This is a genomic window from Streptomyces sp. NPDC041784, assembly GCF_055591025.1.
This window is the reverse complement of the sequence record NZ_JBVJAB010000008.1, coordinates 250293-305339: the sequence shown is the minus strand read 5'-3', so window position 1 is coordinate 305339 and position 55047 is coordinate 250293. Positions and strand designations below refer to the sequence as shown.

Annotated in this window: 54 protein-coding genes and 1 pseudogene (1 of these 55 cut by a window edge); 31 read left to right on the top strand and 24 right to left on the bottom strand. The window is 72.2% G+C overall.

Annotated elements, in window-relative coordinates; translation table 11 throughout:
* Window positions 1–184: the 3' end of a LysR family transcriptional regulator gene (locus tag ACZ6D7_RS20040; RefSeq protein ID WP_469492066.1), read on the top strand. 740 nt of this gene lie to the left of the window's left edge; only the last 184 of its 924 coding nucleotides appear in the window; its start codon lies beyond the left edge, outside the window; it ends in the stop codon at window positions 182–184.
* Here the strand turns inward: ACZ6D7_RS20040 and ACZ6D7_RS20035 are convergent.
* Window positions 181–915 carry a gamma-glutamyl-gamma-aminobutyrate hydrolase family protein gene (locus ACZ6D7_RS20035; protein WP_469492064.1) on the bottom strand — a complete coding sequence of 245 codons (735 nt, stop codon included), beginning with the start codon at window positions 913–915 and terminating at the stop codon, window positions 181–183. The genes ACZ6D7_RS20040 and ACZ6D7_RS20035 overlap by 4 nt on opposite strands.
* Window positions 916–973: 58 nt before the next feature.
* Entirely contained in the window at window positions 974–1708 is a 735-nt protein-coding gene (locus ACZ6D7_RS20030; RefSeq protein WP_469492062.1) for a FadR/GntR family transcriptional regulator, read from the bottom strand.
* A gap of 107 nt (window positions 1709–1815) precedes the next feature.
* Here ACZ6D7_RS20030 and ACZ6D7_RS20025 point away from each other — a divergent pair, with 107 nt between their 5' ends.
* From ACZ6D7_RS20025 to ACZ6D7_RS20015, 3 genes are read left to right on the top strand one after another with little or no spacing between them, the layout of a single operon-like run.
* Window positions 1816–3177, top strand: a complete 1362-nt coding sequence (locus ACZ6D7_RS20025; protein ID WP_469492059.1) for a glutamine synthetase family protein — start codon at window positions 1816–1818, stop codon at window positions 3175–3177.
* Window positions 3178–3195: 18 nt separating this feature from the next.
* A complete protein-coding gene (locus ACZ6D7_RS20020) occupies window positions 3196–4575 on the top strand; it encodes an aldehyde dehydrogenase family protein (protein WP_469492057.1) in 1380 nt (459 codons plus the stop codon).
* Window positions 4572–5363: a 3-oxoacyl-ACP reductase gene (locus ACZ6D7_RS20015; RefSeq protein ID WP_469492055.1), complete on the top strand. Its 792-nt coding sequence runs from the start codon at window positions 4572–4574 to the stop codon at window positions 5361–5363. The genes ACZ6D7_RS20020 and ACZ6D7_RS20015 overlap by 4 nt, the downstream gene beginning before the upstream one ends.
* Window positions 5364–5435: 72 nt before the next feature.
* Here the strand turns inward: ACZ6D7_RS20015 and ACZ6D7_RS20010 are convergent, their stop codons facing one another.
* Window positions 5436–6638, bottom strand: coding sequence for an amino acid deaminase/aldolase (locus tag ACZ6D7_RS20010; RefSeq protein WP_469492052.1), 1203 nt, complete (start codon window positions 6636–6638; stop codon window positions 5436–5438).
* 1853 nt (window positions 6639–8491) lie between these two features.
* Here ACZ6D7_RS20010 and ACZ6D7_RS20005 point away from each other — a divergent pair.
* Window positions 8492–9334, top strand: coding sequence for a hypothetical protein (locus ACZ6D7_RS20005; protein ID WP_469492051.1), 843 nt, complete (start codon window positions 8492–8494; stop codon window positions 9332–9334).
* Window positions 9331–10512, top strand: a complete 1182-nt coding sequence (gene mycP, locus ACZ6D7_RS20000; protein ID WP_469492049.1) for a type VII secretion-associated serine protease mycosin — start codon at window positions 9331–9333, stop codon at window positions 10510–10512. Before ACZ6D7_RS20005 ends, mycP begins: the two co-directional genes overlap by 4 nt.
* A 37-nt stretch (window positions 10513–10549) precedes the next feature.
* Here the strand turns inward: mycP and ACZ6D7_RS19995 are convergent, their stop codons facing one another.
* Window positions 10550–11551 (bottom strand): serine hydrolase, encoded by a 1002-nt coding sequence (locus ACZ6D7_RS19995; RefSeq protein ID WP_469492047.1) that lies wholly within the window; start codon window positions 11549–11551, stop codon window positions 10550–10552.
* A gap of 150 nt (window positions 11552–11701) precedes the next feature.
* Between ACZ6D7_RS19995 and ACZ6D7_RS19990 the strand changes: the two genes are divergently transcribed.
* Complete coding sequence (locus ACZ6D7_RS19990; RefSeq protein ID WP_469492045.1) at window positions 11702–12433, top strand: SseB family protein; 732 nt, start codon at window positions 11702–11704, stop codon at window positions 12431–12433.
* Between the two features lie 37 nt (window positions 12434–12470).
* Here the strand turns inward: ACZ6D7_RS19990 and ACZ6D7_RS19985 are convergent, their stop codons facing one another.
* A complete protein-coding gene (locus tag ACZ6D7_RS19985; protein ID WP_469492043.1) occupies window positions 12471–12848 on the bottom strand; it encodes a DUF1844 domain-containing protein in 378 nt (125 codons plus the stop codon).
* A gap of 395 nt (window positions 12849–13243) precedes the next feature.
* Here ACZ6D7_RS19985 and infC point away from each other — a divergent pair, with 395 nt between their 5' ends.
* The 10 genes from infC (at window position 13244) to ACZ6D7_RS19935 (ending at window position 24061) form a co-directional block, all read left to right on the top strand.
* The gene (gene infC / locus ACZ6D7_RS19980) at window positions 13244–13912 is read left to right on the top strand and encodes a translation initiation factor IF-3 (RefSeq protein ID WP_469492222.1); all 669 of its coding nucleotides are present in this window, start codon (window positions 13244–13246) and stop codon (window positions 13910–13912) included.
* Between the two features lie 112 nt (window positions 13913–14024).
* Complete coding sequence (gene rpmI / locus ACZ6D7_RS19975; RefSeq protein ID WP_003977225.1) at window positions 14025–14219, top strand: 50S ribosomal protein L35; 195 nt, start codon at window positions 14025–14027, stop codon at window positions 14217–14219.
* A 101-nt stretch (window positions 14220–14320) separates the two neighbouring features.
* Window positions 14321–14704: a 50S ribosomal protein L20 gene (gene rplT / locus ACZ6D7_RS19970; RefSeq protein ID WP_162469411.1), complete on the top strand. Its 384-nt coding sequence runs from the start codon at window positions 14321–14323 to the stop codon at window positions 14702–14704.
* Between the two features lie 179 nt (window positions 14705–14883).
* Complete coding sequence (locus ACZ6D7_RS19965; RefSeq protein WP_469492041.1) at window positions 14884–15735, top strand: TrmH family RNA methyltransferase; 852 nt, start codon at window positions 14884–14886, stop codon at window positions 15733–15735.
* A 54-nt stretch (window positions 15736–15789) separates the two neighbouring features.
* Complete coding sequence (locus tag ACZ6D7_RS19960; protein WP_469492039.1) at window positions 15790–16905, top strand: sensor histidine kinase; 1116 nt, start codon at window positions 15790–15792, stop codon at window positions 16903–16905.
* 151 nt (window positions 16906–17056) lie between these two features.
* Window positions 17057–18178, top strand: coding sequence for a phenylalanine--tRNA ligase subunit alpha (pheS, locus tag ACZ6D7_RS19955; RefSeq protein ID WP_469492037.1), 1122 nt, complete (start codon window positions 17057–17059; stop codon window positions 18176–18178).
* On the top strand, window positions 18178–20691 hold the full coding sequence (gene pheT, locus ACZ6D7_RS19950) for a phenylalanine--tRNA ligase subunit beta (RefSeq protein WP_469492035.1): 2514 nt from the start codon (window positions 18178–18180) through the stop codon (window positions 20689–20691). Before pheS ends, pheT begins: the two co-directional genes overlap by 1 nt.
* A 156-nt stretch (window positions 20692–20847) precedes the next feature.
* Entirely contained in the window at window positions 20848–21903 is a 1056-nt protein-coding gene (locus tag ACZ6D7_RS19945; protein WP_469492220.1) for a PP2C family protein-serine/threonine phosphatase, read from the top strand.
* Window positions 21904–22103: 200 nt separating this feature from the next.
* Window positions 22104–23444, top strand: a complete 1341-nt coding sequence (locus tag ACZ6D7_RS19940) for a transcriptional regulator (protein ID WP_469492033.1) — start codon at window positions 22104–22106, stop codon at window positions 23442–23444.
* 86 nt (window positions 23445–23530) lie between these two features.
* The gene (locus ACZ6D7_RS19935) at window positions 23531–24061 is read left to right on the top strand and encodes an NUDIX hydrolase (RefSeq protein WP_469492031.1); all 531 of its coding nucleotides are present in this window, start codon (window positions 23531–23533) and stop codon (window positions 24059–24061) included.
* A gap of 13 nt (window positions 24062–24074) precedes the next feature.
* Here the strand turns inward: ACZ6D7_RS19935 and ACZ6D7_RS19930 are convergent, their stop codons facing one another.
* Window positions 24075–24332, bottom strand: coding sequence for a hypothetical protein (locus ACZ6D7_RS19930; RefSeq protein ID WP_469492029.1), 258 nt, complete (start codon window positions 24330–24332; stop codon window positions 24075–24077).
* Window positions 24333–24514: 182 nt separating this feature from the next.
* On the bottom strand, window positions 24515–25387 hold the full coding sequence (locus ACZ6D7_RS19925; RefSeq protein ID WP_469492027.1) for a 3-hydroxybutyryl-CoA dehydrogenase: 873 nt from the start codon (window positions 25385–25387) through the stop codon (window positions 24515–24517).
* A 180-nt stretch (window positions 25388–25567) separates the two neighbouring features.
* Between ACZ6D7_RS19925 and ACZ6D7_RS19920 the strand changes: the two genes are divergently transcribed.
* Window positions 25568–26791, top strand: a complete 1224-nt coding sequence (locus tag ACZ6D7_RS19920; protein ID WP_469492025.1) for a glycoside hydrolase family 10-like protein — start codon at window positions 25568–25570, stop codon at window positions 26789–26791.
* Window positions 26792–26815: 24 nt separating this feature from the next.
* Here the strand turns inward: ACZ6D7_RS19920 and ACZ6D7_RS19915 are convergent, their stop codons facing one another.
* Window positions 26816–27019 carry a DUF1918 domain-containing protein gene (locus ACZ6D7_RS19915; RefSeq protein WP_469492023.1) on the bottom strand — a complete coding sequence of 68 codons (204 nt, stop codon included), beginning with the start codon at window positions 27017–27019 and terminating at the stop codon, window positions 26816–26818.
* Between the two features lie 232 nt (window positions 27020–27251).
* Window positions 27252–28166: a DMT family transporter gene (locus ACZ6D7_RS19910; RefSeq protein ID WP_469492021.1), complete on the bottom strand. Its 915-nt coding sequence runs from the start codon at window positions 28164–28166 to the stop codon at window positions 27252–27254.
* On the opposite strand from ACZ6D7_RS19910, the gene ACZ6D7_RS19905 reads away from it, so the two are divergent.
* From ACZ6D7_RS19905 to ACZ6D7_RS19895, 3 genes are all read left to right on the top strand, one after another.
* Window positions 28165–29619 carry an aminotransferase-like domain-containing protein gene (locus ACZ6D7_RS19905; protein ID WP_469492019.1) on the top strand — a complete coding sequence of 485 codons (1455 nt, stop codon included), beginning with the start codon at window positions 28165–28167 and terminating at the stop codon, window positions 29617–29619. The genes ACZ6D7_RS19910 and ACZ6D7_RS19905 overlap by 2 nt on opposite strands.
* A gap of 33 nt (window positions 29620–29652) precedes the next feature.
* The gene (locus ACZ6D7_RS19900) at window positions 29653–30165 is read left to right on the top strand and encodes a GNAT family N-acetyltransferase (RefSeq protein ID WP_469492218.1); all 513 of its coding nucleotides are present in this window, start codon (window positions 29653–29655) and stop codon (window positions 30163–30165) included.
* A 113-nt stretch (window positions 30166–30278) separates the two neighbouring features.
* Window positions 30279–30869, top strand: a complete 591-nt coding sequence (locus tag ACZ6D7_RS19895) for a histidine phosphatase family protein (RefSeq protein WP_469492017.1) — start codon at window positions 30279–30281, stop codon at window positions 30867–30869.
* On the opposite strand, the gene ACZ6D7_RS19890 is transcribed toward ACZ6D7_RS19895, so the two are convergent.
* Together ACZ6D7_RS19890 and ACZ6D7_RS19885 are read right to left on the bottom strand one after the other, a co-directional pair.
* Window positions 30851–31300: a DUF6314 family protein gene (locus ACZ6D7_RS19890; protein ID WP_469492015.1), complete on the bottom strand. Its 450-nt coding sequence runs from the start codon at window positions 31298–31300 to the stop codon at window positions 30851–30853. The genes ACZ6D7_RS19895 and ACZ6D7_RS19890 overlap by 19 nt on opposite strands.
* A complete protein-coding gene (locus tag ACZ6D7_RS19885) occupies window positions 31297–31539 on the bottom strand; it encodes a hypothetical protein (RefSeq protein ID WP_469492013.1) in 243 nt (80 codons plus the stop codon). The genes ACZ6D7_RS19890 and ACZ6D7_RS19885 overlap by 4 nt, the downstream gene beginning before the upstream one ends.
* A gap of 117 nt (window positions 31540–31656) precedes the next feature.
* On the opposite strand from ACZ6D7_RS19885, the gene ACZ6D7_RS19880 reads away from it, so the two are divergent.
* From ACZ6D7_RS19880 to ACZ6D7_RS19865, 4 genes and pseudogenes are all read left to right on the top strand, one after another.
* Window positions 31657–34143, top strand: coding sequence for an alpha-L-arabinofuranosidase C-terminal domain-containing protein (locus ACZ6D7_RS19880; protein WP_469492011.1), 2487 nt, complete (start codon window positions 31657–31659; stop codon window positions 34141–34143).
* 200 nt (window positions 34144–34343) lie between these two features.
* On the top strand, window positions 34344–36995 hold the full coding sequence (locus ACZ6D7_RS19875; RefSeq protein WP_469492216.1) for a YfhO family protein: 2652 nt from the start codon (window positions 34344–34346) through the stop codon (window positions 36993–36995).
* A 113-nt stretch (window positions 36996–37108) separates the two neighbouring features.
* Window positions 37109–37336: pseudogene (locus ACZ6D7_RS19870) on the top strand (BlaI/MecI/CopY family transcriptional regulator); the annotation flags it as partial.
* 34 nt (window positions 37337–37370) lie between these two features.
* Window positions 37371–37625 (top strand): hypothetical protein, encoded by a 255-nt coding sequence (locus tag ACZ6D7_RS19865; protein ID WP_469492009.1) that lies wholly within the window; start codon window positions 37371–37373, stop codon window positions 37623–37625.
* Between the two features lie 190 nt (window positions 37626–37815).
* Here the strand turns inward: ACZ6D7_RS19865 and ACZ6D7_RS19860 are convergent, their stop codons facing one another.
* From ACZ6D7_RS19860 to ACZ6D7_RS19845, 4 genes are all read right to left on the bottom strand, one after another.
* On the bottom strand, window positions 37816–39432 hold the full coding sequence (locus ACZ6D7_RS19860; protein ID WP_469492007.1) for a multicopper oxidase family protein: 1617 nt from the start codon (window positions 39430–39432) through the stop codon (window positions 37816–37818).
* Window positions 39433–39524: 92 nt separating this feature from the next.
* Complete coding sequence (locus tag ACZ6D7_RS19855; protein ID WP_469492005.1) at window positions 39525–39935, bottom strand: hypothetical protein; 411 nt, start codon at window positions 39933–39935, stop codon at window positions 39525–39527.
* A 211-nt stretch (window positions 39936–40146) separates the two neighbouring features.
* Window positions 40147–40695, bottom strand: a complete 549-nt coding sequence (locus tag ACZ6D7_RS19850) for a hypothetical protein (protein ID WP_469492003.1) — start codon at window positions 40693–40695, stop codon at window positions 40147–40149.
* Entirely contained in the window at window positions 40692–40946 is a 255-nt protein-coding gene (locus ACZ6D7_RS19845; RefSeq protein ID WP_469492001.1) for a hypothetical protein, read from the bottom strand. Before ACZ6D7_RS19845 ends, ACZ6D7_RS19850 begins: the two co-directional genes overlap by 4 nt.
* A gap of 125 nt (window positions 40947–41071) precedes the next feature.
* Between ACZ6D7_RS19845 and ACZ6D7_RS19840 the strand changes: the two genes are divergently transcribed.
* Together ACZ6D7_RS19840 and ACZ6D7_RS19835 are read left to right on the top strand one after the other, a co-directional pair.
* The gene (locus ACZ6D7_RS19840; protein WP_469491999.1) at window positions 41072–41659 is read left to right on the top strand and encodes a TetR/AcrR family transcriptional regulator; all 588 of its coding nucleotides are present in this window, start codon (window positions 41072–41074) and stop codon (window positions 41657–41659) included.
* Between the two features lie 150 nt (window positions 41660–41809).
* A complete protein-coding gene (locus tag ACZ6D7_RS19835) occupies window positions 41810–42721 on the top strand; it encodes a DUF5134 domain-containing protein (RefSeq protein WP_469491997.1) in 912 nt (303 codons plus the stop codon).
* 14 nt (window positions 42722–42735) lie between these two features.
* Here ACZ6D7_RS19835 and ACZ6D7_RS19830 read toward each other — a convergent pair whose 3' ends face one another.
* From ACZ6D7_RS19830 to ACZ6D7_RS19815, 4 genes are all read right to left on the bottom strand, one after another.
* Window positions 42736–43602 carry a F510_1955 family glycosylhydrolase gene (locus tag ACZ6D7_RS19830; RefSeq protein ID WP_469491995.1) on the bottom strand — a complete coding sequence of 289 codons (867 nt, stop codon included), beginning with the start codon at window positions 43600–43602 and terminating at the stop codon, window positions 42736–42738.
* Between the two features lie 130 nt (window positions 43603–43732).
* Window positions 43733–44413: a DUF305 domain-containing protein gene (locus ACZ6D7_RS19825; protein WP_469491993.1), complete on the bottom strand. Its 681-nt coding sequence runs from the start codon at window positions 44411–44413 to the stop codon at window positions 43733–43735.
* Window positions 44414–44502: 89 nt separating this feature from the next.
* Window positions 44503–44964 carry a DUF6153 family protein gene (locus ACZ6D7_RS19820; RefSeq protein WP_469491992.1) on the bottom strand — a complete coding sequence of 154 codons (462 nt, stop codon included), beginning with the start codon at window positions 44962–44964 and terminating at the stop codon, window positions 44503–44505.
* A gap of 302 nt (window positions 44965–45266) precedes the next feature.
* Window positions 45267–45431, bottom strand: a complete 165-nt coding sequence (locus ACZ6D7_RS19815) for a hypothetical protein (protein WP_469491990.1) — start codon at window positions 45429–45431, stop codon at window positions 45267–45269.
* A 32-nt stretch (window positions 45432–45463) separates the two neighbouring features.
* Between ACZ6D7_RS19815 and ACZ6D7_RS19810 the strand changes: the two genes are divergently transcribed.
* Complete coding sequence (locus ACZ6D7_RS19810; protein WP_469491988.1) at window positions 45464–45727, top strand: hypothetical protein; 264 nt, start codon at window positions 45464–45466, stop codon at window positions 45725–45727.
* A gap of 288 nt (window positions 45728–46015) precedes the next feature.
* On the opposite strand, the gene ACZ6D7_RS19805 is transcribed toward ACZ6D7_RS19810, so the two are convergent.
* Complete coding sequence (locus ACZ6D7_RS19805; protein ID WP_469491986.1) at window positions 46016–46780, bottom strand: CbtA family protein; 765 nt, start codon at window positions 46778–46780, stop codon at window positions 46016–46018.
* A 16-nt stretch (window positions 46781–46796) separates the two neighbouring features.
* Window positions 46797–47018 (bottom strand): CbtB domain-containing protein, encoded by a 222-nt coding sequence (locus ACZ6D7_RS19800; protein WP_469491984.1) that lies wholly within the window; start codon window positions 47016–47018, stop codon window positions 46797–46799.
* A 265-nt stretch (window positions 47019–47283) separates the two neighbouring features.
* Here ACZ6D7_RS19800 and ACZ6D7_RS19795 point away from each other — a divergent pair, with 265 nt between their 5' ends.
* Window positions 47284–47877, top strand: coding sequence for a histidine phosphatase family protein (locus tag ACZ6D7_RS19795; RefSeq protein ID WP_469491983.1), 594 nt, complete (start codon window positions 47284–47286; stop codon window positions 47875–47877).
* 1216 nt (window positions 47878–49093) lie between these two features.
* Window positions 49094–49747 (top strand): hypothetical protein, encoded by a 654-nt coding sequence (locus ACZ6D7_RS19790; protein ID WP_469491981.1) that lies wholly within the window; start codon window positions 49094–49096, stop codon window positions 49745–49747.
* 90 nt (window positions 49748–49837) lie between these two features.
* Here the strand turns inward: ACZ6D7_RS19790 and ACZ6D7_RS19785 are convergent, their stop codons facing one another.
* Both ACZ6D7_RS19785 and ACZ6D7_RS19780 read right to left on the bottom strand, forming a co-directional pair.
* Window positions 49838–51274 (bottom strand): MFS transporter, encoded by a 1437-nt coding sequence (locus tag ACZ6D7_RS19785; protein WP_469491979.1) that lies wholly within the window; start codon window positions 51272–51274, stop codon window positions 49838–49840.
* Window positions 51274–52824 (bottom strand): DHA2 family efflux MFS transporter permease subunit, encoded by a 1551-nt coding sequence (locus ACZ6D7_RS19780; protein ID WP_469491977.1) that lies wholly within the window; start codon window positions 52822–52824, stop codon window positions 51274–51276. The genes ACZ6D7_RS19785 and ACZ6D7_RS19780 overlap by 1 nt, the downstream gene beginning before the upstream one ends.
* A 130-nt stretch (window positions 52825–52954) precedes the next feature.
* On the opposite strand from ACZ6D7_RS19780, the gene ACZ6D7_RS19775 reads away from it, so the two are divergent.
* Window positions 52955–53602: a TetR/AcrR family transcriptional regulator gene (locus tag ACZ6D7_RS19775; RefSeq protein ID WP_469491975.1), complete on the top strand. Its 648-nt coding sequence runs from the start codon at window positions 52955–52957 to the stop codon at window positions 53600–53602.
* A 33-nt stretch (window positions 53603–53635) separates the two neighbouring features.
* Here ACZ6D7_RS19775 and ACZ6D7_RS19770 read toward each other — a convergent pair whose 3' ends face one another.
* Window positions 53636–54856, bottom strand: coding sequence for a DUF1015 family protein (locus ACZ6D7_RS19770; protein ID WP_469491973.1), 1221 nt, complete (start codon window positions 54854–54856; stop codon window positions 53636–53638).
* Between the last annotated feature and the right edge of the window lie 191 nt (window positions 54857–55047).

Here is a 55047-nt window from a genome sequence, read left to right as displayed (position 1 = left end):
GGTGAGCGGAGCCGGCCCGGCCGTCCTGAGCGAACTCGCGGTGGGGGAGGAACTGGCGCTGCGCCGCCTGGTCGCCATACCGGTGCAGGGCGTGGCCCTGGCCCGCGACCTGCGCGCGGTCTGGCCGACGGGACACCGGCCGACGGGGCCGGCGCGGGAACTGCTGTCGCTGACCCGGGGCTAGCCCAGGCCCAGGCCCAGGCCCTGGCCCCCGCCTCTGCCCACGGGTGTGGCCGCGCGCACCAGTGCCTCCATCACCCGCACGTCGTCCCCCATCTCCGGATGCCACTGCACACCCAGTACCCACGCAGCGGTCGGCAGTTCGATCGCCTCGACGGTGCCGTCCGCCGCGTGGGCCGACACGAGAAGGCCCGAGCCGAGGCGGTCCACCGCCTGGTGGTGATAGGTCGGTACGGCGCTCTCCTCCGGGACGACACCGGCGTACAGCGTGCCGGGGACCGGCTTGACCGGGTGGTGGCCGAAGACGCCGACGACCTCCGCGTGCCCGTCCATGTGCTGGGTCAGCGTGCCGCCGAGCGCGACGTTCAGCAGCTGCATCCCCCGGCAGATGCCGAGCAGCGGGACGTCCGCCGCCAGCGCCGCGTCGATCAGCGCCAGTTCCCACGCGTCCCGCTCCCGGGCCGGCGGGCCGGTGCGCGGGTCGCGCTCCGCGCCGTAGTGCACCGGCTCCACGTCGGGTCCGCCCGCGACGACCAGGCCGTCCAGCCGGGCGACCGTGGCCGCGGCGTGGTCCGGCGCGTCCGGCGGGAGCATCGCCGCCAGGCCGCCCGCCCGCTGCACCAGCCGGGGATAGCCGGCCGGCAGCAGCGCGGCGTCCAGCTCCCACACGCCCCAGCGCGCCCCGGCCTCCAGATACGTGCTGACGCCGATCAGCGGCCGTCCGCCGTTCGTCATCCGCCCTCCCGCCCGCTCCGCCGACGTCGTCCGTTCAATGGACTGTATCCATACCTTTTCATGTCAGGAAGCCCCTGAGCAGGGCCGCCGTCCCCGCGCAGTGCTCCCGCATCATCTCCCGCGCCCCGTCCGCGTCCCCGTCCAGCACCGCCTCCACCAGCGCGGTGTGCTGGCGCTGCGAGTGCTCCAGGTTGCGCACGAGCAGCGGGATGCAGTCGAGCAGGTCGTTCACCGTCGCCCGGACCGCCGCGTACTGCGCCGTCAGCGACGGCGAGCCGCACAGCTCCGCCAGGGTGAGGTGGAGCAGGGTGTCCCGGCGGCGGTAGTCGGCCAGCGGCGCGTCCTCGGTCCGGGCGAGCGCCTCGCGCAGCCGGTCCGCCCGCTCGCCGGTCAGCCCGTGCGCCGCGCACAGCCCCGCCGCACCGACCTCCAGCACCTCCCGGAACCGCAGCACGTCCTCGATGTCGACCTCGGCGATCCGGCGCCGCAGCTCGTCCTCGCCGCCCGCGTCCGTGCGCGGCAGCACGAACGTTCCGCCGTACCGGCCCCGCCGGGACTCCACCAGCCCCTGGTCCTGGAGCACCTTCAGCACCTCGCGCAGGGTCACCCGGCTGATCCCGAGCCGCTCCGCCAGATCCCGCTCGGCCGGCAGCCGCTCGCCCCCCGGCACCAGACCCAGCCGTACCACCTGGAGGATCTGCTCCAGCGCCTCCTCGAAGCCGTTCCCGGCCCGCACCGGCCGCAGCACCGGCGTCAACCGGTCGTCCGGTGCGTCGCCCGCGTCCACCGACATCTGGCCGTGCCCCCTTCCCAAGCAATGGTTCTCCGCAATACCTTATGGCTCCGGCCGCCCGAGCCAAAGAGGCGACAGAAGCCGAGGAAGCCTGAGGAGGCCCTCCCGTGGCAGACCGCACAGCCCCGCTCAGTGTCGAGGAACTGCACGCCCTCGTCGCGAGCGGTGAGATCGACACTGTCGTCCTGGCCTTCCCCGACATGCAAGGGCGACTGCAGGGAAAGCGGTTCGCCGCCCGCTTCTTCCTCGACGAGGTCCTCCACCACGGCACCGAGGGCTGCAACTACCTCCTCGCCGTCGACACCGAGATGAACACCGTCGACGGCTACGCCATGTCGTCCTGGGAGCGGGGCTACGGCGACTTCGCCATGCACCCCGACCTGACCACCCTGCGCCGCGTCCCCTGGAACGCCGGCACCGCCCTGCTGATCGCCGACCTCGGCTGGAACGACGGCTCGCCCGTGGTCGCCGCCCCCCGCCAGATCCTCCGCCGCCAGCTGGAGCGCCTCGCCGAGCACGGCCTGACCGCCCAGGTCGGCACCGAGCTGGAGTTCATCGTCTTCAAGGACACCTACGAGGCCGCCTGGGACGCGCACTACCGGGGGCTCACCCCCGTCAACCAGTACAACGTCGACTACTCGATCCTCGGCACCGGACGGGTCGAGCCGCTGCTGCGCCGGATCCGCAACGAGATGGCCGCCGCCGGCCTCACCGTCGAGTCCGCCAAGGGCGAGTGCAACCCCGGCCAGCACGAGATCGCCTTCCGCTACGACGAGGCCCTCGTCACCTGCGACCAGCACGCGATCTACAAGACCGGCGCGAAGGAGATCGCCGCCCAGGAGGGCGTCTCGCTCACCTTCATGGCGAAGTACAACGAGCGCGAGGGCAACTCCTGCCACATCCACCTGTCGCTGGCGGACGCGGACGGCCGTAACGCCATGGCCGCCGAGGACGGCGGAATGTCCGACCTCATGCGGCACTTTCTCGCCGGACAGCTCGCCGCCCTGCGCGACTTCTCCCTCCTCTACGCCCCCAACATCAACTCCTACAAGCGGTTCCAGCCCGGCTCCTTCGCCCCCACCGCCGTCGCCTGGGGCCACGACAACCGCACCTGCGCCCTGCGGGTCGTGGGCCATGGCCGCTCCCTGCGCTTCGAGAACCGGCTCCCCGGCGGCGACGTCAACCCGCACCTCGCGGTGGCCGGTCTGATCGCCGCGGGCCTGTACGGCATCGAGCGGAAGCTGGAGCTGCCCGAGGCCTGCCCCGGCAACGCCTACGCCGCCGACTACGCGCACGTCCCCACCACCCTGCGCGAGGCCGCCGAGCTCTGGTCGGCCAGCCCGGTGGCCCTCGCCGCCTTCGGCGAGGAGGTCGTCGCGCACTACCGCAACATGGCACGCGTCGAGCTGGAGGCCTTCGACGCCGCGGTCACCGACTGGGAGCTGCGCCGCTCCTTCGAACGTCTCTGAAAGGTCAAAGGTCCTGCCGTGTCCGACCAGCACCCGCACGAGCTGATCGTTCTCAACCCCGCCACCGAGGAGGTCGTCGCCACCGTCCCGGCCGCCGACGCGGCCGACGTGGACCGCGCGGTCGCCCGCGCGAGCGCCGCCCAGACGGCTTGGGCGGCCACCGCCCCCGCCGACCGGGCCCGGCTGCTGCGCCGCTTCGCCGACACCGTCGACACCCATGTCGAGGAACTGGCGCGGCTCGAGGTCCGCGAGGCCGGCCACCTCCTCGGCAACGCCCGCTGGGAAGCCGGCAACGCCCGTGACCTGCTGCTCTACGCGGCCGGTGGCGTCGAACGGCTGCTGGGCCGGCAGATCCCCGTCCCCGGCGGCTGGGACGTCACCTTCCACGAGCCGCTCGGCGTCGTCGGTGTGATCGCCCCCTGGAACTTCCCGCTGCCCATCGCCGCCTGGGGCTCCTTCCCGGCGCTCGCCGCCGGCAACGCCGTCGTCCTCAAGCCCGCCGAGACCACCCCGCTGACGGCCTTGCGGCTCGCCGAACTCGGCCTGGAGGCCGGGCTGCCCGAGGGTCTCTTCCAGGTCCTGCCCGGCTACGGCGCGGTCGCCGGCCGCGCGCTCGTCGACCACCCCGCCGTGGCGAAGATCGTGTTCACCGGCTCCACCCGCACCGGCCGCGAGGTCATGGAGCGCTGCGCCCGCCAGGTCAAGCCCGTCACCCTCGAACTCGGCGGCAAGAGCCCGAACATCGTCTTCGCCGACGCCGACCTGAAGGCCGCCGTCGACCCGTTCTCGTTCCTCGACAACTCCGGCCAGGACTGCTGCGCCCGCACCCGCATCCTCGTCCAGGAGTCCGTGTACGACGAGGTGGCCGACCACCTCGCCCGGGAGCTGTCCGCCGTCGTGGTCGGCGACCCGGCCGACGAGGCCACGCAGATGGGTCCGCTGATCTCCCGTCAGCAGGTGGACCGCGTACGGTCGTTCGTGCCGCAGGACACCTCGGCGCTGCGCGGAACGGCCCCCGAGGGCCCCGGCTTCTGGTTCCCGCCGACCGTCCTCACCGGCGCCGCGCCCGACTCCGCCGCCGCCCGCGAGGAGATCTTCGGACCCGTCGCCGTCCTGCTCCCGTTCACCGACGAGGCGGACGCGATCCGGCTCGCCAACGACACCCCCTACGGCCTCTCCGGGTCCATCTGGACCCGGGACGTCGGCCGCGCCCTGCGCGTCTCGCAGGCCGTGCGCGCCGGGAACCTGTCCGTCAACTCCCACTCCAGCGTCCGCTACTGGACCCCCTTCGGCGGCTACAAGCAGTCCGGGGTCGGCCGTGAGCTGGGCCCGGACGCCCTGACCGCCTTCACCGAAACCAAGAACGTCTTCATCAGCACGGAGGGCCCCGCACAGTGACCGAATCGCCCGCAGAGAACATCTGCCGACGCCTCGTCGGCCGCACGGCCGTCATCACCGGAGCCGGCAGCGGCATCGGCCTCGCCACCGCACGCCGGCTCGCCTCCGAGGGCGCGCACGTCGTCTGCGGCGACGTCGACGAGGCGCGCGGCAAGGCGGCCGCCGAGGAGGTCGGCGGGATCTTCGTGAAGGTCGACGTCACCGACCCCGAGCAGGTCGAGGCGCTGTTCAAGGCGGCGTACGACACCTACGGCAGCGTCGACATCGCCTTCAACAACGCGGGCATCTCCCCGCCCGACGACGACTCCATCCTGGAGACGGGCCTGGAGGCCTGGAAGCGCGTCCAGGAGGTCAACCTGACCTCCGTCTACCTGTGCTGCAAGGCCGCCATCCCCTACATGCGGCGCCAGGGCAAGGGCTCCATCATCAACACGGCGTCCTTCGTGGCGCGGATGGGCGCGGCGACCTCGCAGATCTCGTACACGGCGTCCAAGGGCGGCGTGCTGGCGATGTCCCGCGAGCTGGGCGTGCAGTTCGCCCGGGAGGGAATCCGCGTGAACGCCCTCTGCCCCGGCCCGGTCAACACCCCGCTGCTCCAGGAGTTGTTCGCCAAGGACCCGGAGCGGGCCGCCCGCCGTCTGGTCCACATCCCGCTCGGCCGGTTCGCCGAGGCGGAGGAGATCGCCGCCGCCGTGGCCTTCCTGGCGAGCGACGACTCCTCCTTCGTCAACGCGAGCGACTTCCTGGTGGACGGCGGGATCGCGGGGGCGTACGTCACACCCCTCTAGGACCTGTCCGGCCGATCATGCCGAGGCACCGTCGCTTTCCTGTGACTTGATCGGCCGGACAGGTCCTGGGCGTCACAGGAAGGTGTGTCCCTCGCCCCGGTAGGTGGGCACGGTCGCCGTGACCGTGTCCCCCTCGACGAGGTGCAGCATCTCGAACCGCTCGCACAGCTCACCGGCCTTCGCGTGCCGGAACCACACCTTGTCGCCGATCAGCAGATCGTCGGCGGGGGAGCCGAGCAGCGGGGTCTGCACCTCGCCGGGGCCCTCCTGGGGGTCGTAGCGCAGCCCCTCCGGCAGGTACGGCACCGGCAGCCGGTCCGCCCCCGCGGCACCGGAGGCCGGGTAGCCGCCGCCCAGGACGGTCACGACCCCGACTCCCGGCCGTCGGACCACGGGCTGGGCGAACAGGGCGGCCGGCCGGCCGCTGAACGACGTGTAGTTGTCGAACAGCCGCGGCACGTACAGTCCGGACCCCGCGGCGATCTCCGTGACCGCCGTCTCGGCGGCCGTGCTCTCCACGCTGCCGGTGCCGCCGCCGTTGACGTACTCCAGATCCGGTACGACGGCCCGCACCGCGCGCACCACCGCGGCGCGGCGCTCCGCCAGCTCACGGCGGGCCGTGGTCTGCATCAGCCGGATCGCGCGGGAGCGCAGCGGCCGCCCCGCGAGGGAGTCGCCGACCCCCGCGATATGGCCCTCGTACGCCATGATCCCGACCACCTTGAATCCCTGACGGCGGGTCACCGCGCGGGCGAGATCGGCCACTTGGGACGGCGAGTGCAGCGGGGAGCGGCGGGCGCCGACCCGCACCCGGCCGCCGAGCAGTTTCAGCGCGGTGTCCAGCTCCAGGCAGACGCGGACCACTTCGGTCCCGCCGGCGCGCGACGCGTCGATCAGGTCGAGCTGGGAGACGTCGTCCACCATGACGGTGACGGCCTCGGCGAGCTTGGGGTCCGCGGCCAGCTCGGCGAAGCCGGAGCGGTCGGCCGAGGGGTAGGCGAGCAGGATGTCGTCGAACCCGGACCGCGCGAGCCAGAGGGATTCGGCGAGGGTGAAGGACATGATGCCCGCGAAGCCGTCCTTCGCCAGGACGCGTTCCAGCAGGGTCCGGCAGCGCACGGACTTGCTGGCCACCCGGATCGGCTTCCCGCCGGCCCGGCGGACGAGGTCGACGGCATTGGCGTCGAAAGCCTCCAGATCGACGATCGCGAGAGGGGCGTCGAGGTGCTCGGTGGCCCGGTCGTACCGGGCCCGGTCGGCGGCGCGCGCAGTCATGAACGAAGCCTGCCAGACCGGATTACCGCAGGGTAGGGGGACGATCCGGGCAGATGCCCCGGGGGTGCGGGGACTGGTTCCCGTTCGCCCAGGAACAAGCCGTAGAGTGACGCGCACGCACGGACGACGGCTCCGGCCGGGAAGCCGCGCCCGGGATGCCGGTCCGCCCGTGCGGGTATGCGTGCCCAGGGACGGACCACGACGTCCGCACCGGGCCGCCGGGCACACGCACGTCGGCCCGCGTACGAGAACGACGGCCCGGGCACGAGGAAACGGGGGGTGCATTGAGCACGGAAGCACGCCGCGCCTCCATCCCCCCACGCCCCGATGTCCCGCCTCGCCCCGCCCAGCCGCCGACGGTGCCGGACGAGGGTGTCTCCGGTGAGGATGCGTCCTGGTCGGCCTTCGGGGTCCCGGTCTCCGGTGAAGACGCCCCCCGGGACGCGGGACGGCCGGGCTCCACGGCCGACCCGACCCCCCGCACCGCGCCCCGGTTCCCGAACCTGCGGGCGCCGTCCTCTCCCCAGCACCCGGACGCCATGACCACCCCGCCCCCGCCACCCCCCGCATCGGCCCGCTTCCCGGACACCCCGCCCCCCGCATCGGCGGGCTTCCCCGGCATGCCGTCGCAGCCGGCCCACCCCGGCGGCACAGCGCCGAGCGACGAGCCCCGCACACCCGCGCCGAGCGACCCCTGGCCGTCCCGCCCGGACGGCTCGGCCGCGCCGCGCTCCTCCGCCTCGGGCGTCACACGCCCCGCCCGCCTGGACGCCACGACCCCCCGCTCCGGCGACGCCGACCCCGCGAGCACCGGCGGCACGCGCCCGGCGGGCAACGCCAGTCCCACCGGCGCCGGCGGCGCGCGCCCGGCGGGCGGAGCCACTCCCGCAGGCGGCGGCACACGCCCGGCGGGCCTCCACGACTTCCGCCGCCCCGGCTGGAACACGAACCGTTCCACGGGCCCGGACGGTTCCGAGCCGACCGGCAGGGGCGGCTCCCGGGGCACGGGCACGGACGGCGCCCGATTCACCGGCCCAGGCGGTCGCGAGGGCACCGGCTCGGCTGCCGCCGACGGCTCCGGCGCCGCCGACTCCGCCGGCGCTGCGGCCCCCCGCCCCACCGACCGGGACCGGGGCGACGCGCGCCCCGATACCCCCGACCTTCCCCCGACCGCCGACAGCGCCTGGACCCCCTTGCCGCGCGGGTGGGTCCCGCCGCCCAGCACCACCCACCGCGACCCGGCCCGGCCCTCCACACCCGCCACCGGCAGCGGCACCCCCTCGGCGCCGCGTTCCGCGTCCGCCGACGGGGCGACTTCCGGCCGGCGCTCTGCTACGGACGGTGGTGGGATTCCCGGCAGCCCTTCGGCTTCCGGTAACGGTGTTGCCTCTGGCCATCGTCCCGTCCCGGGATCCGGTGCGGTTCCCGGCAGCCGTCCGCCGGCCTCTGGCGACACGACCGCCCCGGGCCGTCGCCCTGCCCCCGGCAACGGCGCCGTCCCCGGTCAGCGTCCTGAGTCCGGCCGTGACGTTTCCTCCGGCCGGCGTCCCGCTCCTGCCGGCGGTGCCGCTTCGGGCGGGCGCTTCACCCCCGGCGGCACCGCCACCCCCACCCCACCCCCCGCGAACCCCCCGACCCCCCCTCCCACCACGCCCCCCATCCCCACCGCCACGCCCACGGCCCCCGATCTCGACTCCCCACCGGCCTGGAGTCCCGGGGCGCCGGTTCGGCATCCTGACTTCGTCGTGCCGGTGCCGCCCGTGCCCGGGGTGCCGCCGCGGCCTGCCGCCGCGCCCCTCGCGGGTGAGGGCGGAGCCGCCGGGCCCGACCCCGCGCTCTCGTGGAGCGCTCCGATGGCGCCCGGCGGTGCCCCCGGGGCCACCCGGCCCGTGGTGTCGTTCGCCGAGCCGGAAGGGTTCGGGGAGCCGGGCCACGCCACGGGGCGGCGCAGGCGCGTCGTCGTGGCGGCCGCCTGCGTCGTGCTGGGACTCGGGCTGATCGGTGGTGCCGTCACCGGGAGCTGGCTCGCCGGGGACTCCGCGGACGCGGCCGAGCGGACCTCGTACACCACCGCCGGCGGCCTGTGGCACAACGTTCCCGTCGATCAGCTCTTCCCGCCCACCGTCGACGGGCAGGGCGCCGGACCCGGCGGAGCCGACCGCACCTGGACGCGGATCGCCGTCGCCCCGGACAGCGGCTGCGCCGACGCCTTCGACCCGCTGCTGCTCAAGGCACTCGCCCCGGTCGGCTGCCAGCGGCTCCTGCGCGCCACCTACACCGACGCCACCCAGAGCTACGTCACCACCGTCGGCCTGCTCTTCACCACCGCCGACGCCACCGCGATGCGCACGCTCGACACCCGCTTCACCAAGGAAGGCCTCGCCGAGCGCACCGACCTGATGCCCCGGCCGTACGCCGCCAAGGGCACCGCCGCGGCCGCCTTCGGCGACGAACAGCGCGCCTCCTGGACGATCTCCGTCCTCACCGATGCCCCGGTCGTCGTCTACACCGTGTCCGGCTGGGTCGACGGCCGTACCGTCGGCACCCCCCAGCCCGCCCCCGAGGCCACCGCGTCCGGCGCCACCACGGCCCCCGCCCAGGCCGGCCTCGGCAACGAGGCCCAGGGCCTCGCCGACCGCATCGAGCGCAGCCTGCGCAAGACCGCCGTCACGCCGCCCTCGGAGCAGCCCTCATGAGCCGTCGTACGACCACCCGCCGGGCCGGGATCCTCTGCTGCCTGCTCGCCGGCTCCGTCGCCCTGCTGCCCGCCACCCCCGCGTACGCCGACGGCATACGCGGTCAGCAGTGGGCGCTCGACGCCCTGCACACCCAGGAGGCCTGGCAGACCACCAAGGGCAAGGGCATCACGGTGGCCGTCCTGGACACCGGCGTCGAGGCCGACCACCCCGACCTCGACGGCAACGTCCTCACCGGCAAGGACATGGTCGGCTTCGGCGCGAAGGAGGGCGACCGCTCCTGGGCCCGCCACGGGACGGCCATGGCCAGCATCATCGCCGGCCACGGACACGGCTACGCGAACGGCGACGGCGTCCTGGGCATCGCCCCGGAGGCCAAGATCCTGCCCGTCCGGGTGATCCTGGAGGACGGCGACCCGCAGCGCGCCAAGGCCCGCAGCACCCGCGGCAACGCCCTCGCCGAGGGCATCCGCTGGGCCGCCGACCAGGGCGCCGACGTCATCAACCTCTCCCTCGGCGACGACTCCGCCTCCGCCCACCCGGAACCGGCGGAGGACGAGGCCGTGCAGTACGCGCTGAAGAAGGGGGCGGTCGTCGTCGCCTCGGCCGGCAACGGCGGCGAGAAGGGCGACCACATCTCCTACCCGGCCGCCTACCCGGGCGTCATCGCCGCCACCGCCGTCGACCGCTACGGCACCCGCGCGTCGTTCTCCACCCGCCGCTGGTACGCCACGGTCAGCGCCCCCGGAGTCGACGTCGTCATCGCCGACCCGGACCACAAGTACTACCAAGGGTGGGGGACGAGCGCGGCCTCCGCGTTCGTCTCGGCGGCCGTGGCGCTGGTCAAGGGCGCCCGCCCGGGACTGACCCCGGCGCAGATCAAGAAGCTCCTGGAGGACACCGCCCGCAACTCCCCCGAGAGCGGCCGCGACGACTCCCGCGGCTTCGGCTTCATCGACCCGGCCGCCGCGATCAGGGCCGCCGCCGACCTGAAGCCCCAGGGCATCAAGGCCGTGCCCTACGACAAGGAGTACTTCGGGTCCGGCCCCGACGCCCCCAGCCCCGACGACGACACGGCCGGCTGGGCGGCGCCCGTCGCGGGCGCGGCCGGGATGGTGCTCCTGGCCGCGGCGGTCGTCGTGTGGCGCGCCCGCCGCGAGCGGTACGACAGCTACTGAGTCCCGGAGGCTACGAGGCCTACGAGAGCTACGAGGCCTACGCGCCGGCGTCGGTGTCGCCGTCGGTGTCCGCCTCGGCCATCGCCGTGACCGCCGCCCGTGCCGCCGCCTCCACCAGCGTGATGCCGTCCGCCTGCGTGGTGCTGCCGTTCGACAGCACGGCCACCAGGAAGCCGCGACCGCCCGAGGTCACCCGCCCGACGCTGTTGACGTCCCACAGCCCGGTCGTGCTCCGCGCCAGCCAGCCGTTCTTCAGCTCCCACGAGGAGCCGTCGGCGGCCGCCGAGACCCCCCACCGCTGCCCGGCGGCTATCCGCCCCATCAGCCCCTGGACGTACGACCGCGAGGCCTCGCTCAGCTCCGAGTCCTCCCCGAAGACCTGCCGGAGCAGGACGAGCTGATCGGCGGCCGTGGTCTGGGTCAGCCCCCACAGCATGTCGTCGCCGCCCTCGGTGGCCGTCAGCCCGAACCGCTCGTTCGCCGCGTCCAGACCCGCCGCCTTGCCGATGGACCGCCACAGCACCGACGCCGAGTCGTTGTCGCTGTTCTCGATCATCGCGGTGGCGTACGTCTTCTCGGCCGCGGTGAGCTGCCGGCCCGCGTCCTGCGCCTGGAGCAGCAGCGCCGCCAGGATGTCGACCTTCACGATGCTCGCGGTGTCGAAGGAGGTGTCGCCGTACGTGGCGCCGTACGTGGTGCCGTCCCCGGAGTCCAGGGCGAGCACGGCCACGGACACGTCCGCGTCGCCGGTCACGGTCACCGACGTCATCGCCTCGGCCAGCAGCGCGTCGTGGTCCACCTCGGGTACCGCCACGCCGTCCACCGACACCTCCCCGTCCGCCGACTCCGACGCGGACACCGAGGGTGCCGCGCCGGACGACGATACGGCCTCCCCGCCGGAGTGCGCCTGTGCCTTCACATAGACGGTCCCGCCCGCCGTGGCGCCCAGGACGGCGACGGCCGCGAGCGCGGTGGAGAGGAGCGGACGGCGCCGGGACGGACGAGCGCGGCGGGCTCGACGTGCTCTGGAAGACTCCATGCCCGTGATGGTGGGGGCACTGACTGTGCGGTCCGTTAGACGGACGTTAGAGCCGCGTCAGCGATGTCTGAGAATCCTGTGAATCCCGTGTCCGCCGGGTTACCGGCCCCGCACAAGTCCAGCAGCATCCCCCCGATAGGGTCGGTGACCGTGGCGAACAAGAACATTCCCGACCCCGGCTACTCCGACGACGACGGCTCCGCCGACCCCCGGCTGAGCGCCGCGCTCGCCGCCTGGGCCGAGGACCGCACCGCCGTGGGCCCGGTCCTTGAGGCGCTGAAGGGCGCCCGGCTGCTGGTCCCCGTGGTGGCCGTGCTCGGCGAGGTCGAGGAGGACGAGAACGGGCTGCGCCGCGAGAAGACCAGCGACATGGCCGTCCCCACCCTGAAGGCGGGCGCCCGCACCGCGCTGCCGGCGTTCACCTCCACCGACTCCCTCGCCCGCTGGGACCCGGCGGCGCGCCCCGTCGCCGTACCCCTGCACCAGGCGCTCCAGGCCGCCGCGCACGAGAAGGCGGACACGGTCGTCCTCGACCTGGCCGGGCCGGTGGCCTTCGAACTGACGGGGCCGGCGCTGCGCGCGCTCGCCGAGGGACGTACGACGGCGGATCCGCTCGCCGATCCGGCGGTGCGGGAGGCGGTACGGGCCGCCGTGGCCGCCGAGTCCGCCGTGGTCAGCGCCCACCTCGGCCCCGGACAGGCCGACGGCACCCTCGCGCTCGTCCTCGACCCGGCCGCCGCCCCCGCCGAGGCGGCCCGGGCCGTCGCCCGGCGCCTGGCCGCGGACGAGACACTGAGGGCCCGCCTGGTGCGCGGCCTCGACCTGGCACTGCTGCCGGCCGGGACGACGCCTCCGGGCGAGCCCCTGTACGTGCGCGGATGAACCGGATCCAGCCGGAACCAGTCGTAACTGGCCGGATCTAGCCGTAGAGGGGTCCGGTGTACTTCTCTCCCGGGCCCTGGCCCGGCTCGTCCGGGACGAGGGACGCCTCGCGGAACGCCAGCTGGAGCGACTTCAGGCCGTCGCGCAGCGGCGCCGCGTGGAAGGAACTGATCTCGGTCGTGCTCGCGTCCAGCAGCCCGGCGAGGGCGGTGACCAGCTTGCGGGCCTCGTCCAGGTCCTTGTACTTGTCGCCCTCCTCCGTCAGCCCGAGCTTCACGGCGGCGGCGCTCATCAGGTTGACGGCGACCGTCACGATCACCTCGACCGCGGGGACCTCGGCGATGTCGCGGGTCATCTCGTCGAAGTCGGGCGCGTCGGGGGAGTCGGCGGAGCCGGCGGGGGAGGTCTCACTCATGCCCCACACGATAGGCGCAGGCCCGCCGGGCCTCCGTACCGAGGCTCGATTCGCCCTTCCTGGCGCGGGCTGCTAATCTCGTGTAACGACCGGTCGGACACGCGTGCCCCTCAGCAGGCGGGCCCGGCCCACAAGTGGAGGCTCCGAACTCCCACCCGACCACCCCCAGGGCGGCGGGTCACCCCGGTCAGGCGGCCGCCATCGTTCCGTACGGACGATGGAGTCGCCCGGTAGTGCGCCCCGCGATCCTCGCGACGGTGCTCCGGTAGTGCTTGGAGCCCCGCATGTGATCGTTCGGGGCATTTTTTTGTGCTTCGGCGTGGTTATAGGTCTAACGACACAGACGTTACGCGGCCGTCCGCCAGACTGCCGCGTGGTGCTACCAAGGAGGATCCATCAGCGCCGAGCCCCGCATCAACGACCGGATTCGCGTTCCCGAGGTGCGACTTGTCGGTCCCAGTGGCGAGCAGGTGGGCATCGTCCCCCTGGCCAAGGCACTGGAGCTTGCGCAGGAGTACGACCTGGACCTGGTCGAGGTCGCGGCGAACGCCCGCCCGCCGGTCTGCAAGCTCATGGACTACGGGAAGTTCAAGTACGAGTCGGCCATGAAGGCCCGTGAGGCGCGTAAGAACCAGGCGCACACGGTCATCAAGGAGATGAAGCTCCGGCCGAAGATCGACCCGCACGACTATGACACCAAGAAGGGTCACGTCGTCCGGTTCCTCAAGCAGGGCGACAAGGTCAAGATCACGATCATGTTCCGCGGTCGTGAGCAGTCCCGTCCCGAACTGGGCTACCGACTGCTGCAGCGTCTCGCGGAGGACGTCCAGGACCTCGGGTTCGTCGAGTCGAACCCGAAGCAGGACGGCCGAAACATGATCATGGTTCTCGGTCCGCACAAGAAGAAGACCGAGGCGATGGCCGAGGCCCGTCAGGCGCAGGAGGCCCGCAAGGCCGAGGCGAAGGCCAACCCCGGCCGCTCGCAGAACGCCGCGGACGCCGACGCCGTCAACGCCGAGGCGGACGACGCCGAGGCCCCTGCCGAGGCTTCCGCCGAGGCGTGACTCCGAGGGACGCAAGTCCCCTGGATGTAACCGATACAAGAGCGACGCTCCAACCCGTGCCCGGTTTCACGACCGGGCACCGGAGCGCCACCGACGAGGAGATAACGGCGCTATGCCGAAGAACAAGTCGCACAGCGGTGCCAGCAAGCGCTTCAAGATCACCGGCTCCGGCAAGGTGCTCCGTGAGCGTGCCGGCAAGCGCCACCTGCTCGAGCACAAGTCGTCCCGTGTGACGCGTCGCCTCACCGGCAACGCCGAGATGGCCCCGGGCGACGCCGCGAAGATCAAGAAGCTTCTCGGCAAGTGACGTACGCGGCGCTCGCCCCGAGCGCCGTACGCCGTAACCGGGACCCAATCGATTTCGGGCCGTGTGAGTCCAACCACGGCCCCGCTACAAGGAGTTAACAAGTGGCACGCGTCAAGCGGGCAGTCAACGCCCACAAGAAGCGCCGGGCGATCCTCGAGGCGGCCTCCGGCTACCGCGGTCAGCGTTCGCGCCTGTACCGCAAGGCCAAGGAGCAGGTCACCCACTCGCTGGTCTACAACTACAACGACCGCAAGAAGCGCAAGGGCGACTTCCGTCAGCTGTGGATCCAGCGCATCAACGCTGCGGCCCGCCAGAACGGCATGACGTACAACCGCCTCATCCAGGGTCTGAAGGCCGCGAACGTCGAGGTCGACCGCAAGATCCTCGCCGAGCTGGCCGTGAACGACGCGGGCGCGTTCGCCGCGCTCGTCGAGGTCGCGCAGAAGGCGCTGCCGGCGGACGTCAACGCGCCGAAGGCCGCGTGACGCTGCGCTGGCCTTGGCCGACGTGACTGAAGGACCCGCAGGTTTCAGCCTGCGGGTCCTTTGCTGCTGATGCCCGCTGAGGCCGTCCGTTCGGGTGCCGGCCGTCGGGGCTGATCGCGCAGTTCTCCGCGCCCCTAGGGGGCTGCAGTCGTCCCCAGATATCGAAGGTGAACCAGAACATGGCCCCCGCCGCCCCCGACCTCATCTCCCCCCGCTCCCCCCGCGTCGCCGCCGCGCGGCGGCTCGCCCGGCGGAACTTCCGGGGGAAGGACCGGCTGTTCCTCGCCGAGGGGCCGCAGGCCGTGCGGGAGGCGGCGGCGTTCGGCGGGGACACGCTCGTGGAGCTGTTCACGACCGTCGAGGCCGCGGAGCGGTACGCCGACATCCTCGGCGAGGCGCGCGACGCCGGCGCCCGGGTCCACCTCGCCGACGAGTCCGTGATCGAGGACATCTCGACCACCGTCACCCCGCAGGGCCTCGTGGGTGTCTGCCGGTTCCTCGACACGCCCTTCGAGGACATCCTCGCCGCCCGGCCCCGGCTGGTCGCCGTGCTGGCCCATGTGCGCGACCCCGGGAACGCCGGCACCGTCCTGCGCTGCGCCGACGCCGCCGGTGCCGAGGCCGTCGTCCTGACCGACGCCTCCGTGGATCTGTACAACCCGAAGGCCGTGCGCGCCTCCGTCGGCTCGCTGTTCCATCTGCCGGTCGCCGTCGGGGTACCCGTCGAGCAGGCCGTGGCCGGGCTGAGGAACGCCGGGGTGCGGATCCTCGCCGCCGACGGCGCGGGCGAGGACGACCTCGACGACGAGCTGGACAAGGGCACCATGGGCGGGCCCACCGCGTGGGTCTTCGGGAACGAGGCCTGGGGCCTGCCGGAGGAGACCCGCGCCCTCGCCGACGCCGTCGTCCGCGTCCCGATCCACGGAAAGGCCGAGAGCCTGAACCTGGCGACCGCCGCCGCCGTATGTCTCTACGCATCGGCCCGTGCACAGCGCGCCTCCGGAGGGTGCCGCTCCGTCACCGAGAGCTAGTAGGGTGACGTGCTCGGGGGCCTCTTCCGGGAGCATGGGAGGTGGAGTACGGGGATGAGTGTCGGCACGAGCAGCGCACCGGGAGCGGCCCGACCGGCCGGTGACCTCGCCGAACTCGGCATCGACCCCGACGACCTGCCCGACGGGCTCGTCGTCGCCGACGAGCACGGACACGTCGTCTGCTTCAACGCCGCCGCCGCGCGCATCACCGCCGTACCCGCCGAGGAGGCCCTCGGGCGGCGGCTGGAGAAGGCCCTGCCGTTAGAGGACCTGGAAGGGCGCCGCTGGTGGCAGCTGACCGACCCCTACGGCGGCCTCGCCATCCGGATCGGCCAGCCCGAGCGGAACCTGCTGCTGCCCGGCGGCCGGGAGGTCCTCGTCTCGGTGCGTTACATCCGGACCGAACCCACCGGGCCGGTCCGGCGGGTCGTCGTCTCCCTGCGGGACACCGAGGCCCGGCGCCGCACCGAGCGCAGCCACGCCGAGCTGATCGCCACCGTCGCGCACGAACTGCGCTCGCCGCTCACCTCCGTCAAGGGTTTCACCGCCACCCTGCTCGCCAAGTGGGAACGGTTCACCGACGACCAGAAGCGCCTGATGCTGGAGACCGTCGACGCCGACGCCGACCGGGTCACCCGGCTCATCGCCGAGCTGCTCGACATCTCCCGGATCGACTCCGGACGGCTGGAGGTGCGGCGCCAGCCGGTCGACATAGGCGCCGCCGTCGGACGGCACATCCAGGCCTACGTCGCCGCCGGGCAGCCCGCCGACCGGTTCTTGCTGCGGATCGAGCAGCCGCTGCCCGCCCTGTGGGCCGACCCCGACAAGGTGGACCAGGTCCTCAGCAACCTCATCGAAAATGCCGTGCGCCACGGCGAGGGAACCGTCACGATTGACGTCACGCCCTCGGCGTCCCCCCGCGAAGGGGAGGACGCCGGAACCTCGGTCACCGTGAGCGACGAGGGCGCCGGCATCCCGGAGGAGTCCATGAACCGCGTCTTCACCCGCTTCTGGCGGGGCAGCAAGCGCGGCGGCACGGGCCTCGGGCTGTACATCGTCAAGGGCATCGTCGAGGCCCACGGCGGCACCATCACGGTCGGCCGCGCCCCCGGCGGCGGCGCCGAGTTTCGATTTACGTTGCCCGTGGCGGCCCCGGCCTACCTCTCCTGAGCATCGGAGAGAGGCCTGAGCAGCCCGCGGGCGCGTTCGCACACCCTCACCCCGTTAGACTCGGCCTTTGGCACCTTTGTGTCCCACGCACGACAGACCCACGAGCCGGTCACGGGGACCTTCAGCCAGCCAATCGGAAGCACGGGAAGAGATGTCGGCACCGAATAAGTCGTACGACCCTGTCGAGGTCGAGGCGTTGAAACCGGAAGAGATCGAGCGCATGCGGGACGAGGCGCTCGCCGCCTTCGCCGCCGCGGACTCCCTCGACGCGCTCCAGGAGGCCAAGGTCGCCCACACCGGCGGCACCTCGCCGCTGGCGCTGGCCAACCGCGAGATCGGCGCCCTGCCCCCGCATGCCAAGGCGGCCGCCGGCAAGCTGGTCGGCCAGGCCCGCGGCGCGGTGAACAAGGCCCTCGCCGGCCGCCAGGAGGAGCTGGAGGCCGAGCGGGACGCCCGGGTGCTGGTCGAGGAGGCGGTGGACGTCACGCTGCCCTACGACCGGCTACCGGCCGGCGCCCGCCACCCGCTCACCACGCTCTCGGAGCGCATCGAGGACGTCTTCGTGGCCATGGGCTACGAGGTCGCCGAGGGCCCCCAGGTCGAGGCCGAGTGGTTCAACTTCGACGCCCTCAACATCGGCCCGGACCACCCGGCCCGCGGCGAGGCCGACACGTTCTTCGTGCAGGGGCCCGAAGGCGGCACCGAGTCCGGCGTCGTCCTGCGCACCCACACCTCGCCCGTCCAGATCCGCTCCCTGATGGGGCGCGAGCTGCCGGTGTACGTGATCTGCCCCGGCCGGGTGTACCGCACCGACGAGCTGGACGCCACGCACACCCCGGTCTTCCACCAGGTCGAGCTGCTCGCCGTGGACGAGGGCCTGACCATGGCCGACCTCAAGGGCACCCTGGACCACATGGTCCAGTCGCTGTTCGGCGAGGGCATGAAGACGCGGCTGCGGCCGAACTTCTTCCCGTTCACCGAGCCGTCCGCCGAGATGGACATGGTGTGCTACGTCTGCCGCGGCGAGTCCGTCGGCAACCCCGACCGCCCCTGCCGCACCTGCTCCAGCGAGGGCTGGATCGAGCTGGGCGGCTGCGGCATGGTCAACCCCAAGGTGCTGGCCGCCTGCGGCGTCGACCCGGAGAAGTACAGCGGGTTCGCCTTCGGGTTCGGCATCGAGCGGATGCTGATGTTCCGCCACAACGTCGAAGACATGCGAGACATGGTCGAGGGTGACGTCCGGTTCACTCGGCCGTTCGGGATGGAGATCTGATGCGGGTCCCGCTTTCCTGGCTGCGGGAGTACGTCGACCTGCCGGCCACCGAGACCGGCCGTGACGTGCAGGCCAAGCTGGTGTCGGCCGGCCTCGAGGTCGAGACCGTCGAGCAGCTCGGCGCCGACCTCAAGGGCCCGCTTGTCGTGGGTCAGGTGCTGACCATCGAGGAGCTGGAGGGCTTCAAGAAGCCGATCCGCTTCTGCACCGTCGACGTCGGCACCGCCAACGGCACCGGTGAGCCCCAGGAGATCGTCTGCGGCGCCCGCAACTTCGCCGTCGGCGACAAGGTCGTCGTCGTCCTCCCGGGCGCCGTCCTGCCCGGCGGCTTCGCGATCGCCGCCCGCAAGACGTACGGCAGGACCTCCCACGGCATGATCTGCTCCAGCGACGAGCTGGGCATGGGCGACGACGGCACCGAGGGCATCATCGTGCTGCCGCCGGAGACCGAGGTCGGCAAGGACGCCATCGAGCTGCTGGAGCTGGTCGACGAGGTCCTGGACATCGCCGTCACCGCCAACCGCGGCGACTGCCTGTCCATTCGCGGCGTCGCCCGCGAGGCCGCCATCGGCTACGGGCTGCCGCTGCGCGACCCCGCCCTGATCGACGTACCGGCGCCGAACGCGTTCGGCTACCCGGTGCAGGTCTCCGACCCGCTCGGCTGCGACCGCTTCACGGCCCGCACCGTCATCGGTCTGAGCCCCGAGGCCCGCTCCCCGATCTGGCTGAAGCGCCGGCTCCAGAAGGTCGGCATGCGGCCGATCTCGCTCGCCGTCGACGTCACCAACTACGTGATGATGGAGCTGGGCCAGCCGCTGCACGCCTACGACCGCTCGCTGGTCCAGGGCACCATCGGCGTCCGCCGGGCCGGGGAGGGCGAGCAGATCGTCACCCTCGACGGGGTGACCCGCACGCTGCACGCCGAGGACCTGGTGATCACCGACGACCGCGGCCCGATCGGGCTCGCGGGTGTCATGGGCGGCGCGAACACCGAGATCGCCGACCACGACAACGTGGAGAGCTCCACGACCGACGTGGTCATCGAGGCCGCCCACTTCGACGCGGTGGCCATCGCGCGCACGGCCCGCCGGCACAAGCTGTCCTCCGAGGCCTCCCGCCGCTTCGAGCGCGGCGTCGACCCGGCCGCCGCCGCGGCCGCCGCACAGCGCACGGTCGACCTGCTGGTGCTCCTGGCCGGCGGCACGGCCGAGGCGGGCGTCACCGAGGTCACCACCCCGTCCGGCCCGCACACCATCACCGTCCCGGCGAACCACCCCGACAAGGTCGCGGGCGTCGGCTACGGCCGCGAGACCGTCGTGCGCCGCCTCCAGGAGATCGGCTGCGACGTCTACGGTCAGGACGAGCTGATCGTCACGGTCCCGTCCTGGCGGCCCGACCTCGCCGAGATCAACGACCTGGCGGAGGAGGTCATCCGCCTGGAGGGCTACGAGAACCTGCCCTCCACGCTGCCCAAGCCCCCCTCGGGCCGTGGCCTCACCCACCGCCAGCGCCTGCACCGCCGCGTCGGCCGCGCCCTGGCCGGGGCCGGTTACGTCGAGGCGCCGAACTACCCGTTCATCGGCGAGGGCGTCTTCGACCAGCTCGGCCTGGCCGCCGACGACCCGGCCCGCCGTGTCGTCAGGCTGACCAACCCGCTCAACGACGAGGAGCCCGCGCTCCGTACGTCGCTGCTGCCGGGCCTGCTCGGCGCGCTGCGGCGCAACGACGGCCGGGGCTCGCACGACCTGGCGCTCTTCGAGACCGGGCTGGTCTTCCACCCGCGCGAGGGGGCCGGTGTCGCCGGTCATCTGCCGGTCGACCGCCGCCCGACCGACGAGGAGCTGGCCGCGCTCGACGCGGTGCTGCCCGAGCAGCCGCGCCATGTCGCCGTCGTCCTCGCGGGCGCCCGCGAGCAGGCCGGCTGGTGGGGCAAGGGCCGTCCGGCCGACTGGGCCGACGCCGTCGAGGCGGGTCGCGAGGTCGCACGGGAGGCCGGGGCCGAGCTGATCGTCCGCCAGGGCCAGTACGGGCCGTGGCACCCGGGCCGCTGTGCCGAGTTCGTGGTCGTCGCCGACGGCACCGAGCGGGTCGTCGGCCACGCGGGCGAGCTGCACCCGCGCGTCGTGAAGGCGCTCGGCCTGCCCGCCCGTACCTGCGCGATGGAGCTGAACCTCGACGTCCTGGAGGCGGTCGGCGACGACACCCCGCAGGCGCCGGGCATCTCCACCTTCCCCGTCGCCACGCAGGACGTCGCCCTCGTGGTCGAGAAGTTCGTCCCGCACGCCGACGTCGAGGCCGCGCTGCGCGAGGGCGCGGGTGAACTGCTGGAGGGCATCCGGCTCTTCGACGTGTACGTCAACGACGACCAGCTGGGTGAGGGCCGGAAGTCCCTCGCCTACGCCCTGCGCTTCCGCGCCGGGGACCGGACACTGACGGTCGACGAGGCGTCCGCGGCCCGGGACGCGGCGGTCGCCCTCGCGGGCGAGCGGACGGGAGCGGTCCTGCGGGGCTGAGGTCACCGCCCCGCGCCCTGGGGGCACTTCACTCATCCGGGTGACAATCCCGGGCGAACTGGTCCTCCTGGGCCATGAGCTCGACAGAATCGGACCGGCCTTTCGGGGCCGGTCCGATTCCGCGTTGTGCGGGCCTGGATGGGGGGCCAGACGACCATGTTCGGCATCAGGCGACCGCTGCGCCGAGCCCTCTCGCTGGGCCTGCCCACGGCCTGGGGCGCCCTGGCGATCACCTACAAGCTGACCTGTCCGCTGGCCCAGCAGGACGGGCTCGGCGCCAGGATCGTCACCAGCGCCGTCTTCTTCGCCGTCGGCACCGGGCTGATCCTCCACGTACGGCGGACCCTGCTGCGCGAGCTGAAACAGGTCCGCCGGATCGCCGGGGCCGCCCAGAGCGTGCTGCTGCGGCCGCTTCCGCCGCGCGTCGACGGACTGAACGTGGCCGTCGCCCAGCTCTCCGCCGACCACGGCGCCACCGTCGGGGGCGATCTGTACGAGGTCATCGCCACCGAGCACGGCGTACGGGTGGTGATGGGTGATGTGCGGGGGCACGGGCTGCCCGCCCTGAGCACCGTCGCCGCCGTCCTCGGCAGTTTCCGCGAGGCCGCGCACGACGAGGCCGACCTCGGGCTGGTCCTGCGCCGACTGGAGCGTGCCCTCGCCCGCCATCTGCGCGAACGCGCCCGCGACGAACACCCGGCGAGCGGCCGGACCCCGGACTCCCCGGTCGCCGAGGAGTTCGTCACCGTCCTGCTGCTGGAGATCGGCCGGGACGGCGGGGTGCGTGCCCTGAACTGCGGACACCCGTGGCCGTATCTGCTGAGCGGACCGCGGGTGGAGCCGTTGTCGAGGGCGGACCCGCTGCCGCCGCTCGGCCCGTTCCCGCTGCCGCGCGAACTGCCCGCCACGCCCTGCGGCCCGCTCCTGCGCGGCGAGTCCCTGGTCCTCTTCACGGACGGCGCGGAGGACGCCCGGGACGCCCGGGGCCGCTTCTTCCCGCTGCCGACGGCCCTGGCGAAGGCCGTACCCAACCAGCCGGTCTCGGCCCAGCAGATCCTGCGCACGGTCCTGGCCGCACTCCTACGGCACACGGCGGGCAGACCGACGGACGACGTCTCTCTGCTGGTGCTCCAGAACGGGCGCGAGTGCAACGCCCTGGGCGCGCGGGCGCGACCGGCCACGGCGCACCGGCAGCCGACACGGCATCCCTAGTCATGGTCGTCGTACCGCCGGGCCGTCGCTTTATGAGGGGGAGCCGACGGCCCGGCGAACCTCTTGCGAGGCATTTCAGTCAACCGGCTGGAAACGCTCAGCGACAGCGCGCGCACAGCGCGGATACGCGCACTCCGTTCACACCCCGTGTGAAGACGGACCCACTAATCTGGCGGCACCGAGGCACCGGGGGGCACCCAATGCAGCCCAACACTCTGCTCGACGCGATCCTGGACGAGGCGGGCGTCTCGCACGCGGGCCTCGCCGCCCACGTCAACCAGGCCGGACGGGCCCGCGGACTCGCACTGCGTTACGAGCACACCGCGGTCGCCCGGTGGCTGAAGGGCCAACGGCCGCGCGGCCAGGTGCCCGATCTGATCTGCGAGGTCCTCGCGGGGCGGCTGCACCGGCCAGTCACCCTCGACGACATCGGGCTCGGCGTGCCGGGCGAGCCGTCCGCGCCGCACGGCACCTCCCTGTCCGGCTTCGTCGAGCGGGCCACCGCCCTGTGGCGCTCGGACGAACAGCAGCGCCCGCACCTCCTGGGCGCGCCCGCCGTGACCGGGACGCCCGCCGTGATGCCCGTCTGGGAGTGGGAGAACCCGCCGGAGGACGTGGACGTCTCCCGCGGCGGCCGGCACCGGGTGACCTCGGCCGACATCGAGACGCTGCGCGCCGCCCGCACCCACTACGAGCAGATGTACCGCAAGGCCGGCGGCATAGCGACCCGCAGCCGGATCGTCGGCTTCCTCAACGCCGAGGCGGCGCCGCTCCTGCGCGGCAGCTACACCGACGAGACGGGGCGTCAGCTGCACCGCGCCACGGGCGGGTTGGTGGCCGTCGCGGGCATCTGCGCGTACGACTCCGACGCGCACGGCCTCGCCCAGCGCTACTTCCACCAGGCGCTGCGGCTGGCGAAGGCCAGCGGGGACCGGGGACTCGGGGCGTATGTGATCGCACTGCTCGTCAACCAGTCGCTGTTCATGAGGGAGTACCGGCAGGCCGTCGCCTTCGCGGAGGCCGCGCTGCGGACCGCCGGCCGGCACATCACCCCGGCGCTCGCCTCCGATCTGTACGCGATGCAGGCCAAGGCGTACGCCCACCTCGGCGACGGCACGAGCGCGCTGTCCTGCATCCGGCGGGCGGAGACGGCCGCCGAACGCATCCGGCGGGGGCACGAGCCCGACGAGACCGGCTATGTCCAGCCCGGTCTGGTCAACGTGCAGGTGGCGGAGGCGCTGCTCAGCCTCGGGGAGATCGGCGCGGCCGCCGAGCACGCCCTGGCCGCGGTCGACAATCCGGCGCACGACCGGGGCCGGGTGCACCGGCTCGCCATGCTCAGCACGATCGAACTGCGCCTGGGGCATGCGGACAAGGCGGTGGTCACCGCCGTGCGGATGGCCGAACAGGCCCGGGGAATGGAGTCCCAGCGGCTGCGCGACAGACTCCGGGCGGTGCGCGAACACCTCGTGCGCAGCGGCTGCGCCGGCACGGCCGAGGCCGCCGAACTCATCGACGGAGCGCTGCGCGTACCGCTGTAGAACCGCGGGGAGCGGGAACCCGAACACCGGCGAGGCACAGTCCCTGCTGCGATATTGCCACTTACTCAACGGAAGGTGGCAGAACCGTGCAGTGGACGAAACAGAACGAACAAACTGTGTATGAAAACCGCTGGTTCAGCGTCAACCTGGCCGATGTGGAGCTGCCCGACGGCCGCCATCTGGACCACTTCCTCATACGGCTGCGGCCCGTCGCCGTCGCCACGGTCGTCAACGAGGCGAACGAGGTCCTGCTCCTGTGGCGCCACCGGTTCATCACCGACAGCTGGGGCTGGGAACTCGCGGCGGGCGTCGTCGAGGACGGCGAGGACCTCGCCGGCGCGGCCGCCCGGGAACTCGAGGAGGAGACCGGCTGGCGACCGGGGCCCCTGCACCACCTCATGAGCGTGGAACCGTCCAACGGTCTCACCGACGCCGTCCACCACATCTACTGGGCGGACGAGGGCGAGTACGTGGGACACCCCGTGGACGACTTCGAGTCGGACCGCCGGGAGTGGGTCCCTCTCAAGCTGGTCCCGGACATGGTCGCCCGGGGGGAGGTCCCGGCCGCCAACATGGCGGCCGCGTTAATGCTGTTGCACCATCTCAGGCTCGCCTAGGGCGAGTCGACGGTCAGTGGGCCAGCGCCTGCCAGACCGTCACGACCAGTGCGCCGAGGGCCGTGAGTGCCGCGAGCGAAGGGAGCGGCCAGCGTGCGTGTTCCAGCGAGACCATGCGGGTGTTCAGCTCGTCCAGCTCCTTGGCGGTCTCCTCGGTGCGATGAGTGATCAGGGCCAGCCCGCCCTCGACGCGGGCGTACGCCACGTCGAGCCGGCGACGTAACTCTGCGAGTTCTCCATGGACGACGGGATGCTCGGGATCGGCGGTCACGTGTCCGCTCCTTTCCGTAGTCGTCTCACATCCCTGCATGTGCGTGGTGAGTCAACTCGCCTGGTGGGCCGGTGGGGAGCGTGTGCGCGCGGCATATGCGTGCCCGGTGTGCACACGGTGTGTGAAACGAACGGGCCCGGCACTCCGAAGAGTGCCGGGCCCGTACCGAACACCGTGGGTCATCAGTACGTGTAGAAGCCCGACCCGGTCTTGCGGCCCAGCCGGCCCGCGTCCACCATGCGCTGGAGCAGCGGGGGAGCGGCGTACAGCGGCTCCTTGTACTCGTCGTACATCGAGGCGGCCACCGAGGCGACCGTATCCAGGCCGATCAGGTCGGAGAGCTTCAGCGGGCCCATCGGGTGGGCGCAGCCCATCTCCATGCCGTTGTCGATGTCCTCGCGGCTGGCGATGCCCGTCTCGAACATCCGGATCGCGGAGAGCAGGTAGGGGATCAGCAGCGCGTTCACCACGAAGCCGGAGCGGTCCTGGGCGCGGATCGCGTGCTTGCCCAGCACCTTCTCGGCGAAGAGCTGGGCCCGGCCGAGCGTGCCCTCGGAGGTGGTCAGCGCCGGGATCAGCTCGACGAGCCGCTGCACCGGTGCCGGGTTGAAGAAGTGGATGCCGACGACCTGGTCGGGCCGCGAGGTGGCGACCGCCAGCTTCACCAGCGGGATGGAGGAGGTGTTGGAGGCGAGGATCGCGTCCGGGCGGGTCACCACCTGGTCGAGGACCTGGAAGATCTCGGTCTTGACCTGCTCGTTCTCCACGACGGCCTCGATGACGAGGTCGCGGTCGGCGAACTCGCCGAGGTCCGTGGTGAAGCTGAGGTGCGCCAGCGTCGCGTCACGCTCCGCCTCGCTGATCTTGCCGCGCTCGGCGGCCTTGGCCAGGGAGTTGAACAGCCGGGTGCGGCCGATCTCCAGGGCCTCGCCGGTGGTCTCGGCGACCTTGACGTCGAGTCCGGCGCGCGCGCAGACCTCGGCGATGCCCGCCCCCATCTGGCCGCAGCCCACCACTCCGACGCGTGAGATGTCTCCCGCTGGGATGCCCGTCACATCGTCCCCTTCACTGGCGCTGACGCATCGATGCCGGGGCAGGTCCGCCGGGTCCCGGCCCGCCTGCTCCGATCGTGCACGTTACTAGCAAGTATCGATGATCGATCGTCGGGGTGGGTGCATGCTGTGCGCGGAGACGATCCGTGACCATGCGGATCCACGGTGTGATGGAGGTGTGTGATGGGGCGACTGACCCGCCGGGCCTTCGCGCTGGCCGCGCTGTCGGCGTTCATGACGACGGGCGCGACGGCCGCTCCCCGCAAGGACGGGCGCCGGGGGGTCGGCGAGATGCGCGGCCTGTGGCTGGCCACGGTGAGCAACCGCGACTGGCCCTCGCGCACCGGGCTGACCGCCGCAGCGCAGCGCGCGGAGCTGATCGCCTGGCTCGACGTGGCGGTCCGCCACCGGCTCAACACGGTGGTCTTCCAGGTGCGGCCCACGGCCGACGCGCTGTGGCCCTCGCCGCACGAACCCTGGTCGCAGGTCCTCACCGGGACCCAGGGCAAGGCGCCGGGCTGGGACCCGCTGGGCACGGCCGTCGCGGAGGCGCACGCCCGGGGCCTCCAGCTGCACGCCTGGTTCAACCCGTACCGCGTCGCCACGCACACCGACCGCACCCGGCTCGTCGCCTCCCATCCGGCGCGCAAGCACCCCGACTGGGTGGTGGAGTACGGCGGGAAGCTCTACTACAACCCCGGGCTGCCGCAGGTCCGCGCGTTCGTCCAGGACGCGATGCTGGACGCGGTGCGGAAGTACCCGGTCGACGCCGTGCACTTCGACGACTACTTCTACCCGTACCCGGTGGCCGGCCAGACCTTCGACGACGAAGCGGCCTACGACGCCCACGGCGGTGCCTTCCCCAACCGGGCCGCCTGGCGGCGCGACAACATCGACAAGCTGGTGCTGGAGACGGCCGCCCGGATCAAAGCCGTACGGCCCGCCACCCAGTTCGGGATCAGCCCCTTCGGGGTGTGGCGCAACGCCTCCACCGACTCCCGCGGCTCGGACACGAAGGCGCTCCAGTCGTACGACGACATCCACGCCGACACCCGCAAGTGGGTGAAGGAGGGCTGGATCGACTACATCGTCCCGCAGCTGTACTGGCACATCGGCAACCCCGCCGCCGACTACGCCAAGCTCGTGCCCTGGTGGGCGGAGGTCGCCAAGGGCAGCCGCACCCGGCTGTACCTCGGCGAGGCCCTCTACCGGGCGGGCGCCGCGGGGCAGGCCGCGGCCTGGCAGGACCCGGCCGAGCTGACCCGGCACCTGGCCCTCGCGAAGAAGCACCCGCAGGCGCGCGGGCATGTCTTCTTCGCCGCCAAGGACGTGACGGCCGACCGGCTCGGGGCCATGACCCGGGTCGTCGCCGACCACTACCAGCAGCCGGCGAAGCCCCCGAGCTGACCGACCTGATCCGTCGGACAGGCCCTAACGCGGTTTTTCGGTCGTGGTCCGGTGGCGGATCTCGGTGTCGGGGCCGGGGGAGCACAGTCCCTCGTGCCCGTCCTGGAAGCGGACGCGGTACGGCGGGTTGCCGTCCTGGCCCAGTACTTCGACGATCTCGCCGACCTTGTCGTGTTGGCCGACCACCCTGCCGTGCTGGACAAACTGGTCGCCCGCGGTTGCACGCATCTGTGGGGCCTCCTCACCGTACGGGGAGCGTTGGTCCGTGGTGTCGAGTCTAGGGCCTGCCCGGCGGATCAGGCCGGAGACGCGGGGCCTGGCACGCCCACCTGCGGCGTTGTCGTCGGTTGCCGACGCTCCGCGTCGACGCCCTCCTCCGCCTTGCAGTTGGACGCACCATGCCTCTCGTGCGCCGATCAGGCGCCGCCGCATTCCTCCGACTTGATCCGCCGGACAGGCCCTAGCCGCGCGCACGCTGCGTGACGGCGATGCAGAACAGCACGGCCGCCGCGGTCAGCGGAGCGGCGGGCGTGAGGTGCTCGCCCAGCAGCAGCACCGACCACACCAGTGTGAGCAGGGGCTGCGCCAACTGCAACTGGCTGGCCTTCGGGATGCCGATGGCGGCCATGCCCCGGTACCAGACGACCAGGCCGAGGAACTGCGAGCCCGCCGCGACCCACAGCAGCCCCGCCACGCTGTGCGCGGTGAGGAGCACCGGCTCGTACGTCATGGCCAGGGCGGCGGCCGGCACGCTCAGCGGCAGGCACAGCACCAGCGCCCAGCCGATCACCTGCCAGCCCGGCATCACCCGGGCCAGCCGGCCGCCCTCGGTGTAGCCGGCCGCGCACACCAGCAGCGCCCCGAACAGATACAGGTCGGCGGTGGTGAGGGAGCCGCCGCTCTGCTGCACCGTGAACGCCGCCACGGCGGCCGCGCCGGCCAGGGCCGCCGCCCAGAAGGTGCGCGAGGGGCGGGTGCCGACCCGCAGGGCGGACAGCAGCGCGGTGGTCAGCGGGAGCAGGCCGACGACCACGGCGGCGTGCGCCGTGGTAGACGTCTCCAGCGCCAGGGTGCTGAGCAGCGGGAAGCCGACGACCACCCCGGCGGCCACCACGGCGAGCCCCGGCCAGTGCCGCCGGGCGGGCGCCGGCACCCGGAGGGCGAGCAGGCATCCGCCCGCGATCAGCCCCGCCAGGACACAGCGCACGGCGACCAGCGACCAGGGGCCGAAGCCCTCCAGGCCCCAGGCGGTGGCGGGGAAGGTGAGGGAGAAGGCGACCACCCCGAGGGCGGCCTGGAGGGTGCCCAGGCCCACCGTGCGCGGAGTGGTCACCGCTATCGCGGGCCGGACAGTAGCGCTACTCTGTATCTTCATGCACGAGCGTAGCAGTGTCGGTGACCTGGCGAACCAGCTGCGGCGAGAGCTTGACCGCTACTCGCCAGGTGGAAAGCTCCCATCCAGCCGGGCCCTGGTCGAACGGTTCCGGGTGAGCCCCGTGACCGTCTCGCGGGCGCTGGCGCAGCTGGCCGCCGAGGGGCTGGTGGTGACCCGCCCCGGCGCCGGCGCCTTCCGGGCCCGGCCGCGCCCCGCGACACCGTCGACGGGCGACACCTCCTGGCAGGAGGTCGCGCTCAGCGCGGACGGCGCCGCCGACCTCGTCCCGCGCTCGGTGGACGCCTCCGGCGTCACGGTCTCGCTGGCCGCCCCGCCGCCCGGCGTGATCGAGTTCAACGGCGGCTATCTGCACCCCTCGCTCCAGCCGGAGCGCGCCATGTCCGCCGCGCTGGCCCGGGCCGGACGGCGGCCCGGCGCGTGGGGCCGGCCGCCGATGGAGGGCCTGCCGGAGCTGCGCGAGTGGTTCGCGCGCACCATCGGCGGCGGGGTGACGGCGGCCGAGGTGCTGGTCGCCGCGGGCGGCCAGGCGGCGCTCACCACCGCGCTGCGCGCCCTCGCCCCGCCCGGCGCGCCGGTGCTCGTCGAGTCGCCCACCTACCCCGGCATGCTGGCCATCGCCCGGTCCGCGGGGCTGCGCCCGGTGCCGGTGCCGGTCGACCCGGACGGGGTGCGCCCGGAGCTGCTCGCCGACGCCTTCCGGGCCACCGGCGCCCGGGTCCTCGTCTGTCAGCCGCTGTTCCAGAACCCGACCGGTGCCGTGCTCGCCCCCGGCCGGCGCGCCGAGGTGTTGCGCATCGCGCGGGAGGCCGGCGCGTTCGTCGTCGAGGACGACTTCGTCCGGCGCCTCGCGCACGAGGACGCGGGACCGCTGCCGCGCCCGCTCGCCGCCGACGACCCCGACGGAGTCGTCGTCCACGTCGGCTCGCTCACCAAGGCGACCTCGCCCAGCTTCCGGGTCTGTGCCCTGGCCGCGCGCGGACCGGCGCTGGAACGGCTGCGGGCCATCCAGGTCGTCGACACCTTCTTCGTGCCCCGCCCGCTCCAGGAGGCGGCCCTGGAACTCGTCGGCTCGCCCGCCTGGCCCCGTCATCTGCGGGCCGTCGCCGCCGCACTGCGGGCCCGGCGGGACACGATGACCGCCGCGCTCGCCCTGCACCTGCCCGAACTCGCCCTCCCGCACATCCCGTCCGGCGGCTACCACCTCTGGCTGCGGCTGCCCGACGGCACCGAAGAGCCCGCGTTCACCGCCGCCGCCCTGCGCGCCGGCGTCGCCCTGACCCCCGGCCGCCCGTACTTCAGCGCCGAACCCCCCGCCGCCCACGTCCGGCTGAGCTTCGCGGCGGTCGCCGGCCCGGAGGAGATCGCCGAAGGGGTACGACGGCTGCGGGCGGCCTGCGACGAGGCGCTCCCCGGAAACCGTTCGACGCGCTGACCGCCCGGCTGTGAGGATCCCGCCATGAAGGCCATGAACGACACCGTGAACGGTGCACCGAACGACGCCGTGAACGCCACGGTGACCGGTGCCGGCAACGACGCCCCGTCCCTCGCCGAGGGCTACGAGATCTCCGCCGACCCCGCCCGCATCGACGCCGCGCGCGTGCACCATTGGCTGTCCACCGACGCGTACTGGGCGATCGGGCGGGAGCGCGAGAAGCAGGACCGGGCGATCGCCGGGTCGCTGAACTTCGGCGTGTACGCGGTGGGCTCGGGCGAGCAGGTCGCCTACGCCCGTGTGGTCACCGACCTCGCGACCTTCGCCTGGCTGTGCGATGTGTACGTGGACCCGGCGGCGCGGGGCAAGGGCCTCGGCACCGCGCTCGCCGGCGCCGTACGCGACCACCTGCGGCCGCACGGGCTGCGCCGGATCCTGCTCGCCACGCACGACGCGCACGGGGTGTACGAGAAGGCGGGATTCGAGCCGCTGGAGAAGCCGGACCAGTGGATGGCGCTGATCTTCGCCAAGCTCGGCATGGCGTGAGGGGCTCGTTTTCGCAGGACTTGTCCGGCACTTCCTGACCCGTCGGTAAGAATTCCTGTGCGGGCCGGCCGACACCTCTTGACCTGCGCAGTTGCTCGGCCCACCATCGCCGCATGCCACTTCGGGTCACATTCGTCGCCGCCGCACGCAGCTCCCCGCTGCTCGCGGAACGCTTCGAGGACGACCGGCCGCTGGACCAGTCGGGCTGGGACGAGGTGCAGTGCGCGGCAGGCGAGCTGATACCGCTCGCGGCCGCCGAGCTGCGCTACTGCTCACCGACCCCACGCAGCCGCGCCACCGGCGACGCCCTCGGATACGCCCCGCTCGTCCAGCCGGCCCTGCGCGACTGCGACATGGGCCGCTGGCGCGGCTTCACCCTCGGCGAGGCGATGGCCCGCGAGCCGGAGGCCGTGGACGCCTGGCTGGCCGATCCCCTGGCCACCCCGCACGGCGGGGAGTCGCTGCTGGACTTCGTCACCCGGGTGGGCGGCTGGCTGGACACCCGCCCGGTGGGCGACGGCCGGATCGTCGCCGTGGCCGAGCCGAGCGTGATCCGCGCGGCCCTGGTCTACGCGCTCAAGGCGCCGCCGTCGACGTACTGGAACATCGATGTGCGTCCGCTGTCGACGACCACCGTCACCGGCCGGGGCGGCCGCTGGAACCTGCGGTTCGACGGGGTGGCGACTCAGGCCACGCGCGCGTAGTCCGTGGTCAGCAGCAGGTCCTTGGCCGGGCCGCCCACCCGCCAGACCGTCCGCCAGTGGTCCGCGTCCACGACGGTGAACTCGCCCCGGTAGAGGTCGGCGGAGCAGGGGTGGTCGGCCACGTGCCGCCCGCTCGTCAGGTCCAGGCCGTGGAAGGGCCGGCCGTCGGCGAAGCGTACGTCCGCCGTCCCGGGCACCGGCCCCGGCAGGAAGCGCAGGGTGCGCTCGGCGGGGCGCGGGACGCCCTGCCAGGTGAACGTGCCGGACTCCGTGTGCAGCAGCCCCCCGCCGTCCAGCGGGCTGAACACGGTGGTACCGCGGAAGTGTCCCTCGCCGCCGCCCGCCAGGTCGCGCACCGCGCGCTCCACGCGCCAGCTCCCGGCCAGATGGGCCAGGACGTCCCGGACGGGCCAGTACGCGCCCCCCGTCACGCCGGCCTCCGGCGCCGGCGCGGGCCGTCCGGGGAGTCGGTGGGCGCCTTGCGCTCGGCCTGGGCCCGGATCTCGTGGTACGAGGCGTGGCCGGTGGCGCGGAACGCCTCCTCGTAGGCGGCCAGCGCCCCGCTCATGCCCGCGCCGCCCCGGCGGCGGATCAGCCGCGCGAGGCAGGTGAGGAGCCCCAGAGTCACGGCGAAGCCGCCGAGCACGACGACGGGTACCAGCGCATCCATGCCCCGACGATACGTGCCCGCCCCATTGACGCGCTCATGCCCCGTCCTTATCTTGCCGTTCGAAGTGTTGACCATTGTCCGGCATTTCGAACAGATCCCCAGAGCCGCGGAGTGTCCATGTCACGCACCACCCGCAACCGACTGAGGCTCGGCCTCGGAGCAAGCGCTTTCCTGTTAGCGGCCGGCCTCGTACCCGCCCCCGCCCAGGCCGCCGACGTCACCGACTACACCCTCACCGTCGACCCCGCCGCCAAGGGCGCGAAGATCGACGACACGATGTACGGCGTCTTCTTCGAGGACATCAACCGGGCCGCCGACGGCGGTCTGTACGCCGAGCTCGTGCAGAACCGGTCCTTCGAGTACTCCACCGCCGACAACCGGTCCTACACCCCGCTGACCTCCTGGACGGTCTCCGGCTCGGCGAACGCCGTGAACGACGACGGCCGGCTCAACGACCGCAACCGCACCTACCTCTCCCTGGACGCCGGTTCGTCCGTCACCAACGCCGGCTACAACACCGGCGTCCGGGTCGAGCAGGGCAAGAAGTACGACTTCTCGGTGTGGGCCCGCGCCGAGAGCGGCACCACCCTGACCGTGTCCCTGCAGGACGCCGACGGCACGCTCGCCACCGCCCGCCGGGTGGCCGTGCGCACCGGCGGCTGGGCGAAGTACCGGGCGGCCTTCACCGCCGGCCGCACCAGCAGCGACGGCCGGCTGACCGTCGGCTCCTCCGCCGCGGCCGCGCTCGACATGGTGTCCCTGTTCCCGCGCGACACCTACCGCGGTGAGCCCAACGGCCTGCGCAAGGACCTCGCCGAGAAGATCGCCGCCCTGCGCCCCGGGTTCGTCCGCTTCCCGGGCGGCTGCCTGGTCAACACCGGCTCCATGCAGGACTACAGCGAGGCCTCCGGCTGGCAGCGCGCCCGCTCCTACCAGTGGAAGGACACCATCGGCCCGGTCGAGGAGCGCGCGACCAACGCCAACTTCTGGGGCTACAACCAGTCGTACGGCCTCGGCTACTACGAGTACTTCCGCCTCGCCGAGGACATCGGCGCCATGCCGCTGCCCGTCGTCCCGGCCCTGGTCACCGGCTGCGGCCAGAACAAGGCCGTCGTCGACGAGGCGCTGCTCGAGCGGCACATCCAGGACACCCTCGACCTGATCGAGTTCGCCAACGGGCCCGTGACCTCGACCTGGGGCAAGAAGCGCGCCCGGATGGGCCACCCCGAGCCCTTCCACCTCACCCACATCGAGGTCGGCAACGAGGAGAACCTCCCGAACGAGTTCTTCGCCCGCTTCAAGGAGTTCCGCGCCGCGATCGAGGCGCGGTACCCCGGCATCACCGTGATCTCCAACTCCGGCCCGGACGACTCCGGTTCGACCTTCGACACGGCCTGGCAGCTCAACCGGGACGCCGGCGTCGCCATGGTCGACGAGCACTACTACAACAGCCCCCAGTGGTTCCTGCAGAACAACGACCGCTACGACTCCTACGACCGCTCCGGACCCGAGGTCTTCCTCGGCGAGTACGCCTCCTGGGGCAACGCCTTCAAGAACGGCCTCGCCGAGGCCGCCTTCATGACCGGCCTGGAGCGCAACGCGGACGTCGTGAAACTCGCCTCCTACGCACCGCTGTTCGCCAACGAGGACTACGTCCAGTGGAGCCCGGACCTGGTGTGGTTCAACAACCACGCCTCCTGGAACTCGGCCAACTACGAGGTCCAGAAGCTGTTCATGACCAACGTCGGCGACCGCGTGGTGCCCTCGACGGCCACCGGAACCCCCTCGGTGCAGGGCCCGATCAGCGGCGCCGTCGGCCTGTCCACCTGGGCGACCACGGCGGCATACGACGACGTGAAGGTCACGGACGCGGACGGCGGCACCCTGCTGAGCGACGACTTCTCGGGCGACGCCTCGCGGTGGACGCACACCGGGGGCGGCAGCTGGTCGCTCCAGGACGGCCAGTACGTGCAGTCGGACGGGGCCGCCGAGAACACCATGGTCTCGGCCGGTGACGTCGACTGGCACGACTACGACCTGCATGTGAAGGCCACCAAGAAGTCCGGCAAGGAGGGCTTCCTCGTCGCCTTCGGCGTCAAGGACACCGGCAATTACTACTGGTGGAACCTGGGCGGCTGGAACAACACCACCTCCGCCGTCGAGCAGGCCGTGGACGGCGGGAAATCGACGCTGATCTCCAAGGCAGGGAGCATCGAGACGGGCCGCGCCTACGACATCGACATCAAGGTGCGGGGCCGCCAGGTCACCCTCTACCTCGACGGCCAGGAGTGGGGTGGCTTCACCGACGACAAGCCGGCCGAGCCCTTCCGCCAGGTCGTCACCAAGGACAAGCGGACCGGTGACCTGATCGTCAAGGTCGTCAACGCCCAGTCGTCGGACGCCCGTACGTCGATCGACCTCGGCGGCGCCAGGGTCGCCCCGAAGGCCCGGGTGACCACGCTGGCCGCCGCGCCGAACGCGGTCAACTCGCAGACGCAGACCCCGGTCGCGCCGGAGACCTCCACCTTCACCGGGGTCGCCGACCGGTTCACGTACACCTTCCCGGCCCACTCGGTCACCTTCCTGCGGATCAGGCAGAGGTAGGCGGCCGGACCGAGCGGACGCCCTCGCCGGGGGCGTCCGCTCTCCCCATTCGGAAGCGCTTGCACCACTTCCCGGCGGCGCACAACCAACCCGGAACACCGCCCGTCTAAGTCGGCGACTCGACCAGGCGCGGGGGAGTGACAGGTGCTGGCGCGGCCGACAAGTGACGCACGTCCACGACCGGACAGGGACAGGGCGTGATACCCGGATCCCTGCCGGAGCGGCTCCGGTTACCCGACCCGGTCAGACCGGGACGCGCCGCGGCCCTGCTCGCGGCGTTCCTCACCGTCACGGCGCTCTGCGCCGCCGACGCCATCGCCCGCAGCTACCCCTTCGGACCGCGCACCCGCAGCGTCAACGACCTGGGCAACCAGTACGTGCCGTACCACGCGCACCTGTGGGACCTGCTCCACGGCAGGGCCGACGGGGGACTCCTCGTCAACTGGCAGTCCGGGTTCGGCGCCAGTTTCCTGCCCGACCTCGGCACGTACGTCACCAGCCCCTTCGCCCTGCTGGTGGCGCTGTTCCCGCGCGACGAGATCGATCTCGCGGTGTACACGATCACCCTGCTCAAGACGGCGTGCGCCGGCGCGGCCATGGCCTGCCTGCTGCTCGCCCTGCGTCCCGGCCGCTGGTGGGCGGCGGGCCTGCTCGGTGCCTCGTACGCCCTGTGCGGCTGGAGCGTGGCCGACGCCTCGTACAACGTCATGTGGCTCGACGGCCTCATCGCCCTGCCGCTGCTCTGCCTGGCCGGCGAATGGGTGCTCGCCGGACGCCACCGGGTCCTCGGCGTGCTGGTCGTGACGGCCGCCTGGACCGCCAACTTCTACACGGGCTACATGGCCACCCTCGGCGCCGCTCCGGTGCTGCTGCTCCGGCTGTTCCTCGCCAGGCTCCCGCGCCGGCAGGCCCTCGCGGCGGCGGCCCGGGGCGCGGTGACCGTCGTCCTCGGCGTGGGACTGGCCGCACCGCTGGTGACGGTCGTCTACTTCGGCAGCGAGCACGCATCCCCGGGCCGGTTCCAGGGGTTCGTGCCCGCGGCGACGCAGGACGTGCTGGGCCGGCTGCTGCCGACCTCGTACAGCTTCAGCACACCGGCCCTCTACGTGGGCACCACGGCTCTGCTGCTCGCCCTCGCCCTGCCGTTCCACCGGGCGGTCCCCGGGCGGGTGCGCGCGGGGTGGACGCTCCTGGTGCTCGTGGCCGTGCTGTCGATGCAGTGGGCGCCGACCCAGCTGGCCTGGCACGCCTTCACCACACCGCAGGGCAGTGGGTACCGCGAGGCCTTCGTCGTGTGCGGGCTGCTGGTGATCGCCGCCTGGCACGCGCTGTCGTACGGCCCGCCCGGCCGGCGCGCGCTCGGCGCGGCGGGCGGACTGCTCGCGCTGATCGCCGCCGACGCGAGCGGCAGCGGTGTGGTGCGCTCCTTCGCCTGGCCGGTGCTGCTGGTCGCGGTCGTGGGCGCGCTGTGCGGGCTGCTCCTGCTCGGGCGCGCGGCGGCCGGCGGGCGCCGCACCGGGCCGGCCGTGCTCGCCGTGGCGCTGCTCCTCGCCACCCAGCTCGGCGAGGCCACCGCCACCTCGGCCGTGGCCACCCGGCTGCGGTTCGGGCACATGGACGACTACGCGCCCTGGGGCACCCGACAGGAGCAGCAGGCGCGGGCGGTCGCCGACGCCGACGGCTGGCCCCGGTACCGCACCGACCCGGGCCGGGAGCAGACCGTCGGCAACGACCCGCTGCTGGTGGGCGGTCAGGGCGCCCAGTACTACAGCAGCCACACCTCCGACGTCCTCAGCTCCCTGATCACCGCCCTCGGGGGCGGCTGGACCTCGCGGGGCCGCAACCTCCAGAGCCTGGACAACGCCGTCACGGACGCCGTCTTCTCCGTCGGCGCGCGGGTGCACTCGCCGCCCGACCCGCACCAGAACTGGTTCCCGCAGGACGGCAGCGGGGTGACGGTGTCCCGTCAGGACGTGCCGCCCCTGGTGACGGTGCGGCCGGCCGGCCCGCGCACGGGCGTCTCCGCCTTCGGCCCGTCGCCGTACCGCAACCAGGAACTGCTCCTGGGCACCCGGGTCTACGCCGTGCCCCGCATCACGGTGCGCACCGCCGCCGGGACGGCCCCGCACGCCAGTGACGACAGCCGTCCGGGCCTCAGGATCGGCACCCCCGGTCCCGGCGCCGCCGGGCGGACGCCGACGATCACCGCCGCCTGCCCGGCCGGCCGCGAGGTGTACCTGTGGGCGCCGCACTTCTCGGGCACCGCGCGGCTCGCCGGGGACGCCGCCGACGGTCCGACCGGGCGGTTCCGGGCCGACTACCCCGTCCGGCGGATCGCCGCCATGCAGCGGCTCGGCACCGTCCCGGTCTCCGGCCGGCTGCGGATCGAACTGTCCCCGGACCGCACGGGCACCGTCCCGCGGGGCGCGGTCGGCTGCCTGGACACCGCGCGGCTGCGCACGGTCGTCGGACGCCTGAAGGACACCGGCGCCACCGAGGTGAGCGTCTCCGACGGCACCGTCCGGGCCGAGCTGCCCGCGGGCAGCACCGGCACCGCCGTCCTCGCGGCACCCCGTATCGCCGGCTGGCGCTGCGCCACGGGCGACGCTCCCGCCCGCCCGGCCGGCGAGTACCACGGGCTGATCGCCGTCCCGCTCGACGGCTCCTCGACGAGGGTCACCTGCACCTTCCGTCCGCCGGGCCTCAAGCTCGGCTCGGCGGTCGGGGGCGTCTCGCTCCTGGCCCTGATCCTGCTGGGGACCTTCACGGGCGTCCGCCGACGGCGTGCCGTGGGCCTTCCCGCACCACCGGTGCCCGCCCGGTCACGCGAGCACCCGGCCGCCGTGCGCTGACGCGCCCCCGGGGGACGGTCGACCGAGAGCCCCGCCCACAGCCGTTCCGGCTCGTGCGGCGGGCTCACCCGTGTGCGCCGGGTGGGGGTCGGGTGTTTGCCCGCGCGCTGGAGGTTAGGTATGACAAGGGCTGGCTGCTGCGCAGCAAGCAGGGCCGGGCCTGGGTGTACACGCCGGTCCGCAGCCGGGAGGAGTACGCGGCAGCGCTCATGGAGGAGGCCCTCGGCGCGAGTGCGGACCGTCCGGTGGCCCTCGCTCACTTCGTCCAGCAGATGGATTCCGACGAGATCGGTGCCCTGCGCAAGGCATTGCGCGCAGTGGGTCGGCAGGCCGAGTCGTGAACGCGGCGCCTGCGCTGCTCGGCTGCTCCTGGAGATGATCGCCGACGACCGGGCCCTGCGCCGCCAGTCCCGCGAGGAGCTGGCCACGGCCCTGTACGCGATGGCAGCGGCCAAAGACGCCCCAGCAGGCGCATTCGCGGTGAACGGCCCGAGCGCGGTGGCCCGCATGCGGCGGGTGCTCATCCCGCAGCGACGACCGCACGTCGCGCTCCGTGGAACGGTGGCCGCCGCAGCAGCGGTGGTACCGGTGCTTCCGCTGATGTTCGCCTGTGTGTCCCCCATCGGATAAATCCAGTCAAAAAGGCCACGGCAAGGCCGTACACGCCCTGCGCACCGGCAAGAACATCGAGATCATCAACCTCGACTCACTGCCATACTTCGCCGCCACGCGGCCCTGAACGACGCGTCGGCACCCGAGGCGCCGGGGCCGGCCGGACGAGGCCGGCCCCGGGCCGAGCACAGCGGTGACGATCTACTCGTCAGCTCTGGTACGCGACCAGCGCCATCATGCCGACCTCTCCGTGAAATGCGTTGTGGCAGTGCAGCATCCACTGACCGGGATTGTCGGCGTCGAAGATGACGGACAGCTTCTTCTTGGGCAGGACGATGGCGGTGTCCTTGCGCGGGCCGCTGTTGCCGAGCTGGTAGGTGTGCCCGTGCAGGTGCATCGGGTGCCACATCTCCGTGGTGTTGACGAAGTCCAACCGGACCCGCTGTCCATCCTCGATCGTGAGCGGATTGGCGGCCGGATCGTCCATGGCGAAGGCCTTGCCGTTGATGGCCCAGTCGTACTTGTCCATGCCGCCGGTCAGCTCGACACGGTGTACGCGGTCCACCTTCCTGGACGGCAGGCGGACATCGTCGGCCGCGCGTAGCTGGGACGCGGTCAGAATCCTGCCGTTGAGCTCCGTGGGACGGACGGTCTTCTGCGGCGCGCTGCCGGATCCCGTACGAATGAGGGCCAGGCCGGTGGCGTTCTTGCCCTCGGCCAGCGCGACGAGCGGGAAGACACCGTCGCCGAGGGTGATCAGCACGTCGTACCGCTCCCCCATGCCGATCAGCAGGGCGTCTACCTGCTCGTGCTCTACGGGGTACCCGTCGGTGTGGGTGATGGTCAGCTTGTGGCCTCCGAGCGCCAGCCGGTACGCCGTGTCGCCGCCCGCGTTGATGACGCGCAGCCGGACCCGTCGGCCGGGCTTGCCCTGGTAGACGTCTGGGTCGGCGGGGACCCGGCCGTTGACCAGGTGGTACGGATACCTCACATCGCCGGCGTCGCCGCCGAGCAGTTCGCTCTCGGCGCCCATCAGCATGAACTTCATCGACATCCCGCCGGCCGTCGGGGAGGGGGACGAGGAGCTCTCCTCCATGTCCATGCCCTCCATGCCGCCCATGCCGTGGCCCTCGTGGCCGCTGGAGCTGGAGCCAGAGCTGGAGTGATCGCCCATGTCCATGCCGCCCATGCCCTGCCGCAATTCGGCGAGGACCTCCTCGGGGGTGCCGGTGACTCCGTCGACCCAGTCGTCCAGGACGACGACCCACTCGTCGTCGTACGCCAGCGGTTCCTTCGGGTCCTCGACGACCAGTGGCGCATACAGGCCCCGGTCGAGCTGGACGCCGACGTGGGGATGGAAGAAGTACGTGCCGGGGGCGTCGGCGATGAAGCGGTAGGTGAGGTTGGCACCCGCGCGTACGGCCTGCTGGGTCACCGGCGGCACGCCGTCCATGTCGTTGCGCATGGCGATGCCGTGCCAGTGAATGGACGTCGTGGTCTTGTCCGGCAGCTGGTTGGAGAGTTCGGCGGCCAGGGTGTCGCCGACGGACAGGCGGATGCCCTTGCCCGGCGCCTGGCCGCTGAAGGCCCAGCTCTTGGCCATGAGCCCGCCGCCGAGGTCGAGCATGGCGGGCGCGGCCGTCAGGGTCACCTGTTGCGTCCTGCCGGTGCCCTTCCGCTTCTTCTCGGTCGCGGCGACCGCCGAGCCGGAGGGGTTGACCAGGGTGGGTGTTGCGTTGGAGCCGCCGCTGCAGGCGGCGAGCGCGCCCGCGCCCGCAACGCCGAGCCCGGCGAGCAGTACGGAGCGGCGGTTGGTGCTGTTCATGGGTGTCCTCGATCTCAGGATGCGCAGGGGAAGTGGACGTGCTGGGACGGCTCCTCGGCATGAGACGGCACGAGGAAGCCGCTGGGCACGGCCTAAATGCGCAGCTGGGAGAGGACAGACAGATCCGGGGGCGCTCGGTCGACGGTCCCTTCGGCCTTCGGCCCCGCGCCGACGGCCGCGGGCACGGCGAGACTCCACCGCCCCGGGGTCTGTACCGGTGGTGCGAGCTTCACCACCTCAAGACTCGCGGTCGAGCAGTGCTGCATCGCCATGCCGGAGCAGGGCGGAGAATCGGCATTGCTCATCGCCGGCCCGGCAACCTTCGTCTGTTGGGTGGCCTGGCCGGAGGTGCTGTGGTGCCCGTGCCTGGTGGCCGCCGTTGCCGGTGCGGCATCGCCGCCGTCCATCACCATGCCCGGCCTCATCACATGACCGGCGGACGAGGAGTCCGGGCTGATCGCCGTGGCGGCCGTCTCGTGGTGAATCAATACCGCGAGCGCCACGAGCAGAGCGATGACGGCGGCACGAGCCCAGCGGACGATGCCCTGTGAGGCGCAAGTCCGCGGGGCCCAGACTCCCCGTGCTGTCATCGTTTCCCTCTGAGTTCCCGGTGAGACGAGTGCCGCCACTATACCCGGAGGGGGTAAGCGCCGCCTCCGCGCGATTCCGTGACCCAGAGCAGTGGAGCCCGTGAGCGGTAGCGTCCGGGTGCGCTCACGCCTGAGAGATGGACGCAGCGCCCGACGCGCTGCGACTCTCACGCTCCGCCTGCTGCTTCCGTTGCCCGTACGGAGTGACACCTCGCGGCTTGTACACCGCAAGGATCATGGCCAGCAGCAGCACGAGCAGCGCAAGCACGGAGTGCAGCACGGGAGAGAAGTTGCGCACTGACGACAACTCGGCCCCCGGGTCGGCTGCCCTCTCCGCCATGGCCTTGAAGGTCCCCATGTAGATCGGCAACACGACGGTGGCGACCACATTGATCAGGAGCTTGAACAGGACCCAGTAGTGGCGGAAGAGGCCCCAGGACGTGCCCAGGGACTGAACGATGCCGGTGAGCAGGGCGGCGAGGGCGAAAGGAAGGAGGGTGTACCAGGCGGCTGGCTCCATCACGAGATAGACCCCACGCACCGTTTCTGGATCCCGGCTGGTCATGCCGATCACCGCCAGGGCTAGAAAGGCGACGACCGCGCCGAGCCAGCCGACCGAGGAGGTGATGTGCACGATGAGGGCCAGCTTGCGCAGACGAGGGGGCATGGTCATCCGACGCCGCCGCCTGCTGCCGGTCCGGTGCCTGCGGTCACACCGACAAGCGGAGCCTGCCCCCCGAAGTGGCGGCCCGGGCCGTGGCCACCAGGCCCATGAACCAGCAGCATCACCGCGACGAGCACCGCCAGGATCAACACGACGAGCCCGGACACCTTCACCCAGCGCGGCATCCCCGCGACTGGAGTCCGGCCGGGAACCCCGCTGGTCCTGTCGCGAGTGCCCGGCTCCTGCGGCGGATCCACCATGAGGGGTTCTCCTTGTCTCACCTACGCCTGGGCGTCATGCCCTTCGAGCGACCCCAGCTTTATCGATACACTTTGTCACTGTCAAACCATAGTGTTTCTTCATCGTCGTCACGTACGCTTTCTGCGTGCCAAAGCTGTGGAACGAGACGATCGAGGCGCACCGACGCGACGTGCGCGACGCCATCCTGGACAGCACCGCCGCCCTGGCGGCCGAGAACGGCCCGCTGTCGGTGACGATGTCTCAGATCGCCGAGAAGGTCGGCATCGGGCGGGCCACGCTCTACAAGTACTTCCGGGACGTCGAAGCGATCCTGCACGCCTGGCACGCACGCGAGATCGGCGGCCATCTCGCCCAACTGGCTGAAGTCCGGGACCGGACCGACGGGGCGCGTGCGCGCCTCGAAGCGGTGCTGGAGGCCTACGCCCTCATCACCCACGGATCCCACGGCCATCACGACACGGACCTGGGCGCCTTCCTGCACCAGGACAGCGGCGACCACCTGGCCCACGCGCACCAGCACCTTCACCACATGGTCCGGGACCTGCTGACCGAGGCAGCACAGGCGGGCGATGTCAGGGACGACATCCCGCCCGCCGAACTCACCCGCTACTGCCTCAGCGCCCTGGCGGCGGCACGAACCCTGCCGTCCGAGGCCGCTGTGCGGCGCTTGGTCATGGTCACCCTGGCCGGCGTCCGCCCTCCAAGGAACTGACGCCCTCGGGGCAAGAACCCCCTTCTGCTGAACACCTCTTGGCACCACTACGTACTAAGGACATCCGTAGATAACAGCCAGAGGACGACGGAAGTCGACGCGCCCACGGAGCGAGGAGCTGTCGACGGCAGGTCAATGCGGAGGGCAGCGATGGGAAGTCCGGCCCTGAACTGGACGCTGGCGGCGATCGCCGTGCTCGTGGCCGTCGTGAGCACGGCTCGGCTGGCTGCCGCCGACAGCAGAGAGGCCCGGTTTGCGGCCGGAGGCGACCTCCTCATGGCCGGAGGTATGGCCGCGATGTTCCTGCCCGCGACCGCGGCCAGTTTCGGGGACCACAGCCTGTGGTGGGTGGCGGCGTTCACCGTCGTCGGTCTCGGCGGTGTGGCCCTGTCCGTACGCCACGCTCGGCTGCATGGCTGGCGACACGGCCGCCGTTGGGCGCATCACATCATTGGCAGTGCCGCCATGGTGATCATGACGCTCGCCATGCCGGGCACCCACTCCGATCCGGTCCTCGCTCTTGGCGGGCACTCGATGGCCGGCATGGGTCACGGACATGGACACGGATCCGCCGGAACGACCGACATCGCGGAGACGGCGGGCATGGCCGCCGGGATGGAGGGCATGGATCACTCCTCGGGGATGTCCGCCCACGACATGACGACCGGCGCCGCCCACAGCGCCGCGTCGGGAGACTCCGCTTCTCTGTGGCGTGTCGTCCTGATCGCGCTCGCCGTGTACTTCCTGCTCTCGATCGTCGCGTCCGTGTGGGCGCGGCTCCGCGGCACCGACCGGCGAGCGGGTGCGGGCCGCAGCGCGGGCAAGGGCCGCTGGGCGCGACGGCTCCTCGCCCTGCCCGACGCAATCGTGGTGTTCGCCGCGTCCCTGGCCATCTCCGTCTGGGACAAGACCCGGCTGGGGGGCGACAGGCGCCGGGCACACGCGGCAGCGGGCAACCGGAGCCGCCGTCGCCCGCCGGGTACGTCACCGGCCGCGGCCCTGACGGCACACATCGGCATGGGCGGCACGATGTGCGCCATGCTCGTCATGATGGCCGCCTGACCGCCCGTCGCGGGTCAGTGGCCGCCACTCAACGTAACAGCCAGGCGCTTCTTGAACGTCTTGCCGCCGTCCTTCGACTCGAACACCCCGGTCTGAGTGGCGGCAAGGACATGTTCTGCGCCGACAGCCGTAAGCGCCTGCGGCCGGCCACCCGGCACGGTGGCGACCTTCTTCCACGTGGTGCCGCCATCCGTACCGCGGTTCAGGCCGCCAGAGGTGTCGATGCCGTAGAGGCCGTCCTTCGCGGTCCAGGACAGGAAGGCCATCACCGGCTCCTTCCCCCGGGCGAAGGTTTTGCCGCCGTCGCTGCTGCGGGCGACGCCCTCGGCCGTGGTGGCCAGGATGACGCCAGGGTCTGTGGGGCTGACTGCGATGTCCATGGCTTCGAGCCGCGCCCCGTCCTTCCACGAGACGCCGTCCTTGGTCGTGCGCACCAGGCCGTTGGTGGAGTCGTAGCCGTAGACGGTGCCGTGGGCGAAGTCCAGGGCGTGGAAGTCGGACTCGCCGGACAAGGACAGGGACTTCCAGGTCTTGCCCCCGTCGGTGCTCCTGATGAGCCCCTTGTTGCCGCCGAAGGTCGGGTGGCCGCTGGCGTAGAACGTCTTGTCACCGGCCACGGTGAAGCCCATGAAGTCGTCCTTGCTGTCGCCCACCAGCTCGGGCTCCCTCTTTGCGTCGGGCGTGTAGACGCCTTCGTGGGTGGCGACGTAGAGACGCTGGTCGGCCGGGTCCAGTCCGAGACCGTGGATGTGGCTCACGGTCGTCCCGGAAGCGGCGGACGAGCCGGTCGACTCTGCACTGTCTCCGCTGTCGGAGCATGCGGCCAGGGTGAGGGTGAGAGCCAGGGCAGTTGCTGCCACTACGGCGGGGCGCTTGTTCATGATTCCTCGGGGTGCGTACGGGTGCACGGGAGCGACGACCGCCGTCGCGGTCAGCCGGCACAGGGACCTGACCGCCCGGGCTCCTCGGGTGCGTGCCTCGGAGCCCTGGGCGGTCAGTGGGTGATGCGGATCAGAGCCGGTCGAGGATCTTCTCGAACTTCTCGACCTCGGCGGACTGGGTCTTCACGACATCGGTGGCGAGCTTCTTGGCCGTGGCGTTACGACCGTTCTTCTGCTCGTCCTCCGCCATGGTGATCGCGCCCTTGTGGTGCTCGATCATCATCTCCGCGAACATCCGGTCGAACTCGGTGCCCTTGGCGGCCTCAAGCTTCTGCATGTCCTCGTCGGACATCATTCCGGACATCCCAGACCCGTGGTCCATGCCGCCGGATCCGTGGTCCATGCCGGGCATGCCCTCCTCGGCGGACTCCGGCTTGCCCCAGGCCTTCAGCCAGGACTTCATGGTCTGGATCTCGGGATCCTGGGCCTTCTCGATGTCCGCGGCCAGGGTCTTGATCTCCGCGTCGGAGGCCCGGCCGTCCGCGAGCTCGGCCATCTCCAGGGCCTGCTCGTGGTGCGGGATCATCATCTGCGCGAACGTGACGTCCGCGTCGCTGAACGCGCCGGGCGCCGGGTTGTCACCCGCCGTCTGGCTGGACGTGGCGGAAGCGGAGCTGCCGCTCCCGTGGTCCATGCCCTCCATGTCGTCCCCGCCGCAGGCGGCGAGGAGCAGCCCGCCCGCCGTGATGGCGCCCACCATCGTGAGACGGCGGCGGAGGCGACGGCTCTGGGCGTGCTTGTCGGCAGTCATGTGCGAATACCTCTTGTGGTCAGTTCTGTCTGTGTGGGGGCATACGCGTCTGCGCGGGCAGCACTGAATGGGCCGCGCGACGGGTCGGCCTATATCCGCAGAACTGACAACCGAGAGAGGAGCGGTCTTGGCGGCGGAATGCTGGGGCGCGCCTGAGCCATCGATCGAGCGAGAAGGGCGGTCAACCGCTCCGGCCGAGCGGCCACCGCCGCACGCAGGAACAGCCCGAGCAGCCACACGGTGAGCACCGCTACACACACGGACATCACGTCCGTGCCGCTCGGCATCTCGTGCACCGGCAGTGTGGCTCCCGACGCCGCGGTCCCGTGCTCGGCCATCGCCTCGGTCTGGGCCAGGGCCTCAGCGGCTGCGGCCTCTCGGGCCATGCCGTCCTGGTACGCACTTGCCACAGCGGGGATGGTGCCGCTCATGCCGTGCCCGGACGACTCTTCCGGGTGGCCCATCGTGTGCATGGCGAACACGCCCAGCGAGAGCACGACGACCAGCAGCAGGTGCCCGAAGGCCCCACCTGCGCGCAGTCGCCCGCTCATACTCAGCCTGCCCTCCGTACTCGACCTTCCGCGATACTACTAAGTGACTTGGCACTGGGGTGCCGCCCCTCAGGTCTCGGGGCGAGGCCTGAGTCCCATCCGGTGCTCGTCGACGTCGAGACACGTCGTCCGGTGGATCTTCTGCCTGGCCAGCCACGACCTGGGAGTGAAAGGCTGCGGACGCACCGAAGGGCGCTGTGGCGCCGCGGGCAGCGCCGTTCCATGTGGGCGTCGGTGCCGGTGGTGCAGTCGCTGCTCCGGTTGCCGCCTCGGCTCGTGTACAGCGGTCCAGGTGTCCGGGATCAGCTCGTGCCGAGCATCTCCCGCATTTGGGTGATCTCCGCGGTCTGGGCGGTGATGATGTCGTCGGCGAGGTCCTTGGCTGGGGCGTAGGCGCCCTGCTTCTTCCCGGCGCGGCAGCCGTCGCCCGCCGACCAACCTGCCAGCGCCCCAGCCGCCCCCGCCACCAGCGAAAGCGCCGGGCTCGACACCGGCCGCCGTGCCACCTGACCTCCAGGGCTACGGGGCTGGGGCTACGGGCAACGGGGCCAAGGTCGGCCTGCCCGTCGTACCGAACGGCGCACACGAGCTCGAGGACCACCGGGAAACCGGGGAGAGGGCCCGACAGAAGTCGAGTACGGGCAAGGTGGATCTGCCGTCGGGCAAGGTCAAGGTGACCAGCGAGCAGCCGCTGGATCCCGCTGCCGTCGCCGCCGCGGTCGACGAGGCCCGCTACGAGCTCGTCGGCGGCGAGAGCCGGTGAACGGCGGGCGGAGTTGCGTCGCCGGGGCGTCGGCCCCCGTCGCCAGGCTCACGGCCGCGGCGTTCTCCAGGCCGCGGACCCGCCTCACGGAGCCCGGAGCCGCCCCGGCTCGAAAGCCCTGCGCGTGCGGCAACGCACCCACGGTTCGCTGACCTGCTCCGGTCACGTCGGTTGAAGCCGCGGTCGCGGCCGAGGCCGCTTCGCCCCTCGGTCCTGCGAAGACGGCTGGACCTGCCGGGCGCGCCCCCGGCAGGTCCAGCCGCAGTGCTGTACGCGGCGCTGAGTCCGTCAGGCAGCCGGTGCGGACAGCTCCGCGCCCCGGCCGGCCGGGGCAGTGGCCCTCGGCTCCAGGACACGCTCGGCGAGGTACCCGAAGAGCAGGCCGAAGGCCGCCCAGAGCAGGGCCTGGACGCCGACCGAGGCCATGCGGAACTCCCACAGGTCCGTGGCCGGGAAGCCGTTGGGCACGTTGTCCCCGGACGGCAGGAACACCATCGCGACCGTCACGGCCGCCACGAAGGCCAGCGCGGCGGCTACGGAGGCGTTCCAGTTGCCCCAGCCGGGGGCGAGGCGGCGGCCCAGCAGGACGGCCGCGATGCCGAGCAGGACGCTCAGCGCGATCATCAGGAAGTACAGGGCGGTCCGCTGGTCGAGGGTGTCGGGGTCGCCGACGGCGGGCGGGTTCGCCGGGTACTTCAGGGTGGGGACCAAGTAGACGGTGAGGAACGCGGCGAGCGCGGTCAGCGCGGCCGTGGCCCGGGCGCCGAACCGGCCGATCCGGCCCAGCGCGAAGCAGAACGCGAGGGCGGCGATGCCTCCGAGTGCCACACCGAAGACGAGGACGCCGGTCGCCAGCCCCGCGGTCGACTGCACCGACCGGCTGACCAGTTCCTCCCCGCCTGCAGCATGGTGGGAGCTCGACTCCTCGAAGGCGATCGCCGCGTCGACCGGCCCTTCGCCGACCAGGTACGCGAAGACGAAGGCCAGTACGCCGGCGCCGAGGCCCGCGAGCATGCCGCGCACCAACAGGGCACGCACTATTGCGGAATTCATCGGTATCCGCTCCCCGTCAGTGGCAGGGGAAGCCGAGCAGATGACGGCCGTCGTGCACCCACTCGTGGACGCCCTCGCCGGAGAAGACGGCGAAGGCACCCTGCTCGGCGCCGACGAAGTAGAGCAGGACGAGCATCACGAAGCCGAAGAACACGGCCCAGGGCAGGATGGCCCGGACGGGCAGGGGTGTTGCGGCGGGCAGGGTGGCGGGGGCAGGGGCGGCAGTGGACTGCGTCATGGCGAGACCTCCTCGGGAACACGCGTCCCGTTTCGTGTGGAGCACTTGACGACGGCATCGGGTCTGACTCGCCGCCATCCCTCCGCACCCGTTGGGAGCAGAAGCCTGCGGCACACAGTGGCGCGACCGTGCCGGGCTTGCACCGGACTTCCGAAGCGCCGTCATCCTTGTCGCCCAGATGGTAGGGGCGAGGCAGCATTCGGCCAACATGGCGTGCGCCACCTACGATGAGTCGGCTGGAGTGGATCCAGGCGAGGGGGCTCTCATGACGATCCGGCTCACGCTGTTGTGCGCCGCCGCGCCCACGGGGCGCGAGGTGCGCTTCGCCGACACCCCGCTCGACGAGCGGGCACTGCGGCAGGCACGCGCGGCCGCCGGGTCCCTGCCCGCAGCGACCGTCCAGTACGCCGCGCCCTCTCAGCGGTGCCAGCAGACCGCCGAGGCCCTCGGCTGGGACGCCATCGTCACCGAAACCTCCCTGCGGGACGTGGACATGGGCAGTTGGTACGGCCGTACACCGGAGGAACTCGCCACCGCGAACACCGCCGCGTTCACCGCCTGGCTGAGCGACCCGGAGGCCGCCCCGCACGGCGGCGACTCCGTGGCCGACGTGTGCCGCAGGGTCGCCGACTGGCTCGATGCGCTGCCAGCCGATGCCGGGCGGGTGGCGGCCGTGGTCGAGCAGGCCGTGGCGCGCGCCGCAGTGATCCGTGCGCTGGCCGCCCCTCCCACGTCGTTCTGGCGCATCGACGTACCGCCCCTGAGCGCCGTGTGGCTCACTGGGCGGGCCGGGCGGTGGAATCTGCGGATGGGAACCGCCTTCGCCGACTCGCCCGTGGGGGACGGCAAAGACGGCTGAACCGTCCTGCCGAGACCGACGTCACAGGTCAACGGCAGCCCCCCCCGCCGACGGGTGCGGCGATGAAGCACCAGCGGCAGCACAAGGCCCGGCAGCATCCCTCGCGACCACCCGAGCCGAACCGTACGTCGCGGGCCGCTCGGCACCACCCGGTCGCACACCGCTTGCCGCCCGTTCGTCGACCACCGGTACGCTGATGCACCGCGACGGTAGCGGAGAGGGCGCCATGTCGGCGCCACGGCGAGATGACGGAGCGCATGAGCAACGGAGCAAGAGCAGGGCGAGGGACGGTCGGTCGACTGCTCCTCCTGCTGCTCCTCGCTCTCGGCCTGATGCATCTCCTCGCCCACGCGGGCAGCGCCGACACACGCCCCGAACGCGGGACCGTCGCTCACGCCCACGCCGTTCATCCAGAGCGGACCGCACAGGATGAAGCGGTCCCGCCCCTCGCGATGGCGTCTGAGGAGCACGGCGATCACGGCACCTTGAACGCGGCGGAACTCGGCCTGTGCGCTGCCGTCATCGGCTGCTGCGCTCTGCTGGCGTTCGGCGGTCGGCGGCTCCATGGGCGTCGCGTCGCCTTGCTCCAGCAGCTCAGGCGGCGCATTCAGGCCGCTTGGCCCAGCCTGTGGCGATCACCACGTCCGAGGCATTGGCAAGGCGTCGATATCGCGCAGCTGACCGTCCTGCGAATCTAGGCCGCCGACACGGCGCGCAGGCCGTGGCCATTGTCGTACGACGTCGTACGACGAAACGGGGCACCGCCCGAAGACCGGCACCATCGAGGTCCGGCGAGCGAAGAACCCGGCACTCCTGCCGCTGATCCGACGCATCCCTGCCACGCACGCCCCCGGCGGGCCGGCATGCCCTGTCGCGTGCCCGGCCCACCCGCGAAAGGCCTCGATTCGTGACCCAGCCCTACCTCGTCGACCGTGCCGGCATGCCCACTCAGCCTGAGGCACGCCCCCCTCACCCGCACCCGCACCCGCAGCAGTTCCAGCAGCACCCCGCCTATCAGCCCCACCCGGCACGCCCGCAGGGACCACATGTCCATGTCCGGTCGGACCTCCAGGCCCAACCGGATGTCGAGCCCGCCCAGGCCCCGGCCAGCCCGGATTCGGAGCCCAAGCCCCGTCGGAACCAGACCTCTGAGTCCGAGACCGCGCCCCCAACCGGTGGCCGCCGGGCGCGTCGGCGTGCGAAGAAGCGGACGCCGGTGATCGGTGACTATCTGGGGTACGCCACGACGTTCGTAGGGGCGGGTCTGATCAGTGGTGCGGTGGTGCACCATCCGCTGGACCCGGACCGGTACACGCTGATCGCACTGATCGGCGCGGGTGTCTTCCTCTGCGCGACCCTGCTGAACGAGTTCGTCCTGAAGCGGCAGCGGCCCAGCGCCCCGAAGGTGGTCACGATCGTGCTGGCCTCGCTGGCGCTGTCGTTCGGCATCGGCATGCTCAGTGGCGGGATGCAGCACTTCGAGGACTTCCCCGAGCGGGCGGCGATGCTGATCCCGTTCGGGCTGGCGCTGTCCTTCGTCGCGTACGTGCTGCGCTACGACCCCGCGCGCTGGCGCAGCATCATCGGCCCGACCGGGCTGCTGGTGCTGGTCACCGCGGCGGTCGCGTTCGTCGGGCTGCGCGGTATCGCCGCCGACATGGCCGCCGAGTCCGGCGGTGGGGGTCACAGCCATGGCGAGGAGACCACCGGCGAAACGGAGACGGCGGAGACCGACGACGGTCATCGGGAAGACAGCCACACCGAGGACGCCGGAACGACGGCGCCCGAGGCTTCACCCAGCGCCGAAAGCACCGGAACCGGCGCAGGCGAGGAAGAAGCCGGTCATGCGGAGGACGGACACGCCCACTGAGTCGGGGCGCCGATGGCCGGGGGCTGGCAGCAAAGTGCAACCGCTGGGGCCCCCGGCACCGGAGGAACGGCCAAGCCTTGTGGCCGTGGGTCAGTGCACGTGCGGGCCGCCGGTCGATTGCGGTTTGCCACGCGGTACGAGACCCAAGGCGACGACGGCGCTGGCAGCGGCTGCCACGGCACACACCGTGAACGCGTCGGCGAAGCCATCCACCTCGCCTCGCTCGAAGCCGGAGGCCGCGACGGTGGAGACGACGGCGACGCCGATCGAGCCACCCACCTCATGGAAGGTGTTGACGACCCCGGAAGCAAGCCCCGCCTCCCGGTGCTCCACCATGGCCAGCGCGGTGGTCGTGGCGGTGACGAAGACCGCGCCGATGCCGAGGGAGGCGATCACGAAGCCCGGCAGGAGCCCGGTGTACACGCTGCCGGTATCCGACAGTCGGGTCAGCGGGATGCTTCCGACGGCCGCGACAACCATGCCCCCGACAGCGGTCGGGCGGCTGCCGATCCGGCCGACGAGCCGGGATGCGAGGTGGGCGCCGATGGCGGTGGCCACGGCGACGGGCAGGAACATCAGCCCGGTCCTGAGCGGGCTGAAGCCCCGGGCGTGCTGGAGGTAGACGGACCCGAGGAAGAAGAACGCGATCAGCAGGGCCGTGGCGATCAGCATCAGGAAGGCCCCGGCGAGCACCGGTCGCCGAGTGAACATCCGCAAGTCCATCAGCGGGGCCCCGCTGGCCCGTTCGACTGCCGCAAAGGCCGCGTACGCGAGCACCGCACCGGCCAGCGGCAGGAGGGTCGAGGCGTCCACCCAGCCTGTGTCCCCCGCCTTGACCAGGCCGTAGATCAGGGCGGCCGTGCCCGTGGTGACGAGCAGCGCGCCCGGGATGTCGAGTCGTGCGGGCTGTGGAGCACGGGCCGGGACGAAGGCGGGCAGGGCGATCAGCAGGATCAGCCCGACCGGTACGTTGATGTAGAACACCCACTCCCAGCCTGGGCCATCGGTCAGGGCTCCCCCGAGCAGCACGCCGGCCGCTGAGCCGGTACCGCCGATCGCCGCCCAGACGCCGAGCGCCTTGTTGCGTTCGGCGCCGTGGAAGGCCGTGGTGACGAGGGAGAGCGCGGCCGGGGACAGCAGGGCCGCGCCGAGGCCCTGGCCGATCCGGCCGCCGAGCAGCGTCGGGGCGTTCTCGGCCAGACCGGTGACCAGTGAGGCGGCGGTGAAAAGGGCAAGCCCGGCCAGCAGGGTGCGGCGGGCGCCGAGGGCGTCGGCGAGTCGGCCGCCGAGCAGCATCAGCCCGCCGAAGCAGAGGGTGTAGGCGGTGACCACCCAGGTCAGCGTCTCCCGGCCGAGGTCGAGGTCGGCCGCCATGTCGGGCAGGGCGACGTTCACGACGGTGACGTCGAGGATCAGCATGAACTGGGCGAGGCAGATCAGCGCGAGTGCCGCCCAGCGGCGCGGATCGGCGGGCGGGTGGTGGTCGTGTTCGGCCGTGTGCGGGGCACCGGCTGCGGAGTGGGTCATCATGAGTCCTTCTGGTGTGTGGTTCCGGTGGTCTCCGCGCGGCGGGAGGGCGCGAGGAGAAGGGTGAGGAGCACACCCGCCGCGGTGACACCGGCCCCCGCGAACATCGCCGGTCCCATGCCGTCGACGAAGGCGTGGCGGGCGGCTTCGGCGAAGGCGGTTCCGGCCTCGCCGGGCAGTCGCTCGGCGAGGGCGAGCGCGGTGCCCAGCGACTCCTTGGCGGACTCGAGGAGGCTCTCGGGAACGGGAGCGGGGAGGTCGTCGAGTCCGCTGCGGTAGCGGTCGGACAGCAGGCTGCCCATGACGGCGACTCCGGTCGCCGCGCCGAGTTGGATGGCGGCGCTGTTGGTGGCCGAGCCCACGCCGAGGTCCTTTTCGGGCAGCGAGCCGACGATGGCGTCGCTGGTGACGGTGATGACGAATCCGGCGCCCGCGCCGAGCAGCAGCATCGCCACAAGAGCCCGGCCGTAGCCGTCCGTTGGCCCGGTGGTGGCGAGAACTGCGGCGGACGCGGACAGCAGGGCGAGTCCGACGGCCGAAACCGTACGCATGCCGAGGCGCGGCGCGAGGATGCCTGCCAGTGGTCCGGCGACAAGCAGGGCGACTGCGGCGGGGCCGAGGCGCACCCCGGTCTGCCCGGCGCTGTACCCGAGCACGAACTGGAAGTGCTGCACAGCGACGAACAGCGTGCCGATCAGCGCGAACGCGCCCAGCAGGACCAGCAGGTCACCGGCCGCGAGCGCACGGTGACGGAAGATCCGCAGCGGCAGCATCGGGGACGCGGCCCGGCGCTGCCAGGTGACGAGGGCGGTCAGCAGGAGGGCACCCGCCACGAAGGCGGTCAGCACGGCGGGACTCGTCCAGCCGCGGTCGGGTCCTTCGATGACCGCCCACAGCACGCTTGCCACGGCGACGACGGACAGCAGTGCCCCGGCTGGGTCCAGCCGACCGCTTTCGGGGGCGCGGGAACTGGGCACGAGAAGAGCCGCGGCGACCAGGCCCGCGATGCCTATGGGGAGGTTGATCAGGAACACCGATCCCCACCAGTAGTGGCTCAGCAGCCGGCCGCCGACCATCGGCCCGATCACCGTCCCGACTCCGACGGCCGCCGACCAGATGCCGATCGCCTTCGTGCGTTCGGCACCGCGCGGGAAGACGTTCCCGATGACGGCGAGCGTGGCCGGCATGATCAACGCCTCGCCGACGCCCATGGCTCCGCGCGCAAGCACCAACGTGGTGACGGACCCGGCGTACGCGGCGACCACGGACGCCGCCGTGAACAGCGCCAGACCGGACATGAAGATCCACTTGCGGCCGAGCCGGTCCGCCAGGCTGCCGCAGAACAGCACCAGGCTGCCGGACATCAGCGCATAGCTGTCAACGATCCACTGCAACTGGCTGGTCGAAGCGCCGAGTTCGCCGACCAGCGTGGGCAGGGCGACGTTCAGCACGGTGGTGTCCAGCCCGACGACCAACAGGCTCACGCTCACGACAGCAAGAGCGAGCCATCGCCGGACCGGCGGGTCGGCCGTCTTCGGTGAGTCGGTCACCGGATGAGTCACCGAAGGCACGAGGTCCCCTTTCTCGTGCACGGTCTCGCTCGACCGCGCCCATTTGAACCGTACCGTTCAGTTCACATGAACTCAACCGTACAGTTCAGGTGAGTGCTAAAGTCGGGGCATGAGCGTGGAGAGCGTCAAACAGCCGCCGAGCGGTCCCCGCGCGGAGCAAAAGCGGCAGGCCATCGTGCGGGCCGCCCGCGAGCTGTTCCTACGGGAGGGCTTCGGCGTCGGAATGGACACCATCGCCGCCGAGGCAGGCGTGTCGAAGGTGACCGTCTACAACCACTTCGGCAGCAAGGAAGCCCTGTTCACGGCGGTCATCACGAGCGCACTCGACGAGCCGCTCGCCGGGGAGTCGTCGGCCGCGCTGGAAGGCCTGGCCGAGGCCGAGGACCTGCGGACCGCCCTCGTAGAGGCGGCCCGCACCTGGGTCCACGCCGTCCGCACCAACCACGAGGTCACCGCCCTGCGCAACCTCGTCGCCGCCGAACTGCACCGCTTCCCCGAACTGGGCGAGGCCTGGCGACACCGCGGCACCGAAAGCCACCACCCCGCGGTCGCCAGCGCCCTGCGCGCCCTCTCCAAGCAAGGCCGCCTGGAGATCCCCGACCTGCAGGTGGCGATCATCCAGTTCTACGGGCTTCTGGTCTTTCCCCACATGGTCTTCAGTTCCTACGGCACGCACATCGACGAGGAGCTGACGGATCGTCTCATCACCAGCGGCGTCGACATGTTCCTGGATCACTACGGCCCACAGGGCGGATAGCGGCCCATCCGCGTCGACGCCCGCGGAGCGGTACTACGACAGGCCCAGCACCCGCATGGCCAGACCGGCCACCGGCTTGGGACCGAACGAAGTGGACTTCCGGGGCAACAGCACTCCGGCACCGGCCAGTTCCCACACCGTGTCCTCACTGATCACGGGCAGCAGGAGCGCGCTGCCGCTGCCGGGTGCGGACACGGCCGCGATGGCCTGGCGGATGCCATGGACATACGTCACGGCACCGGGCAGGTCGGGTACGGACCAGGCGTGGCGGAGCAGCAGGTGGTCGCTCACAGCAGCGGGGAGTTGCGCCCACTGGCTGGGATGACCGGCCAGGGCTTCGCGCAGGGCCCGAGGGTCGGGGTCGGTGATGGTCCACGCCTGTCTCCCACCGGCCAGTATGAGTTCGCCGGGCTCGGGCGGACGCGGCCCTCCGGGGAGCGGCAGAACCCGGGCCACTTCGGCTGCGGCGAGTGCCGCCTTGTCCGGATCCAGCGCCGGCAGCACGCGGTGGATGGCGGAGAGCCGCAGTGGATACTTCGCGGTGTCGACCAGCAAGGCGAGGCTGCTCCCCCACGGGCCTGCCGTGTCTCCGCTCAGATGGAGGCCGGCGGCATGGCGGTGGTGGCCGTCGGCGATGAGAGCCTGCCCGACGGACAGACCACTGGTGAAGAGCGCGAGTTCCCTCGCGTCGTCGCAGGTCCACAAGCTGTGGGTGATCTCTCCGATCCGGGCGACGGTGACCGGCGTACGGCGGGTGACATGGTCCACGAGCTGCGCAGTCGTCGACTCCGTGTCTCGGTGGGCCAGCAGCAGTGGTTCCAGTTGGGCGCGCAGCCCTGACATGTGGGCGGCGCGCTGCCGGACCACGTGGGCCGAGACGTCTTCGTGGGGCAGCAACCGTCCTGCCTGGCGTGGCAGCAACAGGTCGCCGATCAGGCCGCGTTGGAGGATTCGGGCGCCACGCTGTTGCTGGTAGACGTACACGGCGGGCCGCTCGTCCCGGCGGAGGACGCCGCGCCGCAGCCAGCGCCCCAGTTCGCGGGCGGCGCCCTGCGGTGTGTCCGTGTACACCAGTCGGGCCACGTGGTGAGGGTGGCGCCGGAGCTCACGGGTCCGGGCGGGGTCAAGGTCGTCGTAGGGCGGGGCGAGGAGGTCGGACGGGTCGCCGACACGGTCCGCGTCGTAGCGCACGGCCCGGAAGGGGCGGAGCTGCAACTCGGTCGGCTTGGGGAAAGGCACGTCGCGGGCAGGCATCGAAAACTCCTGGAAGAGGGCAGCCCAGCAGGGGTGGGGGGGGGGGGGGGGGGGCCCCCCCCGGGGGGGGGGGGGGGGGGGGGGGGGGGGGGGGGGGGGGGGGTGGGGGGGGGGGGGGGGGGGGGGGGGGGGGGGGGGGGAAGGGGGGGGGGGGAGGGGGGGGGGGGGGGGGGGGGGGGAAGCCCCGCCCC

Excerpts from the sequence above, each read along its gene's own strand:
- ACZ6D7_RS19850 (WP_469492003.1), bottom strand. The coding sequence starts at position 40,695 with ATGACCATGCCCCCTCGTCTGCGCAAGCTGGCCCTCATCGTGCACATC.
- ACZ6D7_RS19835 (WP_469491997.1), top strand. The coding sequence starts at position 41,810 with ATGGGAAGTCCGGCCCTGAACTGGACGCTGGCGGCGATCGCCGTGCTC.
- ACZ6D7_RS19775 (WP_469491975.1), top strand. The coding sequence starts at position 52,955 with ATGAGCGTGGAGAGCGTCAAACAGCCGCCGAGCGGTCCCCGCGCGGAG.
- ACZ6D7_RS19820 (WP_469491992.1), bottom strand. The coding sequence starts at position 44,964 with ATGAGCGGGCGACTGCGCGCAGGTGGGGCCTTCGGGCACCTGCTGCTG.
- ACZ6D7_RS19905 (WP_469492019.1), top strand. The coding sequence starts at position 28,165 with ATGCACGAGCGTAGCAGTGTCGGTGACCTGGCGAACCAGCTGCGGCGA.
- ACZ6D7_RS19785 (WP_469491979.1), bottom strand. The coding sequence starts at position 51,274 with ATGACCCACTCCGCAGCCGGTGCCCCGCACACGGCCGAACACGACCAC.
- ACZ6D7_RS19800 (WP_469491984.1), bottom strand. The coding sequence starts at position 47,018 with ATGACGCAGTCCACTGCCGCCCCTGCCCCCGCCACCCTGCCCGCCGCA.
- ACZ6D7_RS19915 (WP_469492023.1), bottom strand. The coding sequence starts at position 27,019 with ATGCGTGCAACCGCGGGCGACCAGTTTGTCCAGCACGGCAGGGTGGTC.
- ACZ6D7_RS19885 (WP_469492013.1), bottom strand. The coding sequence starts at position 31,539 with ATGGATGCGCTGGTACCCGTCGTCGTGCTCGGCGGCTTCGCCGTGACT.
- ACZ6D7_RS19940 (WP_469492033.1), top strand. The coding sequence starts at position 22,104 with ATGCAGCCCAACACTCTGCTCGACGCGATCCTGGACGAGGCGGGCGTC.
- ACZ6D7_RS19945 (WP_469492220.1), top strand. The coding sequence starts at position 20,848 with ATGTTCGGCATCAGGCGACCGCTGCGCCGAGCCCTCTCGCTGGGCCTG.
- ACZ6D7_RS19860 (WP_469492007.1), bottom strand. The coding sequence starts at position 39,432 with ATGAACAGCACCAACCGCCGCTCCGTACTGCTCGCCGGGCTCGGCGTT.
- mycP (WP_469492049.1), top strand. The coding sequence starts at position 9,331 with ATGAGCCGTCGTACGACCACCCGCCGGGCCGGGATCCTCTGCTGCCTG.
- ACZ6D7_RS19965 (WP_469492041.1), top strand. The coding sequence starts at position 14,884 with ATGGCCCCCGCCGCCCCCGACCTCATCTCCCCCCGCTCCCCCCGCGTC.
- ACZ6D7_RS19995 (WP_469492047.1), bottom strand. The coding sequence starts at position 11,551 with ATGGAGTCTTCCAGAGCACGTCGAGCCCGCCGCGCTCGTCCGTCCCGG.
- ACZ6D7_RS19795 (WP_469491983.1), top strand. The coding sequence starts at position 47,284 with ATGACGATCCGGCTCACGCTGTTGTGCGCCGCCGCGCCCACGGGGCGC.
- ACZ6D7_RS19880 (WP_469492011.1), top strand. The coding sequence starts at position 31,657 with ATGTCACGCACCACCCGCAACCGACTGAGGCTCGGCCTCGGAGCAAGC.
- ACZ6D7_RS19910 (WP_469492021.1), bottom strand. The coding sequence starts at position 28,166 with ATGAAGATACAGAGTAGCGCTACTGTCCGGCCCGCGATAGCGGTGACC.
- ACZ6D7_RS19895 (WP_469492017.1), top strand. The coding sequence starts at position 30,279 with ATGCCACTTCGGGTCACATTCGTCGCCGCCGCACGCAGCTCCCCGCTG.
- pheS (WP_469492037.1), top strand. The coding sequence starts at position 17,057 with ATGTCGGCACCGAATAAGTCGTACGACCCTGTCGAGGTCGAGGCGTTG.
- ACZ6D7_RS20005 (WP_469492051.1), top strand. The coding sequence starts at position 8,492 with ATGGCGCCCGGCGGTGCCCCCGGGGCCACCCGGCCCGTGGTGTCGTTC.
- ACZ6D7_RS19830 (WP_469491995.1), bottom strand. The coding sequence starts at position 43,602 with ATGAACAAGCGCCCCGCCGTAGTGGCAGCAACTGCCCTGGCTCTCACC.
- ACZ6D7_RS19900 (WP_469492218.1), top strand. The coding sequence starts at position 29,653 with ATGAACGACACCGTGAACGGTGCACCGAACGACGCCGTGAACGCCACG.
- ACZ6D7_RS19825 (WP_469491993.1), bottom strand. The coding sequence starts at position 44,413 with ATGACTGCCGACAAGCACGCCCAGAGCCGTCGCCTCCGCCGCCGTCTC.
- ACZ6D7_RS19770 (WP_469491973.1), bottom strand. The coding sequence starts at position 54,856 with ATGCCTGCCCGCGACGTGCCTTTCCCCAAGCCGACCGAGTTGCAGCTC.
- ACZ6D7_RS20030 (WP_469492062.1), bottom strand. The coding sequence starts at position 1,708 with ATGTCGGTGGACGCGGGCGACGCACCGGACGACCGGTTGACGCCGGTG.
- ACZ6D7_RS20010 (WP_469492052.1), bottom strand. The coding sequence starts at position 6,638 with ATGACTGCGCGCGCCGCCGACCGGGCCCGGTACGACCGGGCCACCGAG.
- ACZ6D7_RS19960 (WP_469492039.1), top strand. The coding sequence starts at position 15,790 with ATGAGTGTCGGCACGAGCAGCGCACCGGGAGCGGCCCGACCGGCCGGT.
- ACZ6D7_RS19805 (WP_469491986.1), bottom strand. The coding sequence starts at position 46,780 with ATGAATTCCGCAATAGTGCGTGCCCTGTTGGTGCGCGGCATGCTCGCG.
- ACZ6D7_RS19865 (WP_469492009.1), top strand. The coding sequence starts at position 37,371 with ATGATCGCCGACGACCGGGCCCTGCGCCGCCAGTCCCGCGAGGAGCTG.
- rpmI (WP_003977225.1), top strand. The coding sequence starts at position 14,025 with ATGCCGAAGAACAAGTCGCACAGCGGTGCCAGCAAGCGCTTCAAGATC.
- ACZ6D7_RS19920 (WP_469492025.1), top strand. The coding sequence starts at position 25,568 with ATGGGGCGACTGACCCGCCGGGCCTTCGCGCTGGCCGCGCTGTCGGCG.
- ACZ6D7_RS20035 (WP_469492064.1), bottom strand. The coding sequence starts at position 915 with ATGACGAACGGCGGACGGCCGCTGATCGGCGTCAGCACGTATCTGGAG.
- ACZ6D7_RS19845 (WP_469492001.1), bottom strand. The coding sequence starts at position 40,946 with ATGGTGGATCCGCCGCAGGAGCCGGGCACTCGCGACAGGACCAGCGGG.
- ACZ6D7_RS19985 (WP_469492043.1), bottom strand. The coding sequence starts at position 12,848 with ATGAGTGAGACCTCCCCCGCCGGCTCCGCCGACTCCCCCGACGCGCCC.
- pheT (WP_469492035.1), top strand. The coding sequence starts at position 18,178 with ATGCGGGTCCCGCTTTCCTGGCTGCGGGAGTACGTCGACCTGCCGGCC.